Source organism: Streptomyces sp. NPDC026246 (assembly GCF_055567995.1).
In genome coordinates, this window is sequence record NZ_JBVHPJ010000002.1 from 848,538 (window position 1) to 903,011 (window position 54,474).

The 54,474-nt window shown below is 73.0% G+C and carries 37 protein-coding genes and 1 rRNA gene (1 of these 38 cut by a window edge); 22 read left to right on the plus strand and 16 right to left on the minus strand.

The features are described 5' to 3' along the window. From ACZ4M5_RS07930 to ACZ4M5_RS07960, 7 genes are all read left to right on the plus strand, one after another. Window positions 1–225: the 3' end of a carbohydrate ABC transporter permease gene (locus ACZ4M5_RS07930; RefSeq protein ID WP_467734162.1), read on the plus strand. It extends 1,122 nt beyond the left edge of the window; only the last 225 of its 1,347 coding nucleotides appear in the window; the start codon falls outside the window, past its left edge; its stop codon occupies window positions 223–225. Then, window positions 222–1,082 (plus strand): carbohydrate ABC transporter permease, encoded by an 861-nt coding sequence (locus tag ACZ4M5_RS07935; RefSeq protein ID WP_467734164.1) that lies wholly within the window; start codon window positions 222–224, stop codon window positions 1,080–1,082. The genes ACZ4M5_RS07930 and ACZ4M5_RS07935 overlap by 4 nt, the downstream gene beginning before the upstream one ends. Window positions 1,083–1,223: 141 nt before the next feature. Further along, window positions 1,224–3,485, plus strand: a complete 2,262-nt coding sequence (locus ACZ4M5_RS07940) for a bifunctional glycosyltransferase/CDP-glycerol:glycerophosphate glycerophosphotransferase (RefSeq protein ID WP_467734166.1) — start codon at window positions 1,224–1,226, stop codon at window positions 3,483–3,485. 168 nt (window positions 3,486–3,653) lie between these two features. Further along, window positions 3,654–5,858 carry a bifunctional glycosyltransferase/CDP-glycerol:glycerophosphate glycerophosphotransferase gene (locus ACZ4M5_RS07945; protein WP_467734168.1) on the plus strand — a complete coding sequence of 735 codons (2,205 nt, stop codon included), beginning with the start codon at window positions 3,654–3,656 and terminating at the stop codon, window positions 5,856–5,858. A gap of 8 nt (window positions 5,859–5,866) precedes the next feature. Then, the gene (locus ACZ4M5_RS07950) at window positions 5,867–8,107 is read left to right on the plus strand and encodes a bifunctional glycosyltransferase/CDP-glycerol:glycerophosphate glycerophosphotransferase (RefSeq protein WP_467734169.1); all 2,241 of its coding nucleotides are present in this window, start codon (window positions 5,867–5,869) and stop codon (window positions 8,105–8,107) included. Beyond that, complete coding sequence (locus ACZ4M5_RS07955; RefSeq protein WP_467734171.1) at window positions 8,104–9,909, plus strand: arabinofuranosyltransferase AftB family protein; 1,806 nt, start codon at window positions 8,104–8,106, stop codon at window positions 9,907–9,909. The genes ACZ4M5_RS07950 and ACZ4M5_RS07955 overlap by 4 nt, the downstream gene beginning before the upstream one ends. Window positions 9,910–10,026: 117 nt before the next feature. Next, window positions 10,027–11,589 carry a hypothetical protein gene (locus ACZ4M5_RS07960; protein WP_467734173.1) on the plus strand — a complete coding sequence of 521 codons (1,563 nt, stop codon included), beginning with the start codon at window positions 10,027–10,029 and terminating at the stop codon, window positions 11,587–11,589. Between the two features lie 12 nt (window positions 11,590–11,601). Here ACZ4M5_RS07960 and ACZ4M5_RS07965 read toward each other — a convergent pair whose 3' ends face one another. Beyond that, window positions 11,602–12,015 (minus strand): organic hydroperoxide resistance protein, encoded by a 414-nt coding sequence (locus ACZ4M5_RS07965; RefSeq protein WP_467734175.1) that lies wholly within the window; start codon window positions 12,013–12,015, stop codon window positions 11,602–11,604. Between the two features lie 93 nt (window positions 12,016–12,108). Between ACZ4M5_RS07965 and ACZ4M5_RS07970 the strand changes: the two genes are divergently transcribed. Next, window positions 12,109–12,624, plus strand: a complete 516-nt coding sequence (locus ACZ4M5_RS07970; RefSeq protein WP_467734177.1) for a MarR family winged helix-turn-helix transcriptional regulator — start codon at window positions 12,109–12,111, stop codon at window positions 12,622–12,624. Here ACZ4M5_RS07970 and ACZ4M5_RS07975 read toward each other — a convergent pair. Beyond that, on the minus strand, window positions 12,554–14,101 hold the full coding sequence (locus tag ACZ4M5_RS07975; RefSeq protein WP_467734290.1) for a glycosyltransferase family 39 protein: 1,548 nt from the start codon (window positions 14,099–14,101) through the stop codon (window positions 12,554–12,556). The genes ACZ4M5_RS07970 and ACZ4M5_RS07975 overlap by 71 nt on opposite strands. 157 nt (window positions 14,102–14,258) lie before the next feature. Here ACZ4M5_RS07975 and ACZ4M5_RS07980 point away from each other — a divergent pair, with 157 nt between their 5' ends. After that, window positions 14,259–15,914 carry a glycosyltransferase family 2 protein gene (locus ACZ4M5_RS07980; RefSeq protein ID WP_467734179.1) on the plus strand — a complete coding sequence of 552 codons (1,656 nt, stop codon included), beginning with the start codon at window positions 14,259–14,261 and terminating at the stop codon, window positions 15,912–15,914. Between the two features lie 64 nt (window positions 15,915–15,978). Further along, on the plus strand, window positions 15,979–16,959 hold the full coding sequence (gene galE, locus ACZ4M5_RS07985) for a UDP-glucose 4-epimerase GalE (RefSeq protein ID WP_467734181.1): 981 nt from the start codon (window positions 15,979–15,981) through the stop codon (window positions 16,957–16,959). 272 nt (window positions 16,960–17,231) lie between these two features. Here galE and ACZ4M5_RS07990 read toward each other — a convergent pair whose 3' ends face one another. Next, window positions 17,232–17,858 carry a TetR/AcrR family transcriptional regulator gene (locus tag ACZ4M5_RS07990; RefSeq protein ID WP_467734183.1) on the minus strand — a complete coding sequence of 209 codons (627 nt, stop codon included), beginning with the start codon at window positions 17,856–17,858 and terminating at the stop codon, window positions 17,232–17,234. A 150-nt stretch (window positions 17,859–18,008) separates the two neighbouring features. On the opposite strand from ACZ4M5_RS07990, the gene ACZ4M5_RS07995 reads away from it, so the two are divergent. From ACZ4M5_RS07995 to ACZ4M5_RS08010, 4 genes are all read left to right on the plus strand, one after another. Next, entirely contained in the window at window positions 18,009–18,929 is a 921-nt protein-coding gene (locus ACZ4M5_RS07995; protein ID WP_467734185.1) for an ABC transporter permease, read from the plus strand. Beyond that, window positions 18,922–19,791: an ABC transporter ATP-binding protein gene (locus ACZ4M5_RS08000; protein WP_467734187.1), complete on the plus strand. Its 870-nt coding sequence runs from the start codon at window positions 18,922–18,924 to the stop codon at window positions 19,789–19,791. Before ACZ4M5_RS07995 ends, ACZ4M5_RS08000 begins: the two co-directional genes overlap by 8 nt. Window positions 19,792–19,872: 81 nt before the next feature. Continuing rightward, entirely contained in the window at window positions 19,873–22,068 is a 2,196-nt protein-coding gene (locus ACZ4M5_RS08005) for a CDP-glycerol glycerophosphotransferase family protein (protein WP_467734189.1), read from the plus strand. Beyond that, window positions 22,065–23,711, plus strand: coding sequence for a glycosyltransferase family 2 protein (locus ACZ4M5_RS08010; RefSeq protein ID WP_467734191.1), 1,647 nt, complete (start codon window positions 22,065–22,067; stop codon window positions 23,709–23,711). Before ACZ4M5_RS08005 ends, ACZ4M5_RS08010 begins: the two co-directional genes overlap by 4 nt. 87 nt (window positions 23,712–23,798) lie before the next feature. Here the strand turns inward: ACZ4M5_RS08010 and ACZ4M5_RS08015 are convergent, their stop codons facing one another. The 4 genes from ACZ4M5_RS08015 to ACZ4M5_RS08030 all read right to left on the minus strand — a co-directional run bounded on the left by ACZ4M5_RS08015 (window position 23,799) and on the right by ACZ4M5_RS08030 (window position 32,176). Beyond that, a complete protein-coding gene (locus ACZ4M5_RS08015) occupies window positions 23,799–25,316 on the minus strand; it encodes a hypothetical protein (protein WP_467734193.1) in 1,518 nt (505 codons plus the stop codon). Window positions 25,317–25,481: 165 nt separating this feature from the next. Next, window positions 25,482–30,443: an NAD-glutamate dehydrogenase gene (locus ACZ4M5_RS08020; protein ID WP_467734195.1), complete on the minus strand. Its 4,962-nt coding sequence runs from the start codon at window positions 30,441–30,443 to the stop codon at window positions 25,482–25,484. Window positions 30,444–30,915: 472 nt separating this feature from the next. Next, window positions 30,916–31,581 (minus strand): HAD family hydrolase, encoded by a 666-nt coding sequence (locus ACZ4M5_RS08025; RefSeq protein WP_467734197.1) that lies wholly within the window; start codon window positions 31,579–31,581, stop codon window positions 30,916–30,918. 79 nt (window positions 31,582–31,660) lie between these two features. After that, window positions 31,661–32,176 (minus strand): DUF6912 family protein, encoded by a 516-nt coding sequence (locus tag ACZ4M5_RS08030; RefSeq protein ID WP_467734199.1) that lies wholly within the window; start codon window positions 32,174–32,176, stop codon window positions 31,661–31,663. Between the two features lie 458 nt (window positions 32,177–32,634). Here ACZ4M5_RS08030 and ACZ4M5_RS08035 point away from each other — a divergent pair, with 458 nt between their 5' ends. Beyond that, window positions 32,635–33,549, plus strand: a complete 915-nt coding sequence (locus tag ACZ4M5_RS08035; protein WP_467734201.1) for an Rv3235 family protein — start codon at window positions 32,635–32,637, stop codon at window positions 33,547–33,549. Between the two features lie 105 nt (window positions 33,550–33,654). Here ACZ4M5_RS08035 and secA read toward each other — a convergent pair whose 3' ends face one another. Next, window positions 33,655–36,501 carry a preprotein translocase subunit SecA gene (secA, locus tag ACZ4M5_RS08040; protein WP_467734203.1) on the minus strand — a complete coding sequence of 949 codons (2,847 nt, stop codon included), beginning with the start codon at window positions 36,499–36,501 and terminating at the stop codon, window positions 33,655–33,657. 281 nt (window positions 36,502–36,782) lie between these two features. On the opposite strand from secA, the gene ACZ4M5_RS08045 reads away from it, so the two are divergent. Together ACZ4M5_RS08045 and ACZ4M5_RS08050 are read left to right on the plus strand one after the other, a co-directional pair. Beyond that, entirely contained in the window at window positions 36,783–37,361 is a 579-nt protein-coding gene (locus tag ACZ4M5_RS08045; protein ID WP_467734205.1) for a GNAT family N-acetyltransferase, read from the plus strand. Window positions 37,362–37,428: 67 nt separating this feature from the next. Next, a complete protein-coding gene (locus ACZ4M5_RS08050) occupies window positions 37,429–38,601 on the plus strand; it encodes a winged helix-turn-helix domain-containing protein (protein ID WP_467734207.1) in 1,173 nt (390 codons plus the stop codon). A 96-nt stretch (window positions 38,602–38,697) separates the two neighbouring features. On the opposite strand, the gene ACZ4M5_RS08055 is transcribed toward ACZ4M5_RS08050, so the two are convergent. The 7 genes from ACZ4M5_RS08055 to mtnA all read right to left on the minus strand — a co-directional run bounded on the left by ACZ4M5_RS08055 (window position 38,698) and on the right by mtnA (window position 48,314). Beyond that, entirely contained in the window at window positions 38,698–39,441 is a 744-nt protein-coding gene (locus ACZ4M5_RS08055) for a response regulator (protein WP_398109958.1), read from the minus strand. Window positions 39,442–39,646: 205 nt separating this feature from the next. After that, the gene (hpf, locus tag ACZ4M5_RS08060; protein ID WP_467734210.1) at window positions 39,647–40,348 is read right to left on the minus strand and encodes a ribosome hibernation-promoting factor, HPF/YfiA family; all 702 of its coding nucleotides are present in this window, start codon (window positions 40,346–40,348) and stop codon (window positions 39,647–39,649) included. Window positions 40,349–40,661: 313 nt separating this feature from the next. Further along, entirely contained in the window at window positions 40,662–41,582 is a 921-nt protein-coding gene (locus ACZ4M5_RS08065) for a ComF family protein (protein WP_467734292.1), read from the minus strand. A 282-nt stretch (window positions 41,583–41,864) separates the two neighbouring features. Further along, window positions 41,865–43,691 (minus strand): LpqB family beta-propeller domain-containing protein, encoded by a 1,827-nt coding sequence (locus tag ACZ4M5_RS08070; RefSeq protein ID WP_467734212.1) that lies wholly within the window; start codon window positions 43,689–43,691, stop codon window positions 41,865–41,867. Next, window positions 43,681–45,855: an MtrAB system histidine kinase MtrB gene (gene mtrB, locus ACZ4M5_RS08075; protein ID WP_467734214.1), complete on the minus strand. Its 2,175-nt coding sequence runs from the start codon at window positions 45,853–45,855 to the stop codon at window positions 43,681–43,683. Before mtrB ends, ACZ4M5_RS08070 begins: the two co-directional genes overlap by 11 nt. 1 nt (window position 45,856) lies before the next feature. Beyond that, window positions 45,857–46,546: a two-component system response regulator MtrA gene (mtrA, locus tag ACZ4M5_RS08080; protein WP_189561841.1), complete on the minus strand. Its 690-nt coding sequence runs from the start codon at window positions 46,544–46,546 to the stop codon at window positions 45,857–45,859. Window positions 46,547–47,165: 619 nt separating this feature from the next. After that, window positions 47,166–48,314, minus strand: coding sequence for an S-methyl-5-thioribose-1-phosphate isomerase (gene mtnA / locus ACZ4M5_RS08085; protein WP_467734217.1), 1,149 nt, complete (start codon window positions 48,312–48,314; stop codon window positions 47,166–47,168). 140 nt (window positions 48,315–48,454) lie between these two features. Here mtnA and ACZ4M5_RS08090 point away from each other — a divergent pair, with 140 nt between their 5' ends. The 5 genes from ACZ4M5_RS08090 to ACZ4M5_RS08110 are packed head-to-tail and all read left to right on the plus strand — an operon-like array spanning window position 48,455 to window position 54,101. Continuing rightward, window positions 48,455–49,837 carry a DUF7847 domain-containing protein gene (locus ACZ4M5_RS08090; RefSeq protein ID WP_467734219.1) on the plus strand — a complete coding sequence of 461 codons (1,383 nt, stop codon included), beginning with the start codon at window positions 48,455–48,457 and terminating at the stop codon, window positions 49,835–49,837. A 4-nt stretch (window positions 49,838–49,841) separates the two neighbouring features. Next, complete coding sequence (locus ACZ4M5_RS08095; protein ID WP_467734221.1) at window positions 49,842–50,609, plus strand: DUF4129 domain-containing protein; 768 nt, start codon at window positions 49,842–49,844, stop codon at window positions 50,607–50,609. Next, entirely contained in the window at window positions 50,606–51,802 is a 1,197-nt protein-coding gene (locus ACZ4M5_RS08100; RefSeq protein ID WP_467734223.1) for a DUF4350 domain-containing protein, read from the plus strand. Before ACZ4M5_RS08095 ends, ACZ4M5_RS08100 begins: the two co-directional genes overlap by 4 nt. Next, entirely contained in the window at window positions 51,802–52,791 is a 990-nt protein-coding gene (locus tag ACZ4M5_RS08105; protein WP_467734294.1) for an AAA family ATPase, read from the plus strand. The genes ACZ4M5_RS08100 and ACZ4M5_RS08105 overlap by 1 nt, the downstream gene beginning before the upstream one ends. After that, window positions 52,791–54,101 carry a DUF58 domain-containing protein gene (locus ACZ4M5_RS08110; protein WP_467734225.1) on the plus strand — a complete coding sequence of 437 codons (1,311 nt, stop codon included), beginning with the start codon at window positions 52,791–52,793 and terminating at the stop codon, window positions 54,099–54,101. Before ACZ4M5_RS08105 ends, ACZ4M5_RS08110 begins: the two co-directional genes overlap by 1 nt. A 98-nt stretch (window positions 54,102–54,199) precedes the next feature. Here the strand turns inward: ACZ4M5_RS08110 and rrf are convergent. Next, window positions 54,200–54,316: ribosomal RNA gene (gene rrf / locus ACZ4M5_RS08115) — 5S ribosomal RNA — on the minus strand. Between the last annotated feature and the right edge of the window lie 158 nt (window positions 54,317–54,474).

The window sequence follows — 54,474 nt, forward strand, 5'->3', positions numbered from 1 at the left end:
GTCACCCTGATGATCAACGTGCTGAAGGTCTTCGACCTGGTCTTCATCATCGCCCCGGGTTCCTCCCAGGACGACGCGAACGTCCTAGCCCTGGAGCTGTACCGCAAGGGCTTCTCCGAGGACCAGCCGGGCATCGCCAGCGCCATCTCGGTGTTCCTGCTGCTCCTGGTCATCCCCGTGATGTGGTTCAACGTGCGCCGGCTCAGGCGGGAGGTGCGGCGATGAAGGCCGGACAGTCACTGGGATCGCGGCTCGCGGGAGCGGTCAGCGGCGGGGTGCTGCGGGTGTTCCTCGTCGTCGTGGGGCTGTTCTGGCTGGTGCCGACCATCGGGCTGCTGCTGTCCAGTCTCCGTTCGCCCGAGGACATCGCGGCGAGCGGCTGGTGGAAGGTGTTCACCGAGCCCTCGCAGATCACCTTCGACAGCTACGCGAAGCTGCTGCAGAACGAGGACATCACCAGCTCCCTGGTGAACACCGTCTGGATCACCGTGCCGGCGACGGTGCTGGTCGTGATCATCGGTTCGCTCGCCGGTTACGCCTTCGCGTGGATGGAGTTCCCCGGCCGGGACTGGTGGTTCCTGGGCGTGGTCGGGCTGCTGGTGGTGCCCGTGCAGGTCGCGCTCATCCCGATCGCCGAACTCTTCGGCACCATCGGCATCTTCGGTTCGGTGCTCGGCGTGGTGCTGTTCCACGTCGGTTTCGGACTGCCGTTCGCGGTGTTCCTGCTGCGGAACTTCTTCGCGGAGATCCCGCGGGAGCTGCTGGAGGCGGCCCGGCTGGACGGGGCGGGTGAACTGCGCCTGTTCTTCCGGGTGGTCATGCCGCTGGGGGCCCCGGCGATCGCCGCGCTCGGCATCTTCCAGTTCTTGTGGGTGTGGAACGACCTGCTGGTCGCGCTGATCTTCTCCGACTCCGGGAGCCAGCCGATCACCGTCGCACTCCAGACGCAGGTACGGCAGTTCGGCAACAACATCGACGTACTGGCGCCCGGCGCGTTCATCTCGATGGTGGTCCCGTTGGCCGTGTTCTTCGCGTTCCAGCGGCAGTTCGTGTCCGGCGTCATGGCCGGAGCGGTCAAGTAGGCGGCACGGGAGGCGAGTTGAGGGGGCGGGCCGGGAGCGGACCGCCCCTTCGGCGTTCCCCCGGATGACGTAGCCGCCGTAACCAACCGGCCCCGCCGGCCGTTCCCGGGCCGAACGCCCGCGCCGACCGATGGATGCCTCTTGCCCAGGTTCAGTGTCATTGTCCCCGCGTACCAGGTTCAGGCGTACCTGCACGAGTGCCTCGAATCGGTGCTCTCCCAGTCCTGTCCCGATCTGGAACTGATCGTCGTCGACGACGCCTCACCGGACGCGTGCGGGGCGATCATCGACGAGTTCGCCGCGCGCGACCCCCGCGTCCGTCCCGTCCACCTGCCCGAGAACGTCGGCCTGGGTCCCGCCAGGAACGCCGGGGCGGCCCACGCCTGCGGCGACTACCTGCTCTTCCTGGACAGCGACGACACCCTCACCCCGGACTCGCTGCGCTCGATCGCCGACCGGCTCAAGGAGACGGGCGAGCCCGACGTCCTCGTCTTCGACTACGCGCGCACCTACTGGACCGGGGAGGCGGTCCGCAACCAGGCGGCCCTGCAACTGGCCGAGCAGGGCCCCGCCCCGTTCCGCCTGGAGGACCGCCCGGGTCTGCTGCGGCTGCTGATGGTCGCCTGGAACAAGGCCTACCGGCGCGAGTTCGTCGAGGCCAAGGGGTTCGCGTTCCCGCCCGGCTGGTACGAGGACACGCCCTGGACGTACCCGGTGCTGATGACGGCGGACTCCCTCGCGACCCTGGACCGGGTGTGCGTGCACTACCGGCAGCGACGGCAGGGCAGCATCCTGCGCACCACCAGCGACCGGCACTTCGACGTGTTCGACCAGTACGACCGGGTCTTCGCGTTCCTCGACGGGCGTCCCGAGCTGGCCCGGTGGCGGCCGGTGCTGTTCCGCCGCATGGTCCACCACCTGGCGATCGTCTACGCGCGGCGGGACCGGCTGCCCCGCGGCTCCCGCGCACGGTTCCTGCGGCAGGCCCGCGCCCACTACCGCCGCTACCGCACCCCCGGCGCCCCCGTCCCCCTGCGGTGCCGCATCCACCACACCCTGATCCGCTTCGGCCTGCACCGCACCTACCGCGCCCTCCAGCTGGCGTCGGCCGTGCACCGCGCCGCGGCCCGGACCACGCGGCGGCTGCGGCGCGGCCTGCGGTCGGCCGGGCTGCGGGCCCACTACCGCGTGCAGCGCTGCCTGCCGCTGCGCGCCGACCGGGCCGTCTTCAGCGCGTACGACGGGCGCGGCCACAGCTGCAGCCCGGGGGCGCTGGAGACCGCGTTCCGCGGCCTCGCCCCGCACGTGCGCACCGCGTGGGCCGCCCGTCCCGAGCACCACCACGCGATCCCGCCGGGTCCCCGCCGGCTGGTGCCCGGCACGGCCGCCTACTGGACGGCGCTCGCCCGCTCCCGGTACCTGGTCAGCAACACCGGGTTCGACCACGGCCTCGCCAAACGCCGGGGCCAGGTCCTGATCCAGACCGGGCAGGGCACCCCGCTCGGGCACATCGGCCTGGACCTCCAGGAACGCCCGGCGGCGGCCCGCGGCCGGGACTTCGGACGGCTGCTCAAGGACGTCGACGCCTGGGACTACGTGCTGTCGGCCAACCGCCACACGACCCTGACCCACCAGCGCGTCCACCCCGGCCGCTACACCACGCTGGAGTACGGCTGCCCGCGCAACGACGTGTTCCGGACGGCGACCGCGGCGGACGTGGCCCGGCTGCGCTCCTCCCTCGGCATCCCCGAGGGCACGGTGGCGATCCTGTACGCGCCGACCCACCGCGACTACCGCCGCTCCCAGCGCCACAGCCTCGACCTGCAGCGGATCGTGCGCCGCCTGGGCCCGCGCTACATGGTCCTGGCCCGCGCCCACCACGCCTACGGCGCCCCGCTGACCGAGGGCGGCGGCCGGGTCGTGGACGTCTCCGGGCACCCGAGCGTGGAATCGCTCTGCCTGGCCTCGGACGCCCTGGTCACGGACTACTCGTCGCTGATGTTCGACTACGCCAACCTCGACCGGCCCATCGTCATCCACGCCGACGACTGGGAGGCCTACGAGGCGGCCCGCGGCACCTACTTCGACCTGCGCGCCTTCCCGCCCGGTGCGATCGCCCGCGGCGAGGACGAACTGATCGACATCTTCGCCACCGGCCACTGGCGCGGCTCCCGCTCCGCACAGTTGCGCTCGGCGTTCCGCAGGCGGTTCTGCACCTGGGACGACGGCCGGGCCGCGGAGCGGGTGGTGCGCCGGGTCGTCCTCGGGGAGACCGAGCTGCCGCCGGTGGTGCCGCTGGAGGAGCGCTGCCCGGTGCCGTCGGCGGCGGCCTCACTGACCCGGGAACCGCTCACCACGGTGCCGCGGCCGGCGGGCCCCGGGGTCGTGACCGACGTCCGGTGACCACGGCCGCCCGGGGAGCCCGCAGGCCGTCCGGTCCCTCACGGCCGACGCCGAGCCGGCCGCCCTCCTGGCGCCCCTCGGGGGTCCCGGGCCGTGCGCCCCGCCGAGCGGGGCGCGGCAGGCGCCCGTGCCCCGTCCCACCCGCCAACCCTCGACAGAGAGAGCAGAATGCCCCGCTTCAGCATCGTCGTCCCGTCCCATGGCGTCGCGGGCCGGCTGTCCCTGGCACTCGACTCGGTCCTCGCCCAGTCCTTCGGCGACTTCGAGGTGATCCCGGTGTGCGACGCACCCGACGCGCCGGGGGCGGACGTCGCCGCCGGGTACGCCGCACGGGACCGCCGCGTGACGGTGGTGTACTCCCCCGCGCCGGACGGGCTGGCCGGGGCGCGCAACACCGGGCTGCGGGCGGCGGGCGGCGGGCACGTGCTGTTCCTCGACGGTGACGACGTCCTGGCCCCGGGGGCGCTGGCGGCACTGGCCGCCCGGCTGGACGCGGTGGGCGAGGCCGACGTCCTGCACTTCGAGCACGAGCGCGTCCCGTGGTGGGAGGGCGAGCCGGCCAACCCGGCCGCGGCCGTCCTGGCCGGGACACCGGCCGGTGCCTTCTCCCCCGACCGGGCCCCGCGGCTGACCGGGGTGGCGCTCCCGGCGTGGAGCGCGGCCTACCGCCGGGCCTTCCTCGCCGAGGAGGACATCACCTTCCCCGGCGGTCACTTCACCGACATCGGCTTCGGCGGTCAGGCGGCGCTGCGGGCCCGGCGGGTGGCGGTCCTGCGCACGGTCGTGGTCCGCCACCACCTCCGCCGCCAGGGCAACCGCCTCAACCTGCCCGGTGAGCACCACCGCGAACTGCTCGACCAGTGCGAGCTGGTGCTGACGCGGGCGGCGGAACTCGGCGTGCCGGCCGAGCGGCGGGGGCCGCTGTTCGAGCAGCTCTTCGCCGCCGTGCTGAAGACCGCCGCGCATCCCGGGCGGCTGCCGGCCGGGCGGCGGGCCTTCTTCCGGCGGGCCAGCCTGCTGTACCGGCGGCACCGCCCCGACGGCTACCGGGCGCCCGGCGGCAGCCTCGGCGTGCAGCACCGGCTGCTGGCGTCCGGCTCGTACGCCGCCTTCCGCGCCCTGCGCGCCGCCAACCGGCGGGCCGCCCGGGCCGCCGCCCTGCTGCCCCACCCGCGTGGCCTGCGCACCCGGCTGCGTTACGCGGTCGACCTGCGGCTGCCGATCGACGAGAACCTGGTCGTGTACTGCGCGTACTGGGGCCGCGGTTACGCCTGCAGCCCGGCCGCGATCCACGCCAAGGCCCGCGAACTCGCCCCGCACCTGCGCGCGGTGTTCCTGGTGGAGCCGGACGCGGTGGGCAGCATGCCGAAGGACGTGGAGTACGCGGTGATCGGCAGCCGGGAGTACTGGCGGGTGCTGGCCCGCGCCAAGTACCTGGTGAACAACGCCAACTTCGCGGACGCCGTGGTCAAACGCCCCGGCAGCGTGCACCTGCAGACCCAGCACGGCACCCCGCTGAAGAAGATGGGCGCCGACCAGTCGACGTACCCGGTGGTCGCCGCCGCGACCGGCAGCATCGGCAGGCTGCTGGCCCGGGTGGACCGCTGGGACTACAACCTCACCTCCAACCGGCACTCCACGCAGATGTGGGAGTCGGCCTTCCCCGGTGCGCACGAGACCCTCGAGTACGGCTATCCGCGCAACGACGTGTACTGCACGGCGTCCGCCGAGGACGTGGCCCGGGTGCGGAAGGAACTCGGCGTCCCGGACGGCAAGAAGGCCCTGCTGTACGCGCCCACCCACCGCGACTACGCCACCGGTTTCGCCTCGGGCCCAGACCTGGCGGAGTTCTGCGAGGCGATCGGCGACGAGTACGTGGTCCTGTTGCGCGCCCACTACTTCTACGACCGGGGGCCGGGTAGCCGCGGGGGCGGCCGGATCATCGACGTCACCGGGCACCGCTCGTCGGAGGACGTGTGCCTGGCGGCCGACGCGCTGATCACCGACTACTCGTCGATCATGTTCGACTACGCGAACCTGGACCGCCCGATCGTGGTGTACGCCGACGACTGGGACGTCTACCGCGAGACCCGGGGCGTCTACTTCGACCTGATGGAGTGCCCGCCCGGCCGCGTCGCCCGGACACCCGGGGAGCTGGCCGCGGTGTTCCGCGACGGCGCCTGGGCGGACGAGCGGGCCGCGGCGCTGCGGGCCGCGTTCCGGGAGCGGTTCTGCCAGTTCGACGACGGGCGCGCGGCGGAGCGCGTCGTGCGCCGGGTGCTGCTGGGCGAGCCGCCCGAGTCGATCCCGCCCGTGACCCCGCTCGCGCAGCGGGTCCCGGCCCCCGCGGCCGCCACCCTCGTAAGGAGCTGACCGAAGAAGTGCCCCGCTTCAGCATCATCGTGCCCGTCTACAACGTGCAGGGGTTCCTGCGCGAGTGTCTCGACTCGGTGCTCGGCCAGTCCCACGGCGACTTCGAGGTGATCGCCGTGGACGACCGCTCCCCCGACGGCAGCGGCGCGATCCTCGACGAGTACGCCGCCCGGGACTCCCGGGTGCGGGTGCTGCACCTGCCCGAGAACGTCGGCCTGGGCCGCGCCCGCAACGCCGGTCTGGACGAGGCGGCGGGCGACTACGTGCTGTTCCTCGACAGCGACGACCGCTACACGCCCGGGCTGCTGGCCGCCGTCGCCGCGCGACTGACCGCGGCGGGCGACCCGGACATCCTGGTCTTCGACCACGTGCGCACCCACTGGTGGGGCCGGGGCGGTCGCAGCGAGGCGGCGGACCTGCTGGCCGCCGCGGGTCTGGGCACCTTCCGCATCCGGGAGGAGCCCGCGTACCTGAACCTGTTCCTGGTCGCCTGGAACAAGGCCTACCGACGGGACTTCCTCCAGGGACACGGCCTGCGGTACGCACCCGGACTGTACGAGGACGCGCCGGTGACCTACCGGTCGATGGTGCTGGCGGAACGGATCGCCTGCCTGGACCGGATCGGCGTGGAGTACCGGCAGCGCCGGCAGGGCGCCATCACCAGGACGCCGGGTCGCCGGCACTTCGAGATCTTCGCGCAGTACGCGGGCCTGTTCGCCTTCCTCGAGGAGCGGCCCGACCTGGACTGGGCGCGCCCGCTGCTGCTGGAGCGGGCCCTGGACCACATGCTGTTCGTGCTGGCCCGCGAGGACCGCGTACGGCCCGCCGACCGGGCCGCGTTCTACCGCGAGATCCGTGCCTTCCACCGCCGTCACCTGCCCGAGGGTGGATTCCGCCGTCCGGAGGGCTGGCGCGGGCTGGAGATGCGGCTGCTGGCGTCGGCCCCCTACCCGTCGTACGCCGTGGTGCGCGGGCTGCGGGAGGTGCGGGCGGCCGCGCGCGGCAGGCAGCGCAAGGTGACGCAGAAGGCCGCGCAGAGCGCGCTGCGCACCTGGTACGCGGCCCAGTCCCGGCGGCCCCTGGACCCGCATCTGGCGGTCTACGCGGCCAACCACCACCGCGGGGTGAGCGGCGACCCGGCCGCGATCCACGCCGCAGCCCGGGAACTCGCCCCGCACATCCGGGGCGTGTGGGTGGTGCGGGAGGACGCGGTGGACGCGCTGCCGCCCGGCGTCGACCACGTCACCCCGGGCTCGCGCCGCTACCACGAGGTCATGGCCCGGGCCACGTACTGGGTCAACGACGTCAACTGGCCCGGCACCCTGGCCAAGCGGCCGGGCAGCGTGCACATCCACACCCACCAGGGCACCCCGCTGAAGTACATGGGCGCGGACCTGCTGACCAAGCCGGGCGCCCGGCACGGCTTCGACGTGCCGCAGATGCTGCGCCGGGCCGACCGCTGGGACTACAGCCTGGTCGCCGGGCGGCACGCGGAGCTGGCCTGGGAGCGCGCCTACCCGTGCCACTTCACGTCGCTGCGCACGGGCAGTCCGCGCAACGACGTGCTGGTCGGAGCGGGGCCGGAGCGGGGCGCGGCGGTGCGCGAGCGGCTCGGCATCCCGGCGGGGAACACGGTGGTGCTGTACGCGCCGACCCGCCGTGACTACCGCAAGGGCGGCCATGTCGACCGGTTCGACCCGGCCCGCTTCGCCGAGGACCTCGGGCCGGGCCACACCCTGGTCGTCCGGCTGCACCCCTCGCTGGCCGGCGGCATCGCGCGCGGGCTGGGCCTGTCCGACCTGCACCGGCGGGGCGTGGTGGTCGACGCGACGGACGAGCCGCACGTCGAGGACGTGATGCTCGCCTCCGACGTGCTGGTCACCGACTACTCGGCCCTGATGTTCGACTACGTGCTGCTGGACCGGCCGGTGGTGGTGCACGCCGACGACTGGGGCGCGTTCACCGCCAGCCGGGGCGCCTACTTCGACGTCACGGCCGACGCCCCGGGGCACGTGACCCGCTCCTACCCGGAACTGGCGCGGCTGTTCGCCTCCGGCACCTGGCAGGACGCCGAGGCGGCCCGCCGGCGGGCCGACTTCCGGTCCCGGTACTGCGAGTTCGAGGACGGGCGGGCCGCCGAACGGGTCGTCCGCCTGCTGATGCTGGGCGAGCGGAGCGGGGCGCTGCTGCCCGCGGCCCGCCGGACCCCCGCCGTGTCCGTGCGGTCCGGGGCGCTGATCGAGGGATGACGACACCGACCACTCCCGAGGCGCTTCCGTCGCTGCCCGGCCAGCGCGCCCCCTCGGCCCGGCCCGCGGCGGCGCCCGGGCGGCCGGGGCCGGTGCGGTGGTGGCACGCGGCCTTGGTGGCCGTGCCGACCGCGGCCCTGTTCGTGCTGGGCTACCGGCGCCGCTGGATCTGCGACGACGGGCTGATCTACCTGCGTCCGGTCCGGCAGATCCTGGCGGGCAACGGGCCGGTGTTCAACGTGGGCGAGCGCGCGGAGAGTTCGACCGGCACCCTGTGGCAGTGGCTGCTCGCCCTCGCCACCTGGGTCACCGGAGCGGACCCGGCGTTCCTCGCGGTGGGGACCGGACTGCTGCTGAGCACCGCCGGGTTCGCGTTCGCCCTGCTCGCCACGTGCCGGCTGCACCGCGGGGCCGGGCTGCTGCTGCCCGCGGGTGTGTGCGTGCTGCTGGCGGTGCCGCCGTTCTGGTCGTACATGACCTCCGGGCTGGAGAGCGGGCTCGGTGCCTTCTGGACCGGCCTGGCGTGGTGGCTGCTGACGCGCACGCGGCCGGGGCGGGAGCCCCGGGAGACGTACGCGGCCGCCTTCGTGTTCGGGCTGGGGCCGCTGGTCCGGCCGGACCTGGCGGTGGTCACGGTGTGCTTCCTGGCCGCGCAGTGGTGGGTGCTGCGGCCCTCGCGCCGGGGCACCGCGGCCGTGCTGGCCTCGGCGGGAGCGCTGCCGCTGGCCTACGAGGTGTTCCGGGCCGGGTACTACGGGATCCTGGTGCCGCTGCCCGCCATCGCCAAGGAGGCGAGTGCCAGCGACTGGAGCCGGGGGGCCGGGTACGTGCAGGAGACGCTCGGGCCGTACTGGCTGTGGCCCGTCGTGCCGGTGCTCGGCGCTCTGCTGGTGCTGCTGGCGCGCCGCACGCGCCGGCAGCGGCGGGACCGCGTCCCGGGCGGGTCCTCGCTGGTGGTGCTGCTTGCGCCACCGGCGGCGGGTGCGCTCCTCGCCGGGTACGTCGTGCGGGTCGGCGGCGACTACATGCACGCCCGCATGATCCTGCCGGCGCTCCTGCTGCTGCTCCTGCCGGTGCTGGTCGTCCCGGCGAACCGGGTCACCGGTGCGGCGAGCGCGCTGCTGGTGGTGTGGCTGTGCGCGGCGGTCAGCCCGCTGCGGGCGCCGTTCGACGTGCGCAGCACCCCGGGGTCGTTCAACGTGCGCAGCTCCGACGTGGAGGGGCTGGGCGACCACAACCCGGTGCGCACGGGCACCTGGGTGCGCAACTGGCCCGCCCTGCCCGAGGGGCGGCGCATGCTGGCCGAGGCGGTGCGCTCGCCCCGGCCGACCCTGCTGTACTTCGACGCCGGGCGGCGGCTGCACGCCACGCCGATGCGGCCGGGAGCGCCGTACCACGTGGTGATGGTGGGCCGGCATCTCGGTGTCACGGGTGCGGCGGCGCCGCTCGACGCGTACGTCAACGACGCCTGGGGGCTGGCCAGTCCGATCGGCGCGCATCTGGCGCTGGAGCGGTGGAGCTGGCCGGGGCACGAGAAGTTCCTGCGCAACCACTGGGTCTTCGCGGAGTGGGCGCTCGCCGAGCCGCCGCGGCGCGACCTGCTGCGGGCGGGGGTCTCGCGGGAGACGGTCGGGGCGGCCCGGGCCGCTCTGGGCTGCGGGGAACTGGCCGAGCTGAGGGAGTCGGTGCGGGCGCCGCTGACCGCCCAGCGGTTCTGGGACAACCTCACCGGGGCGTTCGAGCGGACCCGGTTCCGGTTCGCGCGCTGGCCGGCGGCCGCCGAGCGGGCGTTGTGCGACTGACGGCGGGCAGGTGGGCCAAGCCGCCTCACCCGATGAAGTGATCCGGGGTCAGGGCAGGCGTAGGGGCGGGAACGATCGGCGCATGCCTGTGACCCCTCTGCACCTGCCGGCCGTCCTGTGAGCGCCCCGGTCCTCGTCCGGCGGACCGTGCGTGGCGCGAGTGCGCTGCGCGGCGGCCGGATGCGGCGGCTCACCCCGTACCAGTTCTACGGCGCGCTGTTCTGGCTGGTGATGACGCTGGCGTACTGGCGGGTGCCGCTGTGCTGCGACGCCGGGCAGCACGCGGCGGTCGTCGAGCGTCTCAAGGCCGACCTGCTGCACCCGGCCCACACGATGGCGGATCTGCCGGGCGCGGGCAGCCCGTACTACGGGCCGTACGCGGTCGCTCAGGGCGTGGTCGCCCGGCTGACGGGGCTGACCGGCTGGGAGGTCGTGAAGCTGGCCGGGCCGGTGCACCTGGTGGTGCTGCTGACCGGGCTCGGCCGGTTCGTCAGGACCCTCACCGCGCGGCGGTGGGCGCCGGTGTGGGCGCTGCTGTCCATGACGCTGCTGTGGGGCACCGCCCGGGTCCTGTGGAGCGGCTACCTCGGGCTGATGCCGATGACGACGAACCTGGGCTATCCGTCCGCGCTCGCGATCGGCCTGACCTTCTGGGCGTGGGCGTGGACCGCGGCACGTGCGGGGGACGACTCCACGTCGATGCGGTTCGTCGGCCCGAGCGGGCTGGGCGGCTGGTGGGGGTACGCCGGGATCGGCGTCCTGTACGCGCTGATCCTGCTCACCCACCCGGTCACGGCGGCTTCCGCCCTGACGGGCGGGGTGGCGCTCGTGGTGTCCCGGCAGCGGGGCCGGCGCGGGCCGGTCGTGGCCCGCTGGGCGCTCACCGGGCTGGTCTGTGCGGGGGTGGCCGTGGCCTGGCCGTACTACGACGTGCTGACGCTGGTGGGCGACACCGGCATGGACGCCATGCACCGGCAGCTGTACGAGAGGCTGCTCGCCAACTCCTGGCTGGCGCTGATCGGGCTGCCCGCGCTGTGGGTGCGGGCGCGCAGGTCGGCGCGTGACCCGCTGGTGCTGCTGTTCGGGGTGGAGTGCCTGCTGCTCGCCTACGGCTGGGTCAGCGGGCACTACACGTACGCCCGGGTGCTGTGGGCGGTGCTGGTGCCGCCGCAGTTCGCCCTGGCGGTGGAGCTGGCGGCGTCCCGGCCGTGGCGGCGGGCCCGGAAGGTGCTGGGCGGGGCGGCGGTGGCCGGGGCGTGCGCGGGGTTCCTGACCGTGCACGCCGGGGCGGTCGTGCCGCGCTCGGTGGACCCGGTGGGGTTCACCCAGCCGACGCGCTGGCCGTCGTACGACTGGGCGGCCCGGTACATCGGCCCCGGCGAGGTGGTGATCACCGACGGGTACTTCGCCAGTCACGCCATCGCCGGGTACGGGCCGAACCTCGCCGCCCCGATCTGGCCGGACCCGGCCCTGGACGAGCGGGAGCGGCGGCGCCGGGCGGCCGATGTGCGCGCCTACCTGGCGCACGGCTCGACCCGCGCCGAGCGGTCCGCCGTCGTCCGCCGCTACCACGTGCGCTGGCTGCTGCTGACGCGCTGGCACCCGGTGCCCGAGGAGGCGGTGGTGGTGGCGTGGAGCGGACGGACGGGGGAGGTGCTGGCGCGGGTCGGGGGGAGGTGAGGCCGCCGGTGACTACTCGATGACGAGGTCGACGTCGATGTTGCCGCGGGTGGCGTTGGAGTAGGGGCAGACCTGGTGGGCCTGGTCGACCAGCTTGCGGCCGGTGACCTCGTCCACGCCCTCGGGAAGCTCGACGCGGAGGGTGACGGCGAGACCGAAGCCCTCGCCCTGCTTGCCGATCGAGACCTCGGCGGTCACGGCGGCGTCGCTGACGTCGACCTTGGCCTGACGGCCGACGAGACCGAGGGCGCTGCCGAAGCAGGCGGCGTAGCCGGCGGCGAAGAGCTGCTCGGGGTTGGTGCCCTGGCCGTTGCCGCCCATCGACTGGGGCACGCCCAGGGCGAGGTCGAGCACGCCGTCGGAGCTGACGGCCCGGCCGTCGCGGCCGTGGGTGGCGGTGGCGGCAGCGGTGTAGAGCGCGTCCATGGAAAAACCTTCCCTCTCGGTCGTCGTTCGGAGGCCCGTCCGGGCCGCCCGACACCCAGAAGTAGAGCACACAATTGAGTTGCGTGCAATTGAATGACGGTCCCGAGCTACCCTGGAGCCATGAACACGCCGGACGACGACTGGCTCCGCCTGGACCAGCAGATCTGCTTCTCCCTGCACGCGGCCTCGCGCGCCTTCAACGGCGTCTACCGCGTGATCCTCAAGGACCTCGGGCTCACCTACCCGCAGTACCTGGTGATGCTGGTCCTCTGGGAGCACGACGAGCTGCCCGTGAAGAAGCTCGGCGAACACCTGCGCCTGGACTCCGGCACGCTGTCGCCGCTGCTCAAGCGGCTGGAGGTGGCCGGTCTGGTGGCTCGGGAGCGCAGCGCCCTGGACGAACGGTCGGTGGTGGTGCGGCTGACCCCCGAGGGCGTCGCGCTGCGCGCGCGGGCGCTTCAGGTGCCGCGCCGCATCGCCACCTCGACCGGTTTCGACGCCGACGGGATCCGCGCCCTGCGCGCGTCCCTGGACGAGCTCACCACCGCGCTCGACGCGGCCGCCCTCGCTCAGCCGCCGGCCGCTCCGCCGGCAGACGAGCGGTCGTAGCGGCGCCGGGCGGCACACCGGGCACCTCGGCGGGCCGCCGCCGGACGTGCAGGCGCAGCACCACATCGCCCTCGGTGTGCTCCTCGCGGACGGTGAACTCCTCGGCCAGCACGGCCAGCTTCGTGCGCTCGACCGGGTCGGCCGGGAGCCGGGGCGAGGCCGCCGCGTCCCGCTCGGTGACCACCCAGACCCGGTCCACCCCGGCCAGCCGCTGCCGCACCCGGCCGGGCGTCGCCTCCCGCCCCCACAGCGTCCCCGACCGGGGCGCCGACTCCGCCAGCGCGATGTCCCGCACCCGCCGGAACCCCTGCGGGTAGGCCAGCGCCGCGAGCCTGCCCACCGACGGCACGAACAGCACCGGGTCGCCGGGGCGCATCCGCCGGACGGCGAGCGCGGAGACCACGGCGAGGTTGTCCGGGCGGTGCGCGGCGGTGCGGTCCTGGCGGTGCACGGGGAGCTGGGCGAGGAAGCCGGCGGTGAGCGCGAGGGCGCCGCAGAGGCCGACCGCGGCCCGCACCTGCCGGCCGCGGATCCGCACCCGCCGTCCGTCGAACCGCACCCGCCCCAGCGCCCCGGCCACCCGCCCGGCCCCGGCCGCCACCAGCAGCGACGCGCCCGCCAGCGCGTAGAGCACGTAGCGGTCGTGGTAGAGCGGCCGCACCTGCGAGACGGTCATCAGCAGGCCGGGCGGCACCAGCAGCAGAGGCAGCGCGACCGCCGCGGTCCGCCGCTCGCGCAGCCCCAGGACCATCAGCAGCAGCGAGGCCCAGAACACGACGCCCTCCGGACCCGGGGCGACGTTCCGGGCCAGCCGCTCCACCCGGTCCCAGCCGGGCGCGACCAGCCACGCCACCTGCCCGGACTGCCCCTGCGACACCCACACCAGCGGCAGCAGGAGCACCGCCACCCCGCCGGCCGCCCGCCCCCAGCCGCGCCACACCCCGCGCGGCACCCGCAGCCACGCCAGCGTCGCCGCGTGCGCGCACAGCGCCAGGACCGCCAGCTCGTGCAGCACGCACGTCACCCCCAGCACCACGCCGTACGGCCACCAGACCCGGGCGCCCGCCCCGTCCGCGGCCCGCACCAGCAGCAGGGTCGCCCCCGCCACACCGGCCGCGACCAGCGCGTACGAGCGGCCCTCCTGGGCGTAATGGCCGGCCATCGGGGTGAGGGCGTACACGAGCCCGGCCAGGAGGCCGAGCCGCGGTCCGGACAGCCGGGCGCCGAGGGCCGCGACCAGTCCGGCCGTGACGGTCGCCGCGCACACCGACGGCAGGCGCAGGACGACCTCGTCCGGGTGGACGGCCAGGACCGCGTGCATGAACAGGTAGTACAGGCCGTGCACGGCGTCCACGTCGTGCAGCAGCCGCCAGATCTGCGGCACCGTGCGCCGCGCGACCTGGAAGGTGACGCTCTCGTCGCCCCACATGCCGCCGCGGTCCAGGCCCCACAGCCCCGCCGCGAGCATCACCGCCATGGGCACCGCCACGGCCACCGCGCCCCCGCCGAACCGGCCGCTCCCCGTCGACTGTCCGCTCTTCACCCGCCGATTCTGTGGCGTTACCTCCTCTTTGCAGGCTTTCGATGGTGTGTTACCACTTTCATGTCATTCGCCCGGCTTACGATCCGCCGTAATGAATGCCCACAGGGATGCCGGCAGCGCTGCCGCCGAACCGCCCGCCGAGGTCGCCGTCGTCGTCATCGGCTACGACGACGCCGCCCATGTGACCGACGCCGTGCGGTCGGCGCTCGCCCAGGGCCGGGCCGTGCGCGAGGTGGTGGCCGTCGACGACTGCTCGACCGACGGCAGCGCCGGCCTGCTGGAGCGGCTCGCCGCCGCCGAACCCCGGCTGCGGGTGATCCGCCGCCGGGTCAACAGCGGCGGCTGCGGCACCCCCCGCAACACCGGGCTCGACGCGGTGACCTCGCCGTACGTGATGTTCCTGGACAGCGACGACGTGCTGCCGCCCGGCGCGGCCGACGCGTTGCTGCAGGCGGCCACCGGTGCGCGCGCGGAGGTGGCGAGCGGCCTGTGTGTGCGCCGGGAACTGCCCTCGGGCCGTGAAGTGCCCTGGCAGCCGCGTCTGTACGCCCTGCACTCCGCCGTGCCGCACCCCGCCCGGCGACCCCGGCTCGTGCACGACACGCTCTGCGTCAACAAGCTCTACCGCACCGCCTTCCTGCGCGAGCACGGCATCCGCTTCCCCGAGGGCCGCTTCCCCTACGAGGACGTGGTGTTCACCGCGCGCGTGCTGGCCGCGGCACCCCGCATCGCCCTGATCCCGGACCGGGTCTACGTCTGGCACGTGCGCCGGTCCGCCGAGCGGCTGTCGATCTCCCTGGACCGGGCCGGGATCGTCAACTGGCGGGCCCGCACGGAGGCCTGCCGGCAGGCGTACGAGATCCTGCTGGGCGCGGGGCAGAAGGAGCTCGCGCGGGCGGCACGCGCCAAGTTCCTCGACCACGACCTGCGGATGTACCTGCGGGAACTGGGGTTGCGCGACGCCGCGTACCGGCGCGCGTGGTGGGACCTCACGCGGGCACACCTCGCCGGGTACGACGCCGACGACTGGGCCCGCAAGCCGGCCGCCCCCGGCTCGCTGGCCGGGCGGGTCGTCCTGGCCGGCCAGGAGCCGCGCGACCTGCCCCGGCTGCGGGAACTCGCGGCCCGGCCGGCCCGGCTGCGCCCGCCGTACGCCCGGGCCGCCGACGGCACACCCGTGTGGTCCGCCGACCTGCCGCAGGTCTCCCTCGAACCCCTGCTGACCCGGCCGGTGCGCGCGCTGCCGCTGGCCGTCGACGCGGTGCTGCGGCCCCGTGCGCGCGGGACCGGGCTGCGGCTGCGCCTGCACGAGCTGTACGGGCGGGTGGCCGAGGCGGGGCCGCTGGGTGTGGAGGTGGAGTGGCTGCACCGGGACGACGGGGACCTGCTCGTCCCGGGCGGCACGGCGGAGCTCGTGCCCGGCCCGCAGGCCTCCGGGCCGGAGGGGGACGGCGGCTGGACGGCCGAGTCCGTCGTCGACCTCGCCGCCCTCGCCGCGTTCGGCGCCGGGACCTGGGACCTGCGCCTGCGCATCCGCTTCCGCGACGGCGCGACCCGGGACGTCACCGCGCACGCCCTCACGGGCGCCGGACTCCTGCGCCGCCGCGCCGTCCCCAGCGCCCGGCGCGGCGTGGTACTCGTACAGCCCTACGCCACCCACTCCGGTGCGCTGGCGCTGCGGGTGGCGCCCGGCGCACGCGGGGTGCTCTCGGTCGTACGCGGAAGACTGCGCCGGCTGCTTCACTGAGAGCACCACGACGACGCACGGCGCAGCACCGCCACGGGCCGACTGACGAGGGGAACGTCCGCACATGACCTGGTTGATCACCGGCGGCGCCGGCTACATCGGCGCACACGTCGTACGGGCGATGACCGCGGCGGGGGAACGGGCGGTGGTCTACGACGACCTGTCCACCGGCATCGCCGAGCGGGTGCCGGACGGGGTGCCGCTGGTCGTGGGCTCCACGCTGGACGGTGAGCGCGTCGCCCGCGCCCTCGCGGACCACGAGGTGACCGGCATGGTGCACCTCGCGGCCCGCAAGCAGGTGGGCGAGTCGGTCGAACAGCCGCTGCGCTACTACCGGGAGAACGTCGAGGGCCTGCGCGTCCTGCTCGACGCCGTGACGGAGGCCGGGGCCGGGGCGTTCGTCTTCTCCTCCTCGGCGGCCGTGTACGGCATGCCGGACGTGGACCTGGTCACGGAGGAGACGCCGTGCGCGCCGCTGTCGCCGTACGGCGAGACGAAGCTCGCCGGTGAGTGGCTGGTGCGCGCCGCGGGCCGGGCGACCGGGCTGTCGACCGCGTGCCTGCGGTACTTCAACGTGGCGGGCGCGGCGGCCCCCGGCCTCGCGGACGTCGGCGTGTCCAACCTCGTGCCCATGGTGTTCGAGAGGCTCACGCAGCACGCGCCGCCGCGCGTCTTCGGCGACGACTACCCCACCCCCGACGGCACCTGTGTGCGCGACTACATCCACGTCGTCGACCTGGCCGAGGCCCACGTCGCCGCGGCCCGCACCCTGCGCGCGTCCCCCGGCAGCTCCCTCACGCTGAACATCGGCCGCGGCGAGGGGGTGTCGGTGCGCGAGATGATCGACCGCATCAACGCGGTGACCGGCTACGACCTGCCGCCCGAGGTCACGCCCCGCCGCCCGGGCGACCCCGCACGCGTCGTCGCCTCCGCCGACCGGGCGGCCGCCGAACTGGGCTGGAAGGCCCGGCACGACGTCCAGGACATGATCACCTCGGCGTGGCAGGGCTGGGTCCGCCTGCACCCGGAGGCCGCACGGCCCTGACCGCGGCAGCCCGCGGGCCCCTGGCGAGCCGGCGTCGGAGCACGGCCGTCGGAGCACGGCCGATCGACCGGACCGCACCCGTCCACGCTCCACGCCCCTCCTCCTCCGGCAGTCACCGGGGCCGGGGACGGCGGTGCGGCCGACCGGTGGCCGGGAGCGGCGGTGGGCCTGGCCGGCGGCCGGGGGAGGCAGTGCTCTCCTGCCGCCCCGGGGCGCCAGGAGGCAGTGGTCCCCTGCCGCCCCGGGGCCCCCGGGTGACGCGGTATTCGGGCCTACAGCGCCCGCAGCGCCGCCGCCGTCGCCCGGGTCAGGGCCTCCAGGTACCCCTTGGGGGGTTTCGGGGCGCGGATCACCACCGACCGCCAGTACAGAGGGCCGGAGATCAGGTCGAGGGCCAGGTCGCGGTCGAGGCCCTCGCTCAGCTCGCCCCGGCGCTGCGCCGCCGTGACGATGCCGGTGGCGACCCCCTCCTGGCCCTCGCGCAGGGCCTTCTGCAACGCCTCGGCGATGTCCGCGTTGCGGGCGGCCTCGGCCTGGAGGTCGGGGATGATCTGCGACGCGACCGGGTGGCGCAGGGCCCGGGACGTCACCTCGTACAGCAGCCGCAGATCGCCCTCCAGGGAGCCGGTGTCCGGCGCGGGCAGCCCCTGCACCGCGAGCGCCGAGACGATGTCGAGCACCAGGTGCAGCTTGGAGCGCCAGCGGCGGTACACCGCGGTCTTGCCCACGCCCGCCCGGCGGGCGATCCCCTCGATGGACATCCGCGCGTAGCCCACGGCCGCGAGTTCCTCGTGGACGGCGGAGCGGATCGCCGCCGTCACGTCCTCGCGCAGGACGGCGGCCCCCGCGGGGGCCCGGCGCCGCGGCGGCTGCTGTGGCTCGTCGGGCTTCGTCGTCATGCGGACAGCATAGGGCGTCACGACGAAACGGTTGCGTTCCGTCGTCGGCCGGACGTACGCTCCCGTCACGACGAAACGGTCCCGTCCCGACGTAAAAAGTCGTGAAGAGACCGGTAAGACGGTCCCCTCCCCCGAACGAAGGCAGCGGATGTGAGCCAGGTCCTCCACACACCGCCCCCGGCGCCGGCCCCCGCCCCGGCCGACGACGACCTCGCCGCGCTCGCCGCCCGGCACGGCCTCGCGGTCAGCGGCGCACGCCCCTCCCTGCCCGCGTACGTCCGGCAGCTGTGGGCCCGCCGGCACTTCATCACCGCGTTCGCCACCGCCAAGCTCACCGCCCAGTACAGCCAGGCGAAGCTCGGCCAGGTCTGGCAGGTGATGACCCCGCTGCTCAACGCGGCGGTCTACTACTTCATCTTCGGCGTCCTGCTCGGCACCAAGCACGGCGTGCCGGACTACGTCCCGTTCCTGGTCACGGGCGTGTTCGTGTGGACGTTCACGCAGAGCTCGATCATGGCGGGCACCCGCGCCATCTCCGGCAACCTCGGTCTGGTGCGGGCCCTGCACTTCCCGCGCGCCGCGCTGCCGCTGTCGTTCTGCCTCCAGCAGTTGCAGCAGCTGCTGTTCTCCATGGCCGCCCTGGTCGTCATCCTGCTCTGCTTCGGCGTGCCGGTCGGGATGTCCTGGCTGCTGGCGGTGCCGGCGCTGTTCCTGCAGTTCACGTTCAACGCGGGCGTGTCCATGGTCTTGGCCCGGATGGGGGCCAAGACCCCCGACATCGCCCAGCTGATGCCGTTCGTGCTGCGCACCTGGATGTACGTCTCGGGTGTCATGTGGAGCATCGACCAGCTGGCGGACAAGGACAGCCTGCCGCGCGTGGTGACCGTCCTGCTGGAGACCAACCCGGCCGCGATCTACATCGACCTGATGCGCTTCGCCCTGATCGACAGCTTCCACGCGGACCGGCTGCCCGCCCACGTGTGGGCGATCGCCGCGGGCTGGGCGCTGGTCGCCGGCGTCGGCGGCTTCATCTACTTCTGGAAGGCTGAGGAGACGTACGGCCGTGGCTGAGCACCCGAGCGAGAAGATCCCCACCGTCGTCGCCGACGGCGTCGACATCGTCTACCGCGTCAACGGCACCGGCACCGGACGCGGGTCCGCGACCGCCGCCCTCAACCGCATCGTGCGCCGCAAGCAGACCGAGAAGGTCTCGGGCGTGCGCCGCGTGCACGCCGTGCGGAACGTGTCCTTCGTGGCGTACCGGGGCGAGGCCATCGGCCTGATCGGCACCAACGGCTCCGGCAAGTCGACCCTGCTGAAGGCGGTCGCCGGCCTGCTGCCGGTGGAGAACGGCCGCATCTACACCGACGGCCAGCCCTCCCTGCTCGGCGTCAACGCGGCCCTGATGAACGACCTGACGGGCGAGCGCAACGTGCACCTCGGCGGACTGGCCATGGGCATGTCCCGCGAGCAGATCAGGGAGCGCTACCAGGAGATCGTCGACTTCTCCGGCATCAACGACAAGGGCGACTTCATCACGCTGCCGATGCGCACGTACTCCTCCGGCATGGCCGCCCGGCTGCGGTTCTCCATCGCCGCCGCCAAGGACCACGACGTGCTGCTGATCGACGAGGCGCTGGCCACCGGCGACCGGTCCTTCCAGAAGCGCTCCGAGCAGCGCATCCGCGAGCTGCGCCGGCACGCGGGCACGGTGTTCCTGGTCAGCCACAACAACAAGTCCATCCGCGACACCTGCGACCGCGTGCTGTGGCTGGAGCGCGGCGAGCTGCGCATGGACGGGCCCACGGAGGACGTGCTCAAGGAGTACGAGGCGTTCACCGGGGAGAAGCCCGCCAAGCCCAAACCCAAAGCCAAGACCACCAACACCCCGGCGAAGCCGGCCACCGGGCCCGAGGCCGCCGTTCCCTCGTGAGGCCCAACCCGCTCGGTCGTTTTGTCGCATTGGTGACACCATGACCGAGTACGGCGTATCTGGTGAGAAGGGGGTCCGGTGATGGCCGAGCTCAGCGTCGTCGTGCACGGGCCGAACGTGCAGGGGCACCTGACGGAGCTGCTCGACTCCCTGGCCGCCCACCCCCTGCCGGACGCCGAGCTGATCGTGGCCGCGGTGGGCGACTGGGCCCGGGAGACGGCCGAGCGGCACGCCCCCGACGTCCAGGTCGTGCCGCTGCCGGAGGCGACCGGCGACGCGGCGGCCCGGGCGGCGGGCGCGGCCCGGGCCTCGGGGCGCTGGCTGCACTTTGTACACGCCAAGGACGGCCTGCCCGCCGGCACCCCGCGCACCGTCGCCGAACGGGTCGCCGAACTGCCCGCCGAGGTCGACGTCCTGCTCCTGGACCATCTGCGCAGCACCTGGCACACCTCCGGACTGCCCTCCCCGGACGGCCCGCTGCTGGCCCGGGCGGGCCGCGCCGACGTGGCCCTCGACGACTGCGCGCCCCTGCTGCGGCTGACCCCGCTGCTCGGCACCCGGGTCCTGCGCACGGAGTTCTACCGGGAGCACGAGGAGCGGTTCGCCACCGACGACGAGCCGTTCGCCGCGCTGGCCGCCCTGCTGCTGGCCGGGCGCGTCGCGTGCCTGCCGCACGTCGCCTACGAGGACCGCAGGCTGCGTCCGGCGAGCCTGCCCCCGGTCACACCCGAACAGCGCTACGGCCTCGTCACCCGCTACGAGTCCCTCCTCGACCTCACCCGGGGCCGCCGCGCCGCGCACACCGTCCTGTACGACGTCATGGTCCGCGACTGCCTGCGCGCCTTCGCCCGGGGTGGCATGGCGGAGGAGGTCGCCCGGGAGTTCTTCCACCGCGCGTCCCTGGCCGCCGTGCGCCACCGCCCCGAGAACCACCGCCGCCCGGGCGGCCTGGAGGGCGTGCGCCGCTCCCTGCTGGAGGAGGACGCGTACACCAGGTACCGGGCCCTCCAGACCGTCAACCGCACCCGGCGCACGGCCCGGTCCGCCGTGCGCACCCGCAAGCGCCAGGCCGGCGCCCGGCTCCGCGACCACCAGTACCGCAGGGCGCTCGGCCGCCCGGTCGATCCCGGCCTGGCGGTGTTCGCGGCCTACTGGAACCGCGGCGTGGCCTGCAACCCCGCCGCGATCGCCGCCAAGCTCGCCGAACTCGCCCCGCAGATCCACCCGGTGTGGGTGGTGACCGCCGAGAACGCGGCCCTCCTCCCGCCCGGCACCGACCACGTCGTGCCCGGCACCCGCCGGTACTGGGAGGTGCTGGCGAGCGCCAGGTATCTGGTCAACAACGTCAACTTCCCCAACGCGGTGGTCAAGCGCCCGGACGCGATCCACCTCCAGACCCACCACGGCACCCCGCTGAAGCGCATGGGCCTGGACCAGATGGCGTTCCCGGCCGCCGCCCAGGGCCTGGACTTCAAGGCGCTGCTGGAGCGCATCGACAAGTGGGACTACAGCGTCTCCGCCAACAGCCACACCACCCGCATGTGGGAGCGCGCCTACCCCTCGCGCTACGTCTCCCTGGACCACGGCTATCCGCGCAACGACGTCTACTACACCGCGGGCGCCGCCGAGATCCGCGCGGTCCGCGACCGACTGGGCATCGCCCCGGGCCGCCGGGCGGTCCTGTACGCGCCCACCCACCGCGACTACGAGGCCGGCTGGACACCCCGGCTGGACCTCGCCGCCCTCGCGGACCGCCTCGGCGAGGACACCGTCCTGCTGGTGCGCGGCCACTACTTCTACGGCGGCGCCGCCTCCCCGCTGACCAACCTGCGCCGCACGGGCCGCATCATCGACGTGTCCTCCTACGACCCGGTGGAGGACCTGTGCCTGGCGGCGGACGCCCTCGTCACGGACTACTCGTCGATCATGTTCGACTACGCCAACCTCGACCGGCCGATCGTCGTGTACGCCGACGACTGGGAGACCTACCGCACCACCCGCGGCGTCTACTTCGACCTGATGGCCGAGGCCCCCGGCCCGGTGGCGCGCACCCAGCGCGAGCTGACGGACATCCTGACCGGCGACGCCTGGCACGACGAGAACGCGGCGAAGACCCGGGCCGTCTTCCGACGCCGGTTCTGCGAGTACGACGACGGACGCGCCGCCGAACGCGTCGTGCGCCGGGTCTTCCTCGGCCAGGACGAACGAGAACTCCCCCCGGTCCTGCCCATCGAGGAACGCACCCCGGCCCCGAGCCCGCAGGAGGCGACCGCATGAGCACCCCCGACGTCACCGTGACGGTCATCGTCTACAACGACGCCGAACGCCTCACCCGCGCCGTCGACTCCGTGCGCCGGCAGACCCACGCGAACGTCGAGATCGTCATCAGCGACGACCACTCGACCGACGAGACCCCGTTCGTGGCGCGGCGGCTCCAGGCCCGCGATCCCCGGGTCCGCTACCTGCGCCTGGAGCGCAACAGCGGAGGCTGCAGCGCCCCCCGCAACCGCGCCCTGGACATCGCGCGCGCCCCCTATGTGATGTTCCTCGACAGCGACGACGAACTGCCCCCCGACGCCGTCGCCCTGCTGCTCGCGGCGCACCGCGAACGCGAGATCGACTTCGCCATGGGCGCGGTGGAACGGATCCGCGTGGACAACGGCCGCCGCTCGACGTGGATGCCCCACCTGGTCGCCGAGCGGCGCACCCTCGACGGCATCGAGTCCGACCCGCGCCTGTTCTTCGAGCACCTGTCGACCAGCAAGATGTACGCCCGGGCCTTCCTCGACCGGCACGGCCTGCGCTTTCCCGAGGGCATCCACTACGAGGACCAGCTGTTCTCGGCGCAGGCGTACTGCCTGGCCAAGAGCTTCACCGTCGTCCCGGAGCCGGTCTACCGCTGGTACGTGGCGCCCTTCGCGGCGTCCGAGGCGGCCTCGATATCCAACCAGCGGCACAAGCTCGCCAACGTCCGCGACCGCATCCACGTCCAGCACCTCATCGACGCGTTCCTGGCCGAGAGCGGGCACGAGTCGCTGCGGGAGGCCAAGGACCACAAGTTCCTCAAGCACGACTTCCGCATGTACGCCGGCGACCTGCCCTACCGGACCGACGACTGGCTGGCGTCCTTCGCCGGTCTCGTCACGCCGTACCTCGACACGCTCGCCCCCGGCGCGTACGCGCGCCTGCCGCGCGCCGAGCGGGTGGTCGTCCAGCTGATCCGGGACGGGCGGCTGGCCGACGCCCGGCTGGCGTCCCGGGGCCTGGGCCACGGTGTCGCCCCCCGGCACGTGACGACGGACGCCGAGGGCCGCATCTACTGGGGCGAGGAGGTGCCGACGACGGAGTGGGCACGCCGCGAACTGGACCTCGGCGACCTGGAACTGGAGACCCGGCCGTTCACCGGCGCCCAGTTCCGCCACGAGATCACGGAGATCACCCGAGGTCCGGGCGCCTCGATCGACCTGGCGGTCCGCACCTACGACCCGGCGCTGCGCCTGCCGGTCGGGCCGCAGCGCGCGACCCTGCTCATCGCCCCGGGCGGCCGCCGCCTCAGCGTTCCCTTCCGGCTGTCCCCCGTCCGGCCCGGCGTCTTCGAGGGGCACGTCCACCTCGACCTGGCGGCGGCCGCCCTCCCCCTGCAGGGCTTCGCGGGGGTGCGCCACCCCCTGCTCCGCCTGCACCACCAGGGCCTCGCCAACACCGGTCTCCTCCTCGCCCCGCTCAGCTTCCCGACGCTGACGACCCGTGTGCCGTCCCACGTGCTGACCGTCGAGCCGGAGGGCCACGGCCCGGGCCGTCTGCAGGTGCGCTGGGAGCCGACGGGTGTCACGGCGAGGCTGATCGGGCCTGCGGTGCGCAAGCTGGCCCGGCCGAGGGTGAAGCGGGCGGCGCGCCTGATCGCGAGCGCGCTGAAGTAGCCGAGCGCCGCGAAGGAGCCGAGCGCCGCGAAAGAGCCGAGCGCCCTGGAGTAGCCGAGCGTCCCGTGCGCTCCGGGGCCGTGCCGCTCACCGCAGCACCCGGTAGAGCACCTGCCCCTCCGGCCCCCGGGTCACCTCCCTCAGCCCGGGGTGCGGTGCGCCCGGCCCCGCCACGACCCACCGCACCCCGTACGTCCGCAGGATCCGCGCGCGCTCCCCGTCGGGCGTCCCCGGGGCGAACCAGCGCCGTACCGCCCGTTCCCGGGCCGCCTCGTCGGGCAGGAAGAAGTCGGGGTACCCGGGCGCGACCGTGTACGCCCCGTACGCCGGGATCTGCCGGGCCGGGCGTCCCGGGCGGGCCATCACCACGTCGCCGTACCGCACCCACGGCGTCAGCCAGTGGTAGCCCGCCCAGGGCCGCCGGTACTTCTCCGCGACGGCCGTCGGCAGGTCGTGCGGGCCGACGACGTAGCCGAGCGTCCCGGCCTGGGTCCACGCGCCGAGCGCGAGCGCCGCGCCCAGCACGCACGCCCACCCGGCCCGCACCGCGCGCCGCCCGGCCTCCAGCGCCGCCAGCGCGGCGGCGAGCTGCGCCGGGATCAGCACCGCCGGCAGCGCCCGCCCCCAGGAGTAGTGCCCGCTCAGCCCGCCCGCCGCCACGACGGCCAGCCCCAGGGCGAAGAACAGCACCAGCGCGTCCCGCCGGTCCCGCCGCCACCGTGCCCCGAGCGCCGCCACTCCGAGCAGCACCAGCCAGTAGCGCCCCGGCAGGTCGTCGTACAGCGGCCGGTGCACCGCCTCCAGCCCGCCGCCCGACCCGAGCAGCGCGAAGAAGTCGTAGTAGGGCCACAGCAGCAGCACTCCGAGCCCGGCCACGGCTGCCGCGCCGATCCGCGGCCACACCCGGCGCCCGGGCCGGGCGGCGAACACCGTCGCGACCGCCCCCAGCGACGCCACCACACCCATGAACTGATGGCACAGCAGGATCACCGCCCCCAGCACCCCGAGCCCGAGCCACATCCCCGGCCCCGCGTCACCGCGCACCGCCCGCCCCAGCCACGCCCACAGGTGGAAGGCCAGCCCCAGGGTGAACACGCTCGGGTACGACACCGTCAGCGCCAGCGAGTTGAGCCCGTGGAAGCCGCTCCAGTTGAACAGGGACGTACCCCACAGGAGCAGCAGGCTCAGCAGGGCCAGGGCGGGTGCGGCGGGACGGCCGCTCAGCGTGCGCACGTACCGCCACACCCCGGTCAGCAGCAGCCCGAGCGCGGCGAACGCCGCCAGGCGCAGCACCACGAAGACCGACAGGCCGCTCACCCGGGCCAGGCAGCCGAGGACGACCGTCCACGGCGAGTAGTACGGGCTCGGCACGGCCGCGTCGACCAGCGGATCGCCCGGGGCGACCAGGCTGTGCCGCAGGCGCTGGACCGTCGCCGCGTGCATCCCGAGGTCGCCCGCCCAGGGCAGCCGGAGGACCACCAGGACCAGCAGCACGACCACGAGCGCGGCGGCGGCCCGAGCGGCGAGGACGGCCGGTCCGGGCAGGGCGCGCGCATGTGGGGCGGCGGGAGCGGAGGCCCGCCCCGGGGACGCGTTCACGGTCACGCACCCAGCCTCGGCCGGATCGGGTGAGTCCTCCACTCGAACCGCCCGTGCGGCGCGACGAACTCGAACCGCCGGGCGGCGCGACGAACTCGAATCGCCGGGCGGCGCGAAGCACGGAGCGCCCCGGGCCGGTCGCGGCCCGGGGCGCTCCGTACGCCGTGTGCGCTAGGAGTGCGTGCGCAGCAGCGTCCTCATCGTGCGCATCGCCACCGACAGGTTGGCGAGGTCGAACGCGTCGGAGCTCTGGATCTCCTCCAGCGTGCTGCGGGCACGGCCGAGGATCGCCGCGTTCTTCTGCTCCCACGCCTTGTAGCGCTGCTCCGGCGTCGAGGTGCCGTCGCCGACGGCCAGGACGTCGGCGGTCAGCGCCGCGTGCGCCGCGTACAGGTCCTCGCGGATCGCCGCGCGGGCCATGGACTGCCAGCGGTCGGCGCGGGGCAGCTCGATGATGCGGTCCATGAGCTGGGTGATGCGCAGCCGGTCGGCCAGGTCGTAGTAGACCTCGGCGACGTCCATCGGCTCCCGGCCCATGCGGTCCGCGACCGAGACGATGTCCAGCGTCGGGAAGGCGGAGGAGAAGCCCGCCACGCGCGTGGCCAGCTCGTCCGGCACGCCCGCGCCGGACAGCTCGTCGTAGATCTTCTGGTACCACTCCAGGTCGGCGCCGCGCAGCAGCTTCGGCAGCTGCCCCCAGACCTGCTCGACGCGGTCCGCGAAGAAGTCGACCGTGTCGGCCAGCTGGAGCGGCTGCGGGCGGTTGTTGAGCAGCCAGCGGGTGCCGCGCTCCACCAGACGCCGCGAGTGCAGCCGGATGCGGGTCTGGACCTCGGCCTCGACCTTGTTGTCGAGGGACTCGACCGCGTCCCACACCGGGTACTGGCGGAAGATCGCCCGGGCCGCGGTCTGCGCCCGCACGATCTCCTCCAGCGACGCGCCGGTCTCCTCGCGCAGCCGGTGCAGGTAGGTCGTACCGCCCGTGTTGACCGTGTCGTTCACCAGGACCGTCGTGGTGATCTCGCGGCGCAGCGGGTGGCCGACCAGGTGCTCGGGGAACTGCTCGCGCAGCTTCGTCGGGAAGTAGGCGTGCAGCAGCGTGCTGAGGTACGGGTCGTCCGGCAGCGAGGTGTGCAGCAGCTCCTCGGCGACCGTGATCTTCGTGTACGCCATCAGCACGGCCGTCTCCGGCCCCGTCAGACCCTGGCCCTGGGCGAGCCGCTCGCGGATCTGCCGGTCGGTGGGCAGGAACTCCAGCGCCCGGTCGAGGTGCCCCTCGCGCACCAGGTGCTTCATGAAGCGCTGCTGGGCGTGGAGCATGGCGCCGGACTGGGCGAGGGCGTTGGCGATCGCGGTGTTCTGCGCGTAGTTGTTGCGCAGCACCAGGTGGCCGACCTCGTCGGTCATCTCGGCGAGCAGCTTGTTGCGCTGCTTGACGGTCATGTCGCCGTCCCGGACCAGGCCGTTCAGCAGGATCTTGATGTTCACCTCGTGGTCGGAGGTGTCCACGCCCGCGCTGTTGTCGATGGCGTCGGTGTTGATCCGGCCGCCGTGCAGCGCGAACTCGATCCGGCCGAGCTGGGTCAGGCCCAGGTTGCCGCCCTCGCCGACGACCTTGACGCGCAGGTCCTGGCCGTCGACGCGGATGGCGTCGTTGGCCTTGTCCCCGACGTCGGCGTTGGACTCGGCCGAGGACTTGACGTACGTGCCGATGCCGCCGTTCCACAGCAGGTCCACCGGGGCCTGGAGGATCGCCTTCATCAGGTCGGCCGGGGTCAGCTTGCCGACCTTGGCCTCGATGCCGAGGGCCTCGCGGATCTGCGCGGTGACCGGGATCGCCTTGGCCGTGCGCGGGAAGATGCCGCCGCCGGGCGACAGCAGCTCGGTGTTGTAGTCCTCCCAGCTGGAGCGGGGCAGCTCGAACAGGCGGCGGCGCTCGGCGTAGGAGGTGGCGGCGTCCGGGTTCGGGTCGATGAAGATGTGCCGGTGGTCGAAGGCCGCCACCAGCCGGATGTGCTCGGAGAGCAGCATGCCGTTGCCGAACACGTCACCGGACATGTCGCCGATGCCGACGACCGTGAAGTCCTGGCTCTGGGTGTCCACGCCCAGCTCCCGGAAGTGCCGCTTGACGGACTCCCAGGCGCCGCGGGCGGTGATGCCCATGCCCTTGTGGTCGTAGCCGGCGGAGCCGCCGGAGGCGAAGGCGTCACCGAGCCAGAAGTTGTACTTCTCGGCGACCCCGTTGGCGATGTCGGAGAAGGTCGCGGTGCCCTTGTCTGCGGCGACGACGAGGTAGGTGTCGTCCTCGTCGTGCCGGACGACGTCGGCGGGCGGGACGACCTCGCCGGCCACCATGTTGTCGGTGATGTCGAGCAGGGCCGAGATGAACGTCTTGTAGCTGGCGATGCCCTCGGCCATCCAGGCGTCGCGGTCCACGCTCGGGTCGGGCAGCTGCTTGGCGACGAAGCCGCCCTTCGCGCCGACCGGCACGATGACCGTGTTCTTGACCATCTGCGCCTTGACCAGGCCGAGGATCTCCGTGCGGAAGTCCTCACGCCGGTCGGACCAGCGCAGGCCACCGCGGGCGACCTTGCCGAAGCGCAGGTGCACGCCCTCCACGCGCGGCGAGTACACCCAGATCTCGAACGCGGGGCGCGGCGCCGGCAGGTCGGGGATGGCCTGCGGGTCGAACTTCATGGAGACGTAGTCGTGCGGGTGCCCGCCCGCGGCCTCCTGGAAGAAGTTGGTCCGCAGGGTCGCCTTGATGACCGTGAGGAACGACCTGAGGATCCGGTCCTCGTCCAGGCTCGCGACCTGGTCGAGTGCCGCGTCGACCTCCTCCAGCAGCGCGTCCACGATCTCGTGGCCCGCCCGCTGCCGGTCCGGCGACATCCGCGCCTCGAACAGGGAGACGAGCAGCCGGGTGGTGTGGACGTTGTTGCGGAGGGTGTCCTCCATGTAGTCCTGGCTGAACGTGGACGCGGCCTGGCGCAGGTACTTGGCGTACGCGCGCAGCACCACGGCCTGGCGCCAGGTCAGCCCGGCGCTCAGCACGAGCGCGTTGAAGCCGTCGTTCTCGGCCTTGCCGGTCCAGGTGGCGGCGAAGGCGTCCTGGAACCGCTCGCGGGCGTCGTCCCCGAGGTAGTCCCCGCCGCCGTTCTGTGCGCGGGGCATGCGCAGGCCGAAGTCGTAGATCCAGGCGACGCTGCGGTCCGAGCAGCGCAGCTCGTAGGGCCGCTCGTCGACGACCTCGACGCCGAGCCGGTTGAGGACCGGGAGCACGGCCGACAGGGAGATCGCGTCGCCCGTGCGGTAGATCTTGAAGCGCCGCTCCTCGGGGGCGGCGCCCACCGGCTCGTACAGGCTGAGCGCGAAGTCCTCGCCCGCCTCGGTGTTCAGCTGCTCCAGGTGGACCAGGTCGGCGACCGCGGCACGCGGGTTGTGGTCGGCCTTGTAGCCCTCGGGGAAGGCGTGCGCGTAGCGGCGCATGGCCTCGGCCGCGTGCTCCTCGCCCAGCTCGGCGTTGAGCGCCTCGGCGAAGGCGTCCTCCCAGGAGCGGGCGGCCTCCATCAGCCGGGCCTCGATGCGCTCCTTGTCGGAGTCGGACAGCTGCGGCAGCTCGGTGCCCTGCGGCACCCGCACCACGAAGTGCAGCCGGGACAGGATCGACTCGGTGTTCCACGCCGTGAAGTCGACGCTGATGCCGCCGAGCTCCTCCTTCAGGATCTCGATGATCCGCAGGCGCACGGCCGTGGTGTAGCGGTCGCGCGGGAGGTAGACGAGGGCGGAGTAGTAGCGCCCGTACTCGTCCTGACGCAGGTAGAGCCGCAGCCGGCGGCGCTCCTGGAGGTAGAGCACGGAGGTGACGATCGCGCGCAGCTCGTCGACCGGGGTCTGGAACAGCTCGTCGCGCGGGTACGTCTCCAGGATCTGCAGGAGGTCGCGCCCGTCGTGGCTGTTGGGCGAGAATCCGGCCTGCGCGAGGACCTCCTCGACCTTGCGCCGGATGACCGGCACGCGGCGCACGGACTCGGTGTAGGCCGCGGAGGAGAACAGTCCGAGGAACCGGCGCTCACCGATGACGTTGCCCTCGGCGTCGAACTTCTTGACGCCGATGTAGTCCAGGTACGACGGCCGGTGCACGGTCGAGCGGCTGTTCGCCTTGGTCAGCACGAGCAGCTTGTGCTCGCGCGCCTTGGCCCGGGCGTCGGCGGGCAGCCGCTCGAAGGACGGGCTGACCGGGTGGCTCTCCTCGGCGGCGTGCTGGGGGTCCGCGCGCAGTATGCCGAGCCCGGTGCCGGGGACGGCGGCCAGGGAGTCGTCGTCGCGCAGCTGGTACTCGCGGTAGCCGAGGAACGTGAAGTGGTCGTCGGCCAGCCAGCGCAGCAGCTCGCGGGCCTCCTCCACCTGCGGGCCGGGCAGGTCCCCGGGGATGGGCTCGTCCGGCAGCCCCTCCGCCAGCCGGATGGCCGCGTCCCGCATCTTGCCCCAGTCCTCGACGGCCTCGCGGGCGTCGGACAGCACGCGCAGCAGGTCGGCGGTGATCTGCTTCAGATCGGCGCGGTCGGTCTCGCGGTCGATCTCGACGTGGATCCAGGACTCGACGTGCGCGTCGTGCGGGAGGTCGACGGCGCCGGTGGCGGGCGTGGGCAGGACCTCGATCAGCTTGCCGGTGACATCGCGCCGCACCACGAACTGGGGGTGGATGACGACGTGGATCCCGCGTCCCTGCCGGGTCAGCTCGTTGGTGACCGAGTCGACGAGGAAGGGCATGTCGTCGGTGACGACCTCAACGACCGAGTGGCTGCAGGTCCACCCGTTCTCCTCGACGGTGGGCGTGTGCACCCGCACGTTGGCCGTGCCCTGGGGGCGGTTCTCCGCCAGCCGGTAGTGCGACACGGCCGCGCCGAAGACGTCGACCGGGTCGCGGTCGGTCAGGTCCTCCGGGGCCGTGTGCAGGTAGTAACGCTGGAGGAACGTGAGCAGGGACTCGCGGTCCGGGGCGTGCGGGGCGTCTGGGGTCTCCTCGCCCGTCGACCCGGTCGGTAGGTGCCCCCCGACCGGGCTGTTCTCAGCTACCCGGGTGGCCCTCTCGAGCAACTCGGCCTTGGCTTCGTCCAGCTTGGTCTGCATTGTCCTCTGGCTCCTGTCGCGCGCCGTTGCGTGACGTAGAAGGAAGTACGGCCTCTGTGCTTACGACCTCACGTCGTGACACGGGGTATCCGGTCTGGTCCGACGGTATGCCGCAAGATGAGATGAGCGGGGGTGTCTGAGCCATTCTTGAGCTGCTCCACCGGTGTGACGCTGCTCGGTGCGACGCCCGGACCCGGGAGGTGCTCGGCGTCCCGGGCGTCCTCGACGCCCCGTCCCGCCCGCAAAGACCAGCGACCGCCGCCCGGACACGGATGTCGTCCGTGCTCTCCGGGCGCAGGGCAGGGACGACGATGTCCCCGCGAGCTATCGCGCTGATCACGCCACCAAGGCTATCGCTCCCCACAGGGCCCCCGTCATGAGCCGTATGTGTACAAAAGCAGGCCCTGAACTTTGACGTTCTGCACAGTCGGGACGCTTTCCCGCAGGCCGTCGGCCCGCGCCCGGCCTCCCGCTATGCCGCCAGCCGCTCCGCCTCGGCGACGGCCTCCTCCAAGGTGTCCACCACAGGCACCCCTACGGATTCCAGACTCGCCCGGCTGTGCGAACCCCCCGTGTACAGCACGGCTCTCGCCCCGACGTGCAGCGCGGCCACCGCGTCGTCCGCGGCGTCGCCGATCACCACCGTGCGCTCCGGGTCCACACCGGCGAGCGACTTCAGGTGGCGCACCATGTGCTCGGCCTTGCTGCCCCCGGACGGCCCGGTGCGCCCGTCCACCCGTATGAAGTGCGGCTCGATGCCGAATCCGCGCACCAGCGGCACGAGCTCCTCGTGCACGTACATGCTCAGGATCGACTGGCTGCGCCCGGCCGACCGCCACCCGGTCAGCAGCTCCACCGCCCCCACGGTCAGCCCGCACGACACCCGGTGCTCCGCGTAGTACCGGTGGAAGATGTCGTCCATGACCAGCCACTCGGCCTCGGTCGGCAGCCGCCCCATCAGCCGCTCGTAGAACTTCGGCACCGGTACGCAGTACAGCTCCCGGTACTTCTCCAGCGTCAGCGGCTGCAGCCCCAGCTCGGCGAAGGCCGCGTTCGTCGCGCCGATGATCGCGTCGTTGTCGTGGAACAGCGTGCCGTTCCAGTCCCAGACGATGTGCCCGCCCGTCTTCGTCCCCATGCCCAAAACGTACCCGGCCCCACTGACAAACTGGAGATCGGGCCGCGAAGCGCCCCCGGCGGACGGGAGCCCGGCCGGCTCAGTCCCCGCGCCCCACCAGGTTCGGGATCTCCTGTGTGGCGAACCAGAGCAGCTCGTGGTCCTCCGCCCCGTCCACGACGAACTGGGAGTCGTCGTCCCCGCCGTCCGCCGCCGGCAGCGCGTCGGCCGCCGCCGCCACGTCCGCTTCCGCGTCCGCCGCGTCGACGTGCACCGACGCCGCCTTGGCCAGCCGTACGGCTCCCGCGACCCGCACCTCGCCGAGGGCCGCGGGGTCGAGCCCCCGGCCGGGGTCGGTGGTCGCGGCCCGGTCGGCGACGTCCACGGCGACCACGACCCGGCGCCGCGGCGCCCGCGGATCGTCGGCCAGCAGGCGCAGCGAGGCCAGTGCGGCCCGGTTCAGCGCGGCGTACTCCAGCTCCTCGATGTCGTCGGAGAGGTACCACTCGCGCAGCGCGGGCGTCACGGCGTAGGCGACGAGCGGCCCGCCTCCCAGCTCGCCCGTCGTGTACGCCTCGGCGAGGGCGGGGAGGGTCAGGGGCACGTAGACACGCATGGCTGGCCGCTTTCCTGGTGGGGTCGGTGGGTCGGTACGGGTTCGGGTCGTACGGGTTCGGGTCGGCCGGTGGCCGGGCCTGTATGGGGTCGGGTCTGTACGAGGTCGGGTCTGTACGAGGTCGGAGCGGCCCTGGGTGGGCGGTGCGGGCCGGGCTCGATGGTCGTGCCCGCGGTGGCGCCCGGGGAGGCCTGGACGGCCCTCAGGATACGTGCGCGGTGTCCCCTTTCGAGTCCCGCCCCGTGACGCCGGACCCGTCCACCGTGCTCCTCGGATTCACCCCCGCTCACCCCGTCCCGCCGGGCTCGGCACCCCGGACACCACCCGGATAGGTGAACCCGTCGTGCCCCTCGACACGAGTGCCGGTCGCCTTGCCGCGGCCTCCGCGGAGCCCGTACAAGATCACCGACCACGAAGTTACTCCCCGGTATCCACCGGGCCCGCGAACGGGGACCCCCATGTACAAGGTCATGACCAGGGCCTGGCGCCCGGCCGTCACGCCACCCAGCGCCGGACCCACCACGCCCCCTCCGGGCAACCGGGAAGCCGGCCTCGGAGCCCGCACCTCCGACGCCACCACCCCGCCCCGCGACCCAGTCGGCGGCACCACCCCGACCGGCAGCCCCGGCGGCGGCACCACCCCGACCGGCAGCCCCGGCGGCGGCACCAGCCGCACGACCGCTGCCCGCACCGACCGGCAACCCCGCACCTCTGCCGGCACCACCCCGCCCCGCAGCCCCGGCGGCGGCACCACTCGCCCGACCGCTGCCGGGGACCGGCCTCCTGCCTCCGCGCGCGGCAGGCGCCCGCACACCCGCCCCGGCGACACCCGCCCGCCGACTCCCTCCGGCACCCGCCGGACCCCCTCGCGTGCCGTAGCCAAGGCACAGCGCGGCGCCATGCCCGCCTCGACGGTCACGCACCCGCCCTCCGTGCGGGCGACCCCGGGGGGAGCCACCCGCGCTCCCGCCCCGGGCCCGCTGCCCGCCACACCCCGTGTGCCGTCCCAGACGCCCCGTCGACCCGTCCCCCACCTGCTCCCCACCGACCGCTTCGCCGACCTGCTCCTCGCCGTGCTGAGCGGCCACCGCCCCGTCCACTCGATGCTCCGCCACACCCGTGGCCGCGCCTACGACGAACTGGCCTGGCTGGCCGAGCGCGGCCCGCTGCGCACCCGCGGTGCCCGGCCGGTCGTGCGGGACATCGGCTACTGCGAGCCCCGCCCGGGAGCCATCGAGGCGTTCGCCCGCATCGGCGCCGGTGACCAGCTGCGCGCGATGGCCTTCCGCCTGGAACTCGGCCAGGACCTGCGCTGGCGCTGCACGGCGGTCGAACTCGGCGGCCCCCGCCCACCCCACTCCGGCACGGACTGACCGGCTCCCCGAGCCCGCTCCGGCCGGGGTCGGCCCGGGCACGACGACGGGCCGGACACCCAGGGGTGTCCGGCCCGTCAGGCCGTCACGACACTGCCGCGTGCGTCACTTCTTGCGGCGGCCCCGGCCCTTCGCCTGCTTGCGCCGCTCCGCACGGGTGAGACCGTCGGCGGCGGAGCGCACCGGCTCGCCGTCCTCGGTGAAGTCACCCTCGATGGTGCCGCCCTCGCCGTCGACCGTCGGCGCGGAGAAGTGGAGGTTGCGCCGCTGCGGGACGTCGAGCCCCTTGGCGCGGATCTCCGGCCGCGAACCGGCCTGCGCCGGCACCGCGTCCTGCTTCTCCAGGTCGGCCACCGGCTTGGCGTCCTCGACCGGGACCTCCTCGACCTGCTGCTCGACCTGGACCTCCAGGTTGAACAGGTAGCCGACGGACTCCTCCTTGATGCCCTCCATCATCGCGGTGAACATGTCGAAGCCCTCGCGCTGGTACTCGACCAGCGGGTCCTTCTGCGCCATCGCGCGCAGGCCGATGCCCTCCTGGAGGTAGTCCATCTCGTAGAGGTGCTCGCGCCACTTGCGGTCGAGGACCGACAGCACGACCCGGCGCTCCAGCTCGCGCATGATCTCGGAGCCGAGCTGCGTCTCCCGCGCCTGGTACTGCTCGTGGATGTCGTCCTTGACGGAGTCGCCGATGAACTCGGCGGTCAGTCCGGCGCGGTCGCCGGCCGCCTCCTCCAGCTCCTCGACCGTGACGCTGCACGGGTAGAGCTGCTTGAACGCGCCCCACAGCCGGTCGAGGTCCCAGTCCTCCGGGAAGCCCTCGGCGGTCTCGGCCTGGACGTAGGCGTCGATGGTGTCGTCCATGAAGTGCTGGACCTGCTCGTGCAGGTCCTCGCCCTCCAGGACGCGGCGCCGCTCGCCGTAGATGACCTCGCGCTGGCGGTTGAGGACCTCGTCGTACTTGAGGACGTTCTTGCGGGTCTCGAAGTTCTGCTGCTCGACCTGCGACTGCGCGGAGGCGATCGCGCGCGTGACCATCTTGTTCTCGATCGGCACGTCGTCCGGGACGTTCGCCATCGACATCACGCGCTCGACCATCTGCGCCTTGAACAGCCGCATCAGGTCGTCACCGAGGGACAGGTAGAAGCGGGACTCGCCCGGGTCGCCCTGACGGCCGGAACGACCGCGCAGCTGGTTGTCGATACGCCGCGACTCGTGCCGCTCGGTGCCGAGCACGTAGAGGCCGCCGAGCTTCTCGACCTCGTCCTTCTCGGCCTTGACGGCCTTCTCGGCCCGCTCGAGCGCCTCGGGCAGGGCCTGCGCCCACTCCTCGATGTGCTCTTCGGGGTCCAGGCCGCGCTGGCGCAGCTCGGCCTCGGCGAGATCCTCGGGGTTGCCGCCGAGCTTGATGTCCGTACCGCGGCCGGCCATGTTCGTGGCCACCGTGACCGCGCCCTTGCGGCCGGCCTGGGCGACGATCGTCGCCTCCCGGTCGTGCTGCTTGGCGTTGAGCACCTCGTGCTGGATGCCGCGCTTGCTGAGCTGCTGCGAGAGGTACTCGGACTTCTCGACGGAGGTGGTGCCGACGAGGATCGGCTGACCCTTGCGGTGCTTCTCCTCGATGTCGTCGACGACCGCCTCGAACTTGGCGACCTCGGTCCGGTAGATCAGGTCCGACTGGTCCTTGCGGACCATCGGCCGGTTGGTCGGGATCGGCACCACGCCGAGCTTGTAGATCTGGTGGAACTCGGCGGCCTCCGTCATGGCCGTACCGGTCATGCCGCACAGACCCGGCTCTTCCTTGCCGCTGTGGTCGTGGCGCTTGTAGAGGCGGAAGAAGTTCTGGAGCGTGATCGTGGCGAGCGTCTGGTTCTCGTCCTTGATCGGCACCCCCTCCTTCGCCTCGATCGCCTGGTGCATGCCCTCGTTGTAGCGGCGGCCGGCGAGGATACGTCCGGTGTGCTCGTCGACGATCATGACCTCGTCGTCGATGATGACGTAGTCCTTGTCCTTCTTGAACAGTTCCTTCGCCTTGATGGCGTTGTTCAAGTAGCCCACCAGCGGGGTGTTCACCGACTCGTAGAGGTTGTCGATGCCCAGCCAGTCCTCGACCTTGGCGACGCCGGACTCGTGGATGGCGACCGTGCGCTTCTTCTCGTCGACGTCGTAGTCGCCGGTCTCCTCGATGCCCTTGAGAGGCTGGCCGGCCTCGCCGCGCTTGAGGCGCTTGACCAGCTTGGCGAAGTCGCCGTACCACTTCGTGGCCTGGTCGGCCGGGCCGGAGATGATCAGCGGCGTACGGGCCTCGTCGATGAGGATGGAGTCGACCTCGTCGACGATGGCGAAGTTGTGGCCGCGCTGGACCAGCTCGTCCTTGGACCACGCCATGTTGTCGCGCAGGTAGTCGAAGCCGAACTCGTTGTTCGTGCCGTAGGTGATGTCGCAGGCGTACTGCTCGCGGCGCTGGGCCGGCGTCATGTTGGCGAGGATGCAGCCGACACTCAGACCCAGGAAGCGGTGGACGCGGCCCATCATCTCGGAGTCGCGCTCGGCCAGGTAGTCGTTGACCGTGATGATGTGGACGCCCTCGCCGGACAGCGCGTTCAGGTACGCCGGCAGCGTGCCGACGAGGGTCTTGCCCTCACCGGTCTTCATCTCGGCCACATACCCCATGTGCAGGGCGGCGCCGCCCATCATCTGCACGTCGTAGTGACGCTGGCCGAGGACGCGCTTGGCGGCCTCGCGGACGGTGGCGAAGGCCTCGGGCAGCAGGTCGTCCAGGCTCTCACCATCGGCGTACCGCTGCTTGTACTCATCGGTGAGGGCCCTCAGCTCGGCGTCGGAGAGGTCGACGAAGTCCTCTTCGATGGAGTTGACCTGGTCCGCGATGCGGTGCAGCTTGCGCAGGATCTTGCCTTCGCCTGCACGCATGATCTTCGAGAGGACGGACACGGGGGTTGGTCTCCTTGCCGGTCGGGCCTGGGACGGTTGGTTACCACTGGACGTACTGAGCAACGGCCATCGTATGCGAGGACCCCACCGCGCCGGGAGGGCCTGCCGTGACGGCTACCGTCCGCTGCTTCCAATCTGATTCACGTGTGTTCCATGAAGGACAACGCCCGGGCCCCTCGGATGGTGCCGCATCCCCCCGCCGACTTGCACGAAGCGTGATCAACGCGTCACCGCGGGCAAAGGGATGGCCCCCGCGGACGCACTCCGAGCAGAATCGGCCGATGGACCCCGTCACCCTCTCCACGGACCGCCTCCTGCTGCGCACGGTCGGCCCCCCGGACGCCGACGCGGTGTACGAGGCCTGTCAGGATCCCGACATCCAGCGCTGGACCACGATCCCCTCGCCCTATCTGCGCGAACACGCCGAGGGCTTCACGGAACAGATGGCCCCGGACGGCTGGGCGGACGGCTCCATGTTCACCTTCGGCGTCTTCCTGCGCTCCGGAGAGCTGGCGGGCATGCTCGGCCTCACGATGCGCGGCCTCGGCGCGGCCGAGATCGGCTTCTGGGGAACCCGGCGGCATCGCTCCCGCGGCTACATCACCGAGGCCACCCTCGCGGTGTGCCGCTGGGCCTTCACGGATCTCGCGCTCGACCGCGTCGAGTGGCGCGCCGAGGTGGGCAACCGGGCCTCCCGCGCGGTGGCGGAACGCGCCGGCTTCACCGTCGAGGGCACGCTGCGGGCCGCCACGAACAACAAGGGAGTACGCCGCGACACCTGGGTGGGCTCCCTGCTCCCCTGTGACCTGGGCCTGCCGTCCACGGCCCCGTACCTGCCCGCGGGACGGACGCAGCCGTGAGGCCGCCGGTGAGACGTTCTCCGCAGGTCACGACGCACTGTCAGTCCCACCCCCTATCGTGCGGAGCATGACCACCCCGCGCCCCCACGTAGAGCTCTCGGCGGACGAGGCCCGCAGAATCGCGCTGCGCGCCCAGGGCTTCCTCGGCGCCCCCGACCGCCGCGCCGGCGTCCGCGGCGTCCTGCGCCACCTGGGCGCGATACAGCTCGACACCATCTCGGTCCTGGCCCGCTCCCACGAGCTGGTCCCCTACGCCCGCCTGGGCGCGGTCGGCCGCAGGACCGTGGAGGACGCCTTCTGGCGGGACACGCACGCCTTCGAGTACTGGTCGCACGCCGCCTGCATCCTGCCCATCGAGGAGTGGCCGCACTTCGCGTTCCGTCGCCGTGCCTACCGCAACCGGCCGCACTGGAACCACCAGCTGCCGGACGGCGCCTACGACCAGGTCATCAAGCAGCTCCGCTCCGAAGGGCCCCTGACGGCCACGGAGTTGGGCGGTGCCAAGAAGACCAACGACTGGTGGGACTGGTCGAGCTCGAAGGTCGCCGTGGAGCGCGCCCTGATGTACGGCGAGGTGGTGTGCGTGGAGCGCCGCAGCTGGAAGCGCGTCTACGACCTCGCCGAGCGCGCGATCCCGGAGCCGCTGCTGCACGACGAACTGGACGACGCCGAGTGCCTGCGCCGCCTGGTGGCTCTGGCGGGCCGGTCCCTTGGGGTCGGCACGCGGGCGGACATCGCCGACTACCACCGTCTCAAGGGCGAGCAGGTCGACGCGGTGATCGCCGATTCCGGGCTCGTCCCGGTCACGGTCGAGGGCTGGTCCAAGCCGGCCTGGGCGGATACGGCGGCGCTGGCGTCTCCCCCGCGCGGCCGTCACCGCACGACGTTGCTGTCGCCCTTCGACTCCCTCATCTGGGAACGGGCGCGTACGGAGCGGATCTTCGGCTTCACCCACCGCCTGGAGGCCTACGTGCCCCGGCAGAAGCGGATCCACGGCTACTTCGCGATGCCGGTCCTGGCGGGCGGCCGGCTGGTCGGCCGCGTCGACCCGGCCCGGGCGGGCAGCACGCTCGTGGCGAAGCAGGTCACGCTCGACGGCCCCAAGGCGGTTCCCGCCGTCGCCCAGGCCCTGGCCGAGGCGGCGACCTGGGTGGACTGCTCGGACGTCCGCGTGGAGCGGGTCGACGCCCCGGACCTGCGCGCTGCCCTCGTGACGGAGCTGGCCCGGCTGACCGCGTGATGGTGTGACGCCGTCGTGGGACGGCCGACGTGTGACGGCCGACGTGTGACGGCCGTCATGTGACGGACGGCCGTCCGGCCGCGCGCCCGTGGGGCGTCAGCGGATTTCGAGGATCTTCTCGCGCATCGCGTACACCACCGCCTCCATCCTGGAGTGCAGCTGCAGCTTCTCCAGGATGTTGCGCACATGGTTCTTCACGGTGTTCTCGGAGATGAACAACTCCTTGGCGATGTCCCGGTTGTTCATACCCGTCGCGACGAGTTTGAGGACTTCGAGTTCACGGTCCGTCAGGCGGGGCGCGGGCACCAGCCGGCGCTCGTCCGTGCGCTGGATCATCGACTTGAACTCGGTGAGCAGTTTCGACGCCATGGACGGGCTGATCTGCGACTGCCCGTCGGCCACCGCGCGAATGGCGGTGGCCACCTCGTCCGTGGAGATCTCCTTGAGGAGATAACCGGTCGCGCCCGCCTTGATGGCGTCGTAGAGGTCGGCTTCCTCGTCGCTGATCGTCAGCATGATGATCTTCGCGCTGGGAGCCACTTCCTTGATGGAGGTGCAGGCCTCGATCCCCCCGCGCTTGGGCATCCGCACATCCATCAGAACGATGTCCGGCAGCAGATCGGCGGCCTTCTCGACGGCCTCGGCGCCGTCGCCCGCCTCCCCGACGACCTGGATGTCCTCCTCGGCCGCGAGCACGATCTCCAGACCCCGGCGGAACAGCGCGTGGTCGTCCACCACGAGGACTCTGATCGGTTCCTTGCGTGGAGTCCCCGTGTCCGGGCCCATGCCGACGACGCCGCCGGCATCACCGTCACGCATCGGTCCGAAGCTGTCCGCCATCGTTCCTCCCCCTGAGGCTGTGGCCTGTGGTCCTGAGCCATCGCCAACCCAGAGCAACGACCCACCGGTTGGGCCGTGGGCCCTCATGATTCCATGCCCGGGCGACACCGGGGTGACGGAGCGGGGCGCGAAGTGGTCGCACAGGGGTGCCCCTGGGGGCGCACACGCGCTCCAGGGGCACCTGCTCCGCTGTCACCCGGCGCGGTCAGCCGCCGAGCGCACCGCCCGCCTCGGGGGAGTGCGACTGGGTGACCATCGTGTCCGTGCTGAGGTGGATCACGCCGTAGTCGTAGGCGTGCCGCCGGTAGACGACACTCGGTTCCTTGGTCTCGGAGTCGACGAACAGGTAGAAGTCGTGCCCGACCAGCTCCATCTCGTAGAGAGCCTGGTCGAGGGTCATGGGTGCTGCGACGTGGGTCTTCTCGCGGACGACGATGGGGCCGTCACCCTGTACTTCCAGCGAGCCGATCTTCTTCGTCGGGACGGCCGCCTCGGATTCCTCCTGGTCGGCGGAGGTCGCCAGGCCGTTGCCGTTGAGCGTCGCCACACCCGGGACGTGGTCGGCGACCTCGGCGGCCGGGATCCGGCGCGCGCCACGGCGCGAGAAGCGCTTGTCGTGCTGCCTGCGCAGCCGGGCCTCCAGCTTTTCCGCCGCCAGGTCGAGCGCCGCGTACGGATCGCTCGCCGCTGCCTCCGCCCGGATCACCGGACCGCGGGAGCGGAGGGTGATCTCCACCCGGTCGCAGCGGTCGGCCTGCCTGGGGTTCGGCTCCTTGGACACCTCGACGTCGAGGCTGATCACCTTGCCATCGAGCTTCTGGATCTTCTCCAGCTTCAGCTTCTCGGCCACGTGCTTCCGGAACCGCTCGGGCACCTCGGTCTTGCGGCCCTTGACGACGATGTCCACGCAGAACTCCGTTCCCGGATCGCTCCGCTTCTCTGCGGAGCGTCTCCCTTTTGCACCAGGTTCCGGTGAGTCCCGGAACCTCGGACTCGGTGACTTCCACCTCCTCCCCCATGAGCGAGATCTCCACTCCACCGGTGCGGGTGATGAACGCAAAACCCGCAGCACGGCATTCGGATTCGAAGAGGTGTGGCCTGCGGCTTTCCCTCTCAACCGAACATATCTCGCCCGGACGGATGTCGTCACCCTCTACTGCGGCGTACCTCCGTTCAGGTGAATAAGCCAGCTCATTACCTGCAACGACACAAGATCTCAGTCAGTTCCGGTTTATTTCGAAAGAGTCCGGTGGCGCCGCGACCACTGCCGCGCACACCACATCGACGCCCCGGCAGAGGCCGTCCATGCTCGCGTTTTCCTGCCGCCCGGACCGTCGACCCGTCCTCTCCGCTCTTGACCCGACGTTCTGTTCTTCTCTGCCTTCCCAGGTCTCTCCCGCGTACACGGACGAGCTGCCCGCGGCGTTCGGAATCGGCCCCGCCGCCGGCCCCGACAAGGCCGCGCGCAGGGCACGAGCGGCCTCCGCGAGGGAGGCCCCCGTGGTCATCAGATCGTCGACGAGGACGACCCGCCCGCCGGAGAGCAGCCCGGCTCCCGCGGGCGCCACCGCCAGCGCGCCGGCCAGATTCTCCGTCCGCTGCCGGGAGTTGAGCACCGACTGGTCCGCGACGGCCCGCCGTTGCCGCAGCACTGCGAGCACGCGGGCCGGCACCCGGTACCTGCGCAGCTCGCCCGCCGCCGCGAGCGCGATCCGCCGGGCCGGATCATGCCCCCGGGCCCGGACCGCCCGCCGCCCGGACGGCACCGGCACGAGCAGCACCGGGGCCCCGCTCCCCACGCCTCTGCCCGCCGTCGGCGGATGCGCGGCCGCCGCGCCGTCCGAGAGGCTGCCCAAGCCCGCCCGCACGGCCCCGGCCAGGGCCACACCGAGCGGTCCGGCCAGCGCCAGCGCGCCACGTTCCTTGTGGGCCAGCAGCGCCGCCCTCACCTCGTCCGCGTACGGTGCCGCCGCGTGCACCTCCGGCAGCCCGGGCGGCTCCGGGTCCGGCCGTACCCGGCACGCCCCCGTCCCGCCGAGCACCGCACGGCACGGCCCGCACAGCACCGCACGGGGCGCCCCGCAGCCCCCGCACTCCCCCGGCAGCACCAGATCCGTGAGATCACGCCACCAGCCCCGCATCGCCATCGCCATGGCCATCACCCCCGCACGGCCACCACTCTGCCGACCGGACCACGACCCTGCCACCCCTGTGGAAAACGGCCTGTGGACAAGCCGGGGCCGACCGACCGGCCCGTCACTCACACGAGTGAGACCCGCGCGGTGAACGCCCCCGGGAGACACACCGCCCAGGTGACGGAAGCCCACGGCACAGAATCCCACGGCCCGCAGCCGGAGCGGGCAGCCGCTCAAGGGCACGCCCGTGGGAAGACACCGGTCACCGGTCCGGCAGGCGGGACCGCCTCACCCCGGATAGACCGGTGCCGTCCCCTCCGTCACCTTCTGCCACTGCGCACCCGACGGCAGCCGCACGATGCCGTCCACCGAGTTCGCCACCAGCGGCAACTGGTCGTCCTCCGAGGCGGTGACCTCCTTGACGCCGGACAGCGCTGCGGGTGCCGGTACGTCCGGCGTGGAACCGTCGACCTGCACGTACCGCATCTGCTCCACGCCGCCGTGCTCGCGGCCGACCACCACGAGCCGGCTGTCACCGGCCCACGACACGGTGGTCACCTTCTCCAGCTCGGGCGTCGGGGAGCGGAGCTCGACGACCCGGACGTCCGGCTGCCCGTCGGGCTTCTCGTCCCGTTCGATCAACCCGATGAGCAGCGTCTTCTTGCCGCCCTTGTCCACGATCAGCGCGATCCGCACGCCGTCCGCGGCGACCCGCACGGACTGGATCCGCCCGTCCAGCTCCGGAGTGCGCACCTCGACCGGCTCGCCCTTCCCCTCCTCCAGCAGGAGCAGCCGGGGGTCGTCCGGATCCCGGTCGGCGATCCACAGGCCGTCGTCGGCGTCCCAGCTCGGCGTCGTCAGCCGGTCGGCCTCGCTCGGGCCCGCGCTGCGCAGCACGGGTTCGCCCAGGGACCCGCCCGAGACCAGCGACCCCACGTACAGCGACTTGCCGTCGAGACCGACGCCGGCCGCCCTGTGCTCGTCGCGTGAGACCGCGGCCGACCGCAGGGCCGTGTCGCCGTCGCCGAGCGCCCCGGGCGCCGGGTCGGTCTCGGTGCCGGAGCCGACCGAGGTCCGGACGAGCCGGTGCTTGCCGTCGAGGAAGTACAGGAAGTTCGGGGGGCGTGCCGTGGTGCGGACGGCGGCCGCGTCGGCTCCGTCCCGCGCGAGAGTGCACAGCTCCGCCCCGCCGGCCCGCAGCTCGACCGAGTCCACGGTGGGGCTGAAGTTGCGCAGCGTGAACAGCAGCTGGGCCGCCATCTCCTCGCACCGGTTGGTGCCGACACCGGCGGCCTTGCCGTTGAGGGGGACGGTCAGCCGGTTCCGGTCGTCGGGAGTCAGCGCGCCGGCGTTCTTCGCCAGCGCCGCGCCCGTCGGGAAACTCGACCGGACCACCGGACCGAGCCACCGGTTCGGCCCGCTGAGCAGGGAGTTCACCATCTGCTTCACCGGCTCGACGCGCCTGCGCACATACACGGGGTCGGCGACGGCCGTGGGCTGGCTGTCCGCTGCCGCTTCGGCGGTGTTCGAGGCGAAGTAGTACTTGCTGGCGGACATGTAGTTGCGCTGGAAGTCCGACTGACCCATGACGACCCCCTGCGGCAGTGCGTCGATCCGCCACTGCCGCTTGTCGTCCTGCGTCAGATGCACCGTCCTGCCGTACGCCCCGGTCGCCGGCGCGTAGGACTGCTGCGCGTCCACGGTGGCCACCTTGGTGCCGGTCAGCATGTACGACATCTCGCCGGTGTCCTCCCGGCCGTCCGCGCCCACGGCCTTGGCGCCGGGCCCGTCCGTCAGCACGGTGGTGGACGCCTCGGGACGCCACGTCTTGGCGGCGTCGCCCGTGAGGTACTGGCGTGCCGTCTTGTAGTCGGGATCGTCGCTGGTCAGCGCCTCGAGGAAGCCCTGCACGATGTCCTGGGGCCTGGCGTCCTCGCCCGGCGGCACGGCGAACACCCGCACCTGGGTCTCCTGACGCGGCGTGGACTCCACGTCCCTCAGATCGCCGCTGTCCGGCATCGAGGCACACCCCGCCAGCACCAGGACACCCCCGGTGGCGAACGCCGTCACGCGCGCGTGCCTGCGCCGGCCGCGCCCCTCGCGGTCAGCGCCCACGAGATGCCTCCCCCTGCCTGTGCGCATCCCCCGGCCGGGTCTCCCCGCCGGAGGCTGCGGCTTCCTCGTCCCTGTCCGCGGTCCGCGGTCCGTCCGTGCCGGGGTCCCGGTCGGCACCCGTCGAGGCCCCCGCCGGGTCGCCCTCGATGGTTCTCCCGCTGCCCGGGTCCCGGTCCTGGGCCGGCCGTCCGGTGCCCGAGGCCGGTCGGGGCACCACCCGCGAACCGTTGCCGGGCAGGGCCGTCGGGTCCGCCGTGGGCGGGACCGCGGCCGCACGCGGCGGTATGGGATCGCGTGCCACGCCCGTCGCGGATCCGCCCGCCGGCTGCGCCGGTACGGTGGCCCGCTTCTCGCCGTCCCCGCCGCCGCAGGGCAGCCCGGCGTCGTCGAGCCCACGGTTGCGCCGCGAGTCCTTCGGCTCCAGGGGTATCGGCGATCCCCGCAGCGGCTCGTCCGCCGTCCTGGGCAGCGTCAGCCGGAACTGCGAGCCGCCGCCCGGCTCGCCCCACGCCTGCAGCCAGCCGCCGTGCAGCCGCGCGTCCTCCAGGGCGATGGACAGCCCCAGGCCGGTACCGCCCGTGGTACGCGCGCGTGCCGGGTCGGCCCGCCAGAAGCGGCTGAACACCCGGGTCGCCTCCCCCGGCTTCAGCCCGACCCCGTAGTCCCGCACCGCGACGGCGACCGCACCGCCGGCCGCGGCGAGCCGGACGACGACGTCCTTGCCCTCGCCGTGCTCGACGGCGTTCACCACGAGGTTGCGCAACACCCGCTCCACGCGCCGTGCGTCCGCCTCGGCGACGACGGGCTGCTGGTCGCCCAGGACGCGTATCCGGGTGCCCTTGCGCTCGGCGAGCGGCTCGGCCCCGCTGACGACCCGCCGGACGACGTTCCTGAGGTCTATCGGCTCCGCCTCCAGTGCCGCCGCTCCCGCGTCGAACCGGCTGATCTCCAGCAGGTCCGCGAGCAGCGACTCGAACCGGTCCAGCTGGTCCGCGAGGAGCTCCGCCGACCGTGCGGTCACCGGGTCGAAGTCCTCGCGGGCTTCGTGGATGACGTCCGCGGCCATCCGTACGGTCGTCAGCGGCGTCCGCAGCTCGTGCGACACGTCGGACACGAACCGCCGCTGCATCCGCGACAGGTCCTCCAGCTGGCTGATCTTGAGCTGGAGGTTCTGCGCCATCTTGTTGAAGGCCTCACCGAGCCGCGCGATGTCGTCCTCACCGGTGACCTTCATCCGCTCCTGCAGCCGTCCGGCCGACAGCCTCTCGGCGATCCCCGCGGCCATCCGCACCGGCGTCACGACCTGCCGCACGACGAGCCAGGCGATCGCCCCGAGCAGCACGACCACGAACAGCCCGGCCGTCGCCAGCGTGCCCTTCACCAGGCTCAGGGACTTCTCCTCCTGGGTGAGCGGGAAGAGGTAGTACAGCTGGTACGGGTCGCCGTTGGGGTCGTTGACCTGCTTGCCGATGACCAGGCCGGGCTGGGAGTCCTTCGCCTCGTTGTTGTAGGTGATGCGGGTGTAGCTCTGGGCGGCGGCGGTGCCCCGTCCGACCCGTTCGCGCAGCGCGGCCGGCACGCTCTCGCTCCAGTTCACCTCGCCCGAGGCGCGCTGGCCGCGACCGCCCGCACCGGCCGCGTCGGAGGCGGGGAGCGTCACCACGTCGAAGGCGCCCTGACCACCGCTGGACAGCGACGAGACCAGGTCGCTCATCCACTGGGTGACGTTCTGCGCGGAACGGGCGTCACCGGCCGCGACGTCGTCGCCGGTGCTGCTCGCGGGTTCGTCGGCGCGCTGCTTGGCCACCGCGAACCCGCCGGTCGCCTGGCTCTGGGACGCCTTCACCTTGGCGTCCAGCAGGCCGTTGCGCACCTGGCCGATGACGACGAAACCGAGCAGCAGGACCACGCCCAGCGACATCAGCAGCGTCGTGACGACGACCTTGAGCTGGATGTTGCGCCGCCACAGCCGCATGACGGGCAGCAGCGGCCTGCGCACCCACCGCATGAACAGGCGGATGACCGGGCTGCCCTGCACCCCGCCCTGGAGCAGTCCGCCGTCCAGGAGGCGTGCCCGGCGCGAACCGCTCTTCCTCCGCCCGACAGGCCGCCCCGGGCGGGCCCCGGACCGGCCGGGCGCCGAAGCGGCACTGTCACCGGACATGTCAGCTCGGTCCTGCCTTGTACCCGACACCACGGACCGTCACCACGATCTCCGGCTTCTCCGGGTCCTTCTCGACCTTGGAGCGCAGCCGCTGCACATGCACGTTGACCAGCCGCGTGTCCGCCGCGTGCCGGTAGCCCCACACCTGCTCCAGCAGCACCTCGCGCGTGAACACCTGCCACGGCTTGCGCGCCAGCGCGACCAGCAGGTCGAACTCCAGCGGCGTCAGCGCGATCGACTGCCCGTCCCGCTTCACGGAATGCCCGGCCACGTCGATGACCAGGTCACCGATGGCGAGCTGCTCCGGAGCCGGCTCCTCGGACCTCCTGAGCCGCGCCCGGATCCGGGCCACCAGCTCCTTGGGCTTGAACGGCTTCACGATGTAGTCGTCCGCGCCCGACTCCAGGCCCACGACGACGTCGACCGTGTCGCTCTTGGCCGTGAGCATGACGATCGGCACACCCGACTCCGCCCTGATCAGGCGGCACACCTCGATGCCGTCCCGGCCGGGAAGCATCAGATCGAGCAGCACCAGATCGGGCTTGGACTCGCGGAAGGCGGCCAGCGCCTTGTCGCCGTCGGCCACGAACGACGGCTCGAAACCCTCACCACGCAGCACGATGCCGAGCATCTCGGCAAGTGCGCTGTCGTCGTCGACGACAAGGACTCGTCCCTTCATAAACGACATCATCCCATTCTCATAACAGTGGCGAAGGCAGTGGTGAGGTAGGTCACCGGCCAGTGACCATAGTCGCAGCAAGCGCCACTGTCTGCCCTCGCCCGCCCGCCCATGATCCCTACACCGGTCGGCGCCCCCCGCCGCCACCCCGTCTGCCGACCTCCCCGGGACACGGCTCCCACGCGGAGCGAGCACGGGGAAGGACGGCCCTACGGGCGACGGTGAGGCCCCCTGGGAAGCCCGCCTCCACCCCCGCGCGGCCGGAAAGGCCAGGGCGGCCCTCCGCCGGCGGCTGAGAGCCCGGGCAAGCGCAGCGTCATCCGCGGCCGGAAAGCCAGGGCAAGCCGCCACCCGCAGCCGACAGCCAACAGCTTGCAGCCCGGGCAAGCTGGCTCCACTCCGGCCGGGAGGCGAAGGGCGGCGCTCCACTCCCGGCCGGAAGGCCAACGGCAGCGCTCCAACACAGTCCGGGAGCCAGGAGCGCCCCCCGGCGGAACGGTCACCACACCGAGCACCGAACAAGGCGCCCCCGAACACACCGAAGGGGCGAGACGCCAAACCGGCCGCCCCGCCCCTGGCGAGTCCGCCCCGCCCCTGGTGAGTCCGCCCCGCCCTCTCGGTCAGCCGCCGCTCAGCGCGTCGCGGCCCTGGGCGAACGCGCGCACACCTCGGCGAGCGCCTCCGCCGTCACCGGCGAGACGACGCCCTCCTCCGTCACGATCGCCGTCACCAGCTCCGGCGGCGTCACGTCGAACGCCGGGTTGTACGCCTGCGTGCCCAGCGGCGCGATCGGGATACCGCCGCCCGCCTCCACACCGGCCACCGGCACCTGCGGCGCGACCACCTCCGTCACCTCGTGCCCGGCCCGCTGCTCGACCTCGATCGACGCCCCGTCCGGCGTGTCCAGGTCCACCGTCGTCACCGGCGCCACCACGATGAACGGCACGTGGTGGTACCGCGCCAGCACCGCCAGCGGATAGCTCCCCACCTTGTTCGCCACCGAGCCGTCCGCCGTGATGCGGTCCGCCCCGACCAGCACCGCGTCCACCTCGCCGGCGGCGAACAGCGACCCCGCCGCGTTGTCGGTGAGCAGTGTGTACGCCATCCCGCTGCGAGCCGCCTCGTAGGCCGTGAGCCGCGCGCCCTGCAGCAGCGGACGCGTCTCATCCACCCACAGCCTCCGCAGCCGCCCCCGGCGGTGCGCGGCGAGCGCCACCGCGAACGCCGTCCCCTCACCGCCCGACACCAGCGAACCGGTGTTGCAGTGGGTCAGCACCCGGTGTCCGCCACCGGGCAGCAGCTCGTCGAGGAGCGCCAGGCCGTGCTCGGCCATCCGCTCACTGGCCTGAGCGTCCTCCCGGTGCAGCTGCCGCGCCGCGGCCAGGGCAGCCGCTGCCGCCTGCCGGAGGTCACCACCCTCCGCGAGCGCCGCCTCGTGCGCCGCACGAGCCCGCCGGACCCCGACGGCCAGGTTCACCGCGGTCGGCCGGGCGCTCGCCAGGGCGTCCGCGGCCTCGTCCACCTCGAAGCCCCGCGCGGCGGCGAGCGCGACGCCGTACGCGCCCGCGATGCCGAGCAGCGGTGCCCCGCGCACGGACAGCGAGCGGATCGCCTCCACCAGGGCGGACGCATCCGTACAGACCAGTTCGACCTCCTCGGCCGGCAGCCTGGTCTGGTCGAGCAGGACCAGAACCGGCCCTTCCGGTGGCTCCTCCCAGCGGATCGCCGGGGTCTCGGTCGGCCGTTTGTCATCGCCGCTGTGCGCGTACTGATCAGCCATGCCGTCAGTCTGCCCCCTTTCGCGCGGACAATTGAAGGTACGCAGCCCCTACCGCGGCCGGTCACTCCAAGACCACCCCATGGCACGATGGCTGCCAACCTGCCGCCGCGACCGCGGACGGGCACCGTGAAGGAGCGACGATGAACGACACTCCGGGTTGGGCCTCGCCCGGATCCGCCCCGTCCGACGGGCAGAAGCCGGATGCGTCCGGCCCTGCCGAGCCCGCCGACCGTCCCGGCCCCGCGCAGCCCTCGCAGCCCGCGGACCAGCCGGGACAGCAAGGCCAGCAGGGACAGCAGGGCCAGCAGGGTCAGGCCCCGCAGGGCCCCGGCCCGCAGTGGTCGAAGGAACAGCCCCCACCGGCCCAGTGGTCCGCGCCCGGCGGCTCCTCCGGCCCCGGCCAGACCCCTCCGCCCCCGCCGCCCGGTCCGGGCTGGGGACCCCAGCCCCCCGGCGGCCACGGTCCCGCAGGACCGGGGCACGGTGGCTACGGACACCCCGGCGGCTGGGGAGGCGGCTGGGGCGGCCCGCCGCCCGCCGCCAAGCCCGGTGTCATCCCGCTCCGCCCGCTGGGGGTGGGCGAGATCCTCGACGGTGCCGTCTCCACCATGCGCACCTACTGGCGGACCGTCCTGGGCATCTCCCTGACCGTCGCGGTGCTGACCGAGATCATCGTCGTGCTGTTCCGGGGACTGGTCCTCGACGACTCCAGCACCGAGGCCCTGAACGACCCGAGCGCCACCCTCGACGAGTTGAGCCGCGCCATGGGCGACGCCATGCTCGACTCGACGGTCATCTTCGTGATCTCCCTGGTCGGCACCGTCGTCGCCACCGCCCTGCTCACCACCGTCACCAGCCGCGCCGTGCTCGGCAGGCCCGTGAGCATCGGCGAGGCCTGGCGCGACGCACGCCCTCAGGTCGCCAAACTGTTCGGCCTGATCTGCCTGTTGCTGCTCATCACCGCCGGCATCGTCTTCGTCGGCACCCTGCCGGGCATCCTCGTCTCGGTCGCCGGCAGCACCGGCGCGGGCGTCGCCCTGGCCGTCCTCGGCATCATCGGCGCCGGTATCGTCGCCCTGTGGCTGATGATCCGCTTCTCCCTGGCCTCGCCCGCCCTGATGCTGGAGAAGCAGGGCATCAAGAAGGCCATGGCCCGCTCCGTGAAGCTGGTCCAGGGCACCTGGTGGCGCATCTTCGGCATCCAGCTGCTGGCCACGATCATCGCGAACGTCGTCGCCTCGATCGTCGTCATCCCGTTCACCTTCCTCGCCGGCGCACTCAGCGGCGACGGCATCACCGGCTGGCTCGAGTCCGGCGGGAGCAACCTCGGCTGGACGTTCCTCATCGTCAGCGGCATCGGCTCGGTGATCGGCTCGATGATCACTTTCCCGATCACGGCCGGTGTCACCGTGCTCCTCTACATCGACCAGCGCATCCGCCGCGAGGCCCTCGACCTCGAACTGGCCCGTGCCGCCGGCGTCCAGGGCTACGGCTCCACCCCCGGCGCCACCTCGCGGGGCTGATGCGGTGAGCCGGGCGGGGGAACTTCTCACCACGGCGCTGCCCCGCGCCGCCATACGGACGCTGCAACGGGCCGGCGACATCTCCGCACGGTCGTCGGCCCGCTCCGGCGACGACCCACCGGTCACCATCCCGCGCGACCCGGCGCGGGAGGCGGCCCGGCGGGAGCTGTCCAAGCGGATGTACCACGAGAACGACCCCAGCCTCTTCCAGCGCGCCCTCGACGCCTTCTGGGAGTGGGTGGACGACCTCTTCCGCAGCGCCTCGTCCGCCACCCCCGGCGGCCCACTCGGCCTGGTCGTCATCGCCCTGGCCGTCGTCGCCGTGCTGGCCGCCCTGTGGTGGCGGCTCGGCACCCCACGCCGCCGACCCGCCGCCTCCGCCGCCCTGTTCGACGACCGCCCCCGCAGCGCCGCCGACCACCGCGCCGCCGCGGAGGCACACGCCGCCCAGGGCCACTGGAGCCAGGCCGTCCAGGAACGCACCCGCGCCCTCGTCCGAGCCCTCGAAGAACGCGCCCTGCTCGACGTCCGCCCCGGCCGCACCGCCGACGAGGCAGCCGCCGAAGCCGGCCGGGTCCTGCCCGCCCACACCGACCGACTGCGCTCGGCCGCCCGCGACTTCGACGACGTCACATACGGCGGCCGTACCGGGACCGAAGAGGCGTACCACCGCGTCGCCGGACTCGACCGCGAGCTGGAACACACCAAGCCCCACCTCGCGACGAGCAGCGCGAGCACCGCGCCCGACGCCCGCCGGGGAGCCGCCGAATGACCACCGAGGCCACGCTCCCCACCACCTCGGCCTCGCCCACCGCACGCCAGGTCTGGACCCGCACCCGCGGCATCGCGCTCGCCCTCGTCCTGCTCCTCGCGGGGGCCGTCGTCATCGCCCTGCTCCGCTCCGACGCCCGGCACGGCGAACTCGACCCGCGCTCCGCCGACCCGGGCGGCAGCCGCGCGGTCGCCGAACTCCTCGCCGACCGGGGCGTGGACACGCGCGTCGTCACCACCCTGGACGAGGCGGCCGCCGCGACCGGCGAGGACACCACTCTCCTGGTCGCCGTCCCCGACCTGCTGACCCGCAGTCAGCAGACCCGGCTGCACGGCGCCTTCGCGGACTCCGGCGGCCGCACCGTCCTCGTCGCCCCCGGCAGCGCCTCCGTCGAACGGCTCGCCCCCGGCGTCACCGCCGACCCCGCCACCAGCCTCGACTCGGCGCTCTCCCCCGACTGCGCCCTGCCCGCCGCCCGCCGCGCCGGCACCGCCGAAACGGGCGGCATCCGATACACCACCACCCACCTCGGCGCCGACGCCTGCTACCCCAGCGAACGCCTGGCCACCCTGCTGCGCCTCCCCGCCGACCAGGGCGACGGCGACACCGTCGTCCTCGGCGCGCCCGACATCCTGCTCAACGACCGCCTCGACGAGCAGGGCAACGCCTCGCTCGCCCTTCAACTCCTCGGCTCCCGCCCCCATCTGGTCTGGTACCTCCCCTCGCTCTCCGACACGTCGGCCACCGGCGGCGACGACGAACGCGGCTTCTTCGACCTGCTCCCCTCGGGCTGGCTCTGGGGCACCCTGCAGCTCTTCATCGCCGCGGCCCTCGCCGCCCTGTGGCGGGCACGCCGACTCGGCCCCCTCGTGCCCGAAAAACTGCCCGTCGCGATCCGCGCCTCCGAGACCGCCGAAGGCCGCGCCCGCCTCTACCGCAAAGCCGACGCCCGCGACCGCGCCGCCGACGCTCTCCGCTCCACGACCCGCACCCGCCTCGCCCCCCTCGTAGGCGTCCCCGTCACCCAGGCGCAGACGCCCGAGGCCCTGCTGCCCGCCCTGTCCTCCCACCTCCACGGCGACGGACAGGACCTGCACACCCTCCTCTTCGGGCCACCGCCCAGCGACGACGCAGCACTCATCGCACTCGCCGACCGACTCGACGCCCTCGAAAGAGAGGTACGCCGTCCATGATGGACCCGACCACTGACAACGCCGGGCACAGCGGGAAGCCGGGCGACGCCCGAGCCTCCCTGGAGGCCCTGCGCGCCGAGATCGCCAAGGCCGTGGTCGGCCAGGACCCCGCCGTGACTGGTCTCGTCGTCGCCCTGCTCTGCCGCGGCCACGTCCTCCTCGAAGGCGTCCCCGGCGTCGCCAAGACCCTTCTGGTGCGCGCCCTCGCCTCCGCCCTCGAACTGGACACGAAACGCGTCCAGTTCACCCCCGACCTCATGCCCAGCGACATCACCGGCTCCCTGGTCTACGACGCCCGCACCGCCGAGTTCTCCTTCCAGCCCGGCCCGGTCTTCACCAACCTCCTGCTCGCCGACGAGATCAACCGCACGCCCCCCAAGACCCAGTCGTCCCTCCTCGAAGCCATGGAGGAACGCCAGGTCACCGTCGACGGAACCCCCCGCCCCCTTCCCGAGCCGTTCCTGGTGGCCGCGACGCAGAACCCGGTCGAGTACGAGGGCACCTATCCCCTCCCCGAGGCCCAGCTGGACCGCTTCCTGCTCAAGCTCACCATCCCGCTGCCCTCCCGCCAGGACGAGATCGACGTCCTCACCCGGCACGCCGAGGGCTTCAACCCCCGCGATCTCGCGGCCGCCGGCGTACGCCCCGTGGCGGGCCCGGCGGACCTGGAAGCGGCCCGCGCCGCCGTCGCCAAGACGACGGTCTCCCCGGAGATCACCGCCTACGTCGTCGACATCTGCCGCGCCACACGCGAGTCGCCGTCCCTCACCCTCGGCGTCTCTCCCCGAGGTGCCACGGCCCTCCTGGCCACCGCCCGCGCCTGGGCCTGGCTGACCGGCCGCGACTACGTCATCCCCGACGACGTGAAGGCCCTCGCCCTCCCGACCCTCCGCCACCGCGTGCAACTGCGCCCGGAGGCCGAGATGGAAGGCGTCACGGCCGACTCGGTCGTCAACGCGATCCTCGCCCACGTCCCCGTTCCCCGCTGATGGCGCTCACCGGACGCACCGCCCTCCTCGCGGCCCTGGGCTCCCTCCCCGTCGGGATCTGGGAGCCCAGCTGGACGGGCGTTCTCGCGGTCAACGCACCCCTGGCCGTCGCATGCGCCTGCGACTACGCCCTGGCCGCCCCCGTACGCCGTCTGAGCCTCACGCGCTCCGGTGACACCTCCGTGCGCCTGGGTGATACCGCTGACGTGACCCTCACGATCACCAACCCGTCCCGCCGCCCGCTGCGGGCCCGTCTCCGCGACGCCTGGCCCCCGAGCAGCTGGCAACAGGGCACGGAGACCGAGGCCTCCCGTCACCGGCTCACGATCCCCCCGGGCGAACGCCGCCGGGTGACCACCCGCCTGCGCCCCACCCGCCGCGGCGACCGCCAGGCCGACCGCATCACCATCCGCTCCTACGGGCCCCTCGGCCTCTTCGCCCGTCAGGGCACTCACAAGGCCCCCTGGACGGTCCGCGTCCTGCCCCCGTTCACCAGCCGCAAGCACCTGCCCTCGAAGCTCGCCCGACTGCGCGAACTCGACGGCCGCACCAGCGTGCTCACCCGCGGCGAGGGCACGGAGTTCGACAGCCTCCGCGAGTACGTGCCCGGCGACGACACCCGCTCCATCGACTGGCGCGCCACGGCCCGCCAGACCACGGTCGCCGTCCGCACCTGGCGTCCCGAACGGGACCGCCACATCCTCCTGGTCCTGGATACCGGCCGCACCTCCGCCGGCCGCGTCGGTGACGCCCCGCGCCTCGACGCCTCCATGGACGCGGCCCTGCTCCTCGCAGCGCTCGCCTCCCGCGCCGGGGACCGCGTCGACCTCATGGCCTACGACCGCAAGGTCCGCGCCCTCGTCCAGGGCCGCACGGCAGGCGACCTCCTCCCGGCGCTGGTCAGCGCCATGTCCACCCTCGAGCCCGAACTGGTCGAGACGGACGCCCGAGGCCTGGCGGCCACCGCTCTGCGCACGTCCCCTCGGCGGTCCCTGATCGTCCTCCTCACCACCCTGGACGCCACCCCGATCGAGGAGGGCCTCCTGCCGGTCCTGGGCCAACTCACCCAGCGCCACACGGTCCTCCTGGCCTCCGTGGCGGACCCGCACATCTCGACGATGTCCAAGTCCCGCGGAGACATCGACGCGGTGTACGAGGCGGCAGCCGCAGCCCAGGCCCAATCGGAACGCCTCCGCACGGCGGAACAACTCCGCCGCCACGGCGTCACCGTCGTCGACGCCACCCCCGAAGACCTGCCCCCCGCGTTGGCAGACGCCTACTTGTCCCTGAAGACCGCCGGCCGCCTCTGAGGCCATGCCCTAAAACTCTGGCCGAAAGGCAGGGGACGGCAGTGCCTATAACGCAGAAAACCCCCGCATCTTTCGATGCGGGGGTTTTCCCAACAATTGTTCGGCGGCGTCCTACTCTCCCACAGGGTCCCCCCTGCAGTACCATCGGCGCTGTAAGGCTTAGCTTCCGGGTTCGGAATGTAACCGGGCGTTTCCCCTACGCTATAACCACCGAAACACTATGAAACTGTCAGCCGCACCACGCGTGGCAGCATGGGGCTGTTCGTGGTTTCAGAACCAACACAGTGGACGCGAGCAACTGAGGACAAGCCCTCGGCCTATTAGTACCGGTCAACTCCACACGTTACCGTGCTTCCATATCCGGCCTATCAAC

Excerpts from the sequence above, each read along its gene's own strand:
- ACZ4M5_RS07935 (WP_467734164.1), top strand. The coding sequence starts at position 222 with ATGAAGGCCGGACAGTCACTGGGATCGCGGCTCGCGGGAGCGGTCAGC.
- ACZ4M5_RS07945 (WP_467734168.1), top strand. The coding sequence starts at position 3,654 with ATGCCCCGCTTCAGCATCGTCGTCCCGTCCCATGGCGTCGCGGGCCGG.
- ACZ4M5_RS07955 (WP_467734171.1), top strand. The coding sequence starts at position 8,104 with ATGACGACACCGACCACTCCCGAGGCGCTTCCGTCGCTGCCCGGCCAG.
- ACZ4M5_RS07965 (WP_467734175.1), bottom strand. The coding sequence starts at position 12,015 with ATGGACGCGCTCTACACCGCTGCCGCCACCGCCACCCACGGCCGCGAC.
- ACZ4M5_RS07970 (WP_467734177.1), top strand. The coding sequence starts at position 12,109 with ATGACGGTCCCGAGCTACCCTGGAGCCATGAACACGCCGGACGACGAC.
- ACZ4M5_RS07975 (WP_467734290.1), bottom strand. The coding sequence starts at position 14,101 with ATGGCGGTGATGCTCGCGGCGGGGCTGTGGGGCCTGGACCGCGGCGGC.
- ACZ4M5_RS07980 (WP_467734179.1), top strand. The coding sequence starts at position 14,259 with ATGAATGCCCACAGGGATGCCGGCAGCGCTGCCGCCGAACCGCCCGCC.
- galE (WP_467734181.1), top strand. The coding sequence starts at position 15,979 with ATGACCTGGTTGATCACCGGCGGCGCCGGCTACATCGGCGCACACGTC.
- ACZ4M5_RS07990 (WP_467734183.1), bottom strand. The coding sequence starts at position 17,858 with ATGACGACGAAGCCCGACGAGCCACAGCAGCCGCCGCGGCGCCGGGCC.
- ACZ4M5_RS08005 (WP_467734189.1), top strand. The coding sequence starts at position 19,873 with ATGGCCGAGCTCAGCGTCGTCGTGCACGGGCCGAACGTGCAGGGGCAC.
- ACZ4M5_RS08010 (WP_467734191.1), top strand. The coding sequence starts at position 22,065 with ATGAGCACCCCCGACGTCACCGTGACGGTCATCGTCTACAACGACGCC.
- ACZ4M5_RS08020 (WP_467734195.1), bottom strand. The coding sequence starts at position 30,443 with ATGCAGACCAAGCTGGACGAAGCCAAGGCCGAGTTGCTCGAGAGGGCC.
- ACZ4M5_RS08025 (WP_467734197.1), bottom strand. The coding sequence starts at position 31,581 with ATGGGGACGAAGACGGGCGGGCACATCGTCTGGGACTGGAACGGCACG.
- ACZ4M5_RS08030 (WP_467734199.1), bottom strand. The coding sequence starts at position 32,176 with ATGCGTGTCTACGTGCCCCTGACCCTCCCCGCCCTCGCCGAGGCGTAC.
- ACZ4M5_RS08035 (WP_467734201.1), top strand. The coding sequence starts at position 32,635 with ATGTACAAGGTCATGACCAGGGCCTGGCGCCCGGCCGTCACGCCACCC.
- ACZ4M5_RS08045 (WP_467734205.1), top strand. The coding sequence starts at position 36,783 with ATGGACCCCGTCACCCTCTCCACGGACCGCCTCCTGCTGCGCACGGTC.
- ACZ4M5_RS08050 (WP_467734207.1), top strand. The coding sequence starts at position 37,429 with ATGACCACCCCGCGCCCCCACGTAGAGCTCTCGGCGGACGAGGCCCGC.
- ACZ4M5_RS08055 (WP_398109958.1), bottom strand. The coding sequence starts at position 39,441 with ATGGCGGACAGCTTCGGACCGATGCGTGACGGTGATGCCGGCGGCGTC.
- ACZ4M5_RS08065 (WP_467734292.1), bottom strand. The coding sequence starts at position 41,582 with ATGCGGGGCTGGTGGCGTGATCTCACGGATCTGGTGCTGCCGGGGGAG.
- mtrB (WP_467734214.1), bottom strand. The coding sequence starts at position 45,855 with ATGTCCGGTGACAGTGCCGCTTCGGCGCCCGGCCGGTCCGGGGCCCGC.
- mtrA (WP_189561841.1), bottom strand. The coding sequence starts at position 46,546 with ATGATGTCGTTTATGAAGGGACGAGTCCTTGTCGTCGACGACGACAGC.
- mtnA (WP_467734217.1), bottom strand. The coding sequence starts at position 48,314 with ATGGCTGATCAGTACGCGCACAGCGGCGATGACAAACGGCCGACCGAG.
- ACZ4M5_RS08090 (WP_467734219.1), top strand. The coding sequence starts at position 48,455 with ATGAACGACACTCCGGGTTGGGCCTCGCCCGGATCCGCCCCGTCCGAC.
- ACZ4M5_RS08100 (WP_467734223.1), top strand. The coding sequence starts at position 50,606 with ATGACCACCGAGGCCACGCTCCCCACCACCTCGGCCTCGCCCACCGCA.
- ACZ4M5_RS08105 (WP_467734294.1), top strand. The coding sequence starts at position 51,802 with ATGGACCCGACCACTGACAACGCCGGGCACAGCGGGAAGCCGGGCGAC.
- ACZ4M5_RS08110 (WP_467734225.1), top strand. The coding sequence starts at position 52,791 with ATGGCGCTCACCGGACGCACCGCCCTCCTCGCGGCCCTGGGCTCCCTC.